This window comes from Pontibacter aquaedesilientis, from assembly GCF_014773225.1.
GTDB lineage: Bacteria > Bacteroidota > Bacteroidia > Cytophagales > Hymenobacteraceae > Pontibacter > Pontibacter aquaedesilientis.
The window spans coordinates 1-57671 of the sequence record NZ_JACXAJ010000013.1; the positions used below are offsets into that span (position 1 = coordinate 1).

The 57671-nt window shown below is 51.7% G+C and carries 50 protein-coding genes and 1 tRNA gene (1 of these 51 running past the window's edge); 32 read left to right on the forward strand and 19 right to left on the reverse strand.

The features are described from left to right. Window positions 1-131 precede the first annotated feature (131 nt). Window positions 132-704, forward strand: coding sequence for an outer membrane beta-barrel protein (locus H9Q13_RS17380; RefSeq protein WP_394367987.1), 573 nt, complete (start codon window positions 132-134; stop codon window positions 702-704). Window positions 705-872: 168 nt separating this feature from the next. After that, entirely contained in the window at window positions 873-1592 is a 720-nt protein-coding gene (locus H9Q13_RS17385) for a DUF4476 domain-containing protein (RefSeq protein ID WP_191185087.1), read from the forward strand. 102 nt (window positions 1593-1694) lie between these two features. Here H9Q13_RS17385 and H9Q13_RS17390 read toward each other — a convergent pair whose 3' ends face one another. Next, window positions 1695-2192, reverse strand: a complete 498-nt coding sequence (locus tag H9Q13_RS17390) for a DUF4293 domain-containing protein (protein WP_191185088.1) — start codon at window positions 2190-2192, stop codon at window positions 1695-1697. A 64-nt stretch (window positions 2193-2256) separates the two neighbouring features. On the opposite strand from H9Q13_RS17390, the gene H9Q13_RS17395 reads away from it, so the two are divergent. The 7 genes from H9Q13_RS17395 to H9Q13_RS17425 all read left to right on the forward strand — a co-directional run bounded on the left by H9Q13_RS17395 (window position 2257) and on the right by H9Q13_RS17425 (window position 9916). Continuing rightward, window positions 2257-3456: an acetyl-CoA C-acyltransferase gene (locus H9Q13_RS17395; RefSeq protein WP_191185089.1), complete on the forward strand. Its 1200-nt coding sequence runs from the start codon at window positions 2257-2259 to the stop codon at window positions 3454-3456. Between the two features lie 7 nt (window positions 3457-3463). Next, window positions 3464-4231: a tRNA pseudouridine(38-40) synthase TruA gene (gene truA / locus H9Q13_RS17400; protein ID WP_191185090.1), complete on the forward strand. Its 768-nt coding sequence runs from the start codon at window positions 3464-3466 to the stop codon at window positions 4229-4231. A 1-nt stretch (window position 4232) separates the two neighbouring features. After that, a complete protein-coding gene (locus tag H9Q13_RS17405) occupies window positions 4233-5540 on the forward strand; it encodes a cystathionine gamma-synthase family protein (protein WP_191185091.1) in 1308 nt (435 codons plus the stop codon). Window positions 5541-6212: 672 nt separating this feature from the next. Beyond that, complete coding sequence (locus H9Q13_RS17410) at window positions 6213-7982, forward strand: ABC transporter ATP-binding protein (protein ID WP_191185092.1); 1770 nt, start codon at window positions 6213-6215, stop codon at window positions 7980-7982. Continuing rightward, on the forward strand, window positions 7979-8500 hold the full coding sequence (locus H9Q13_RS17415) for a GyrI-like domain-containing protein (RefSeq protein WP_191185093.1): 522 nt from the start codon (window positions 7979-7981) through the stop codon (window positions 8498-8500). The genes H9Q13_RS17410 and H9Q13_RS17415 overlap by 4 nt, the downstream gene beginning before the upstream one ends. An 83-nt stretch (window positions 8501-8583) precedes the next feature. After that, window positions 8584-9195: a TetR/AcrR family transcriptional regulator gene (locus tag H9Q13_RS17420; RefSeq protein ID WP_191185094.1), complete on the forward strand. Its 612-nt coding sequence runs from the start codon at window positions 8584-8586 to the stop codon at window positions 9193-9195. Window positions 9196-9253: 58 nt separating this feature from the next. Further along, entirely contained in the window at window positions 9254-9916 is a 663-nt protein-coding gene (locus tag H9Q13_RS17425) for a hypothetical protein (RefSeq protein ID WP_191185095.1), read from the forward strand. Window positions 9917-10060: 144 nt separating this feature from the next. Here H9Q13_RS17425 and H9Q13_RS17430 read toward each other — a convergent pair whose 3' ends face one another. Both H9Q13_RS17430 and H9Q13_RS17435 read right to left on the reverse strand, forming a co-directional pair. Next, window positions 10061-10480 carry a hypothetical protein gene (locus H9Q13_RS17430; protein WP_191185096.1) on the reverse strand — a complete coding sequence of 140 codons (420 nt, stop codon included), beginning with the start codon at window positions 10478-10480 and terminating at the stop codon, window positions 10061-10063. A gap of 126 nt (window positions 10481-10606) precedes the next feature. Further along, on the reverse strand, window positions 10607-12391 hold the full coding sequence (locus tag H9Q13_RS17435) for an ABC transporter ATP-binding protein (protein ID WP_191185097.1): 1785 nt from the start codon (window positions 12389-12391) through the stop codon (window positions 10607-10609). Between the two features lie 149 nt (window positions 12392-12540). Here H9Q13_RS17435 and H9Q13_RS17440 point away from each other — a divergent pair, with 149 nt between their 5' ends. The 8 genes from H9Q13_RS17440 to coaE all read left to right on the forward strand — a co-directional run bounded on the left by H9Q13_RS17440 (window position 12541) and on the right by coaE (window position 18891). Further along, window positions 12541-13641: a Glu/Leu/Phe/Val family dehydrogenase gene (locus H9Q13_RS17440; RefSeq protein WP_191185098.1), complete on the forward strand. Its 1101-nt coding sequence runs from the start codon at window positions 12541-12543 to the stop codon at window positions 13639-13641. Window positions 13642-13844: 203 nt separating this feature from the next. Next, window positions 13845-15017 carry a transcription antitermination factor NusB gene (gene nusB, locus H9Q13_RS17445; protein WP_191185099.1) on the forward strand — a complete coding sequence of 391 codons (1173 nt, stop codon included), beginning with the start codon at window positions 13845-13847 and terminating at the stop codon, window positions 15015-15017. An 80-nt stretch (window positions 15018-15097) separates the two neighbouring features. Beyond that, window positions 15098-15403, forward strand: a complete 306-nt coding sequence (locus H9Q13_RS17450; RefSeq protein WP_191185100.1) for a YtxH domain-containing protein — start codon at window positions 15098-15100, stop codon at window positions 15401-15403. Between the two features lie 2 nt (window positions 15404-15405). Next, entirely contained in the window at window positions 15406-16404 is a 999-nt protein-coding gene (locus tag H9Q13_RS17455) for an isocitrate/isopropylmalate dehydrogenase family protein (protein WP_191185101.1), read from the forward strand. 25 nt (window positions 16405-16429) lie between these two features. Beyond that, on the forward strand, window positions 16430-16969 hold the full coding sequence (locus H9Q13_RS17460) for a DUF1573 domain-containing protein (RefSeq protein ID WP_191185102.1): 540 nt from the start codon (window positions 16430-16432) through the stop codon (window positions 16967-16969). Between the two features lie 34 nt (window positions 16970-17003). Then, entirely contained in the window at window positions 17004-17306 is a 303-nt protein-coding gene (gene yajC / locus H9Q13_RS17465) for a preprotein translocase subunit YajC (protein WP_191185103.1), read from the forward strand. Window positions 17307-17318: 12 nt separating this feature from the next. Next, window positions 17319-18296, forward strand: a complete 978-nt coding sequence (locus H9Q13_RS17470; RefSeq protein WP_191185104.1) for a YbbR-like domain-containing protein — start codon at window positions 17319-17321, stop codon at window positions 18294-18296. 4 nt (window positions 18297-18300) lie between these two features. Then, the gene (gene coaE / locus H9Q13_RS17475; protein ID WP_191185105.1) at window positions 18301-18891 is read left to right on the forward strand and encodes a dephospho-CoA kinase; all 591 of its coding nucleotides are present in this window, start codon (window positions 18301-18303) and stop codon (window positions 18889-18891) included. A gap of 247 nt (window positions 18892-19138) precedes the next feature. Here coaE and H9Q13_RS17480 read toward each other — a convergent pair. Next, window positions 19139-19213, reverse strand: a tRNA-Val gene (locus H9Q13_RS17480). A gap of 185 nt (window positions 19214-19398) precedes the next feature. Here H9Q13_RS17480 and H9Q13_RS17485 point away from each other — a divergent pair. Then, a complete protein-coding gene (locus tag H9Q13_RS17485; protein WP_191185106.1) occupies window positions 19399-21918 on the forward strand; it encodes an AsmA-like C-terminal region-containing protein in 2520 nt (839 codons plus the stop codon). A gap of 396 nt (window positions 21919-22314) precedes the next feature. Here the strand turns inward: H9Q13_RS17485 and H9Q13_RS17490 are convergent, their stop codons facing one another. Together H9Q13_RS17490 and H9Q13_RS17495 are read right to left on the reverse strand one after the other, a co-directional pair. Then, window positions 22315-23475, reverse strand: a complete 1161-nt coding sequence (locus H9Q13_RS17490; RefSeq protein WP_191185107.1) for a mechanosensitive ion channel family protein — start codon at window positions 23473-23475, stop codon at window positions 22315-22317. Window positions 23476-23479: 4 nt separating this feature from the next. Next, window positions 23480-24706 (reverse strand): Glu/Leu/Phe/Val dehydrogenase dimerization domain-containing protein, encoded by a 1227-nt coding sequence (locus H9Q13_RS17495; protein ID WP_191185108.1) that lies wholly within the window; start codon window positions 24704-24706, stop codon window positions 23480-23482. Window positions 24707-25188: 482 nt separating this feature from the next. On the opposite strand from H9Q13_RS17495, the gene H9Q13_RS17500 reads away from it, so the two are divergent. Then, a complete protein-coding gene (locus H9Q13_RS17500) occupies window positions 25189-25497 on the forward strand; it encodes an ArsR/SmtB family transcription factor (protein ID WP_018476478.1) in 309 nt (102 codons plus the stop codon). A 132-nt stretch (window positions 25498-25629) separates the two neighbouring features. Here the strand turns inward: H9Q13_RS17500 and H9Q13_RS17505 are convergent, their stop codons facing one another. After that, window positions 25630-26037, reverse strand: coding sequence for a hypothetical protein (locus tag H9Q13_RS17505; RefSeq protein WP_191185109.1), 408 nt, complete (start codon window positions 26035-26037; stop codon window positions 25630-25632). 232 nt (window positions 26038-26269) lie between these two features. Further along, a complete protein-coding gene (gene hemA / locus H9Q13_RS17510) occupies window positions 26270-27544 on the reverse strand; it encodes a glutamyl-tRNA reductase (protein WP_191185110.1) in 1275 nt (424 codons plus the stop codon). Window positions 27545-27658: 114 nt separating this feature from the next. Between hemA and H9Q13_RS17515 the strand changes: the two genes are divergently transcribed. Next, window positions 27659-28834, forward strand: a complete 1176-nt coding sequence (locus H9Q13_RS17515; protein ID WP_191185111.1) for a sensor histidine kinase — start codon at window positions 27659-27661, stop codon at window positions 28832-28834. 175 nt (window positions 28835-29009) lie between these two features. Then, window positions 29010-29945, forward strand: coding sequence for a GNAT family N-acetyltransferase (locus H9Q13_RS17520; protein WP_191185112.1), 936 nt, complete (start codon window positions 29010-29012; stop codon window positions 29943-29945). Between the two features lie 73 nt (window positions 29946-30018). Here H9Q13_RS17520 and H9Q13_RS17525 read toward each other — a convergent pair whose 3' ends face one another. From H9Q13_RS17525 to dusB, 4 genes are all read right to left on the reverse strand, one after another. Next, complete coding sequence (locus H9Q13_RS17525; RefSeq protein ID WP_224744375.1) at window positions 30019-32007, reverse strand: Na+/H+ antiporter NhaC family protein; 1989 nt, start codon at window positions 32005-32007, stop codon at window positions 30019-30021. Between the two features lie 148 nt (window positions 32008-32155). Continuing rightward, entirely contained in the window at window positions 32156-37360 is a 5205-nt protein-coding gene (locus tag H9Q13_RS17530) for an Ig-like domain-containing protein (protein ID WP_191185113.1), read from the reverse strand. A 537-nt stretch (window positions 37361-37897) separates the two neighbouring features. Next, on the reverse strand, window positions 37898-38800 hold the full coding sequence (locus H9Q13_RS17535; RefSeq protein WP_317173914.1) for a DMT family transporter: 903 nt from the start codon (window positions 38798-38800) through the stop codon (window positions 37898-37900). A 165-nt stretch (window positions 38801-38965) separates the two neighbouring features. After that, the gene (gene dusB / locus H9Q13_RS17540; protein WP_191185114.1) at window positions 38966-39967 is read right to left on the reverse strand and encodes a tRNA dihydrouridine synthase DusB; all 1002 of its coding nucleotides are present in this window, start codon (window positions 39965-39967) and stop codon (window positions 38966-38968) included. Between the two features lie 53 nt (window positions 39968-40020). Between dusB and H9Q13_RS17545 the strand changes: the two genes are divergently transcribed. From H9Q13_RS17545 to H9Q13_RS17570, 6 genes are all read left to right on the forward strand, one after another. Further along, complete coding sequence (locus H9Q13_RS17545; protein WP_191185115.1) at window positions 40021-40983, forward strand: CPBP family intramembrane glutamic endopeptidase; 963 nt, start codon at window positions 40021-40023, stop codon at window positions 40981-40983. A gap of 47 nt (window positions 40984-41030) precedes the next feature. Continuing rightward, window positions 41031-41858 (forward strand): phosphatidate cytidylyltransferase, encoded by an 828-nt coding sequence (locus H9Q13_RS17550; RefSeq protein WP_224744376.1) that lies wholly within the window; start codon window positions 41031-41033, stop codon window positions 41856-41858. Window positions 41859-41954: 96 nt separating this feature from the next. Then, window positions 41955-43229: a Glu/Leu/Phe/Val family dehydrogenase gene (locus H9Q13_RS17555; protein WP_191185146.1), complete on the forward strand. Its 1275-nt coding sequence runs from the start codon at window positions 41955-41957 to the stop codon at window positions 43227-43229. A gap of 122 nt (window positions 43230-43351) precedes the next feature. After that, on the forward strand, window positions 43352-44035 hold the full coding sequence (locus H9Q13_RS17560) for a phosphatidylserine decarboxylase family protein (protein WP_191185116.1): 684 nt from the start codon (window positions 43352-43354) through the stop codon (window positions 44033-44035). A gap of 177 nt (window positions 44036-44212) precedes the next feature. Continuing rightward, window positions 44213-45025, forward strand: a complete 813-nt coding sequence (locus H9Q13_RS17565; RefSeq protein WP_191185117.1) for a metallophosphoesterase family protein — start codon at window positions 44213-44215, stop codon at window positions 45023-45025. A gap of 7 nt (window positions 45026-45032) precedes the next feature. After that, window positions 45033-45611 carry a hypothetical protein gene (locus tag H9Q13_RS17570; RefSeq protein WP_191185118.1) on the forward strand — a complete coding sequence of 193 codons (579 nt, stop codon included), beginning with the start codon at window positions 45033-45035 and terminating at the stop codon, window positions 45609-45611. Window positions 45612-45758: 147 nt separating this feature from the next. Here the strand turns inward: H9Q13_RS17570 and H9Q13_RS17575 are convergent, their stop codons facing one another. Both H9Q13_RS17575 and ribD read right to left on the reverse strand, forming a co-directional pair. Further along, window positions 45759-46241, reverse strand: a complete 483-nt coding sequence (locus H9Q13_RS17575; RefSeq protein WP_191185119.1) for a GAF domain-containing protein — start codon at window positions 46239-46241, stop codon at window positions 45759-45761. A gap of 80 nt (window positions 46242-46321) precedes the next feature. Next, entirely contained in the window at window positions 46322-47377 is a 1056-nt protein-coding gene (ribD, locus tag H9Q13_RS17580; protein WP_191185120.1) for a bifunctional diaminohydroxyphosphoribosylaminopyrimidine deaminase/5-amino-6-(5-phosphoribosylamino)uracil reductase RibD, read from the reverse strand. A gap of 146 nt (window positions 47378-47523) precedes the next feature. Here ribD and prmC point away from each other — a divergent pair, with 146 nt between their 5' ends. The 4 genes from prmC to rfbA all read left to right on the forward strand — a co-directional run bounded on the left by prmC (window position 47524) and on the right by rfbA (window position 51689). Continuing rightward, on the forward strand, window positions 47524-48378 hold the full coding sequence (gene prmC / locus H9Q13_RS17585; protein WP_191185121.1) for a peptide chain release factor N(5)-glutamine methyltransferase: 855 nt from the start codon (window positions 47524-47526) through the stop codon (window positions 48376-48378). Window positions 48379-48573: 195 nt separating this feature from the next. Continuing rightward, a complete protein-coding gene (gene galE / locus H9Q13_RS17590) occupies window positions 48574-49605 on the forward strand; it encodes a UDP-glucose 4-epimerase GalE (RefSeq protein WP_191185122.1) in 1032 nt (343 codons plus the stop codon). 2 nt (window positions 49606-49607) lie between these two features. Further along, the gene (gene rfbB / locus H9Q13_RS17595; RefSeq protein WP_191185123.1) at window positions 49608-50657 is read left to right on the forward strand and encodes a dTDP-glucose 4,6-dehydratase; all 1050 of its coding nucleotides are present in this window, start codon (window positions 49608-49610) and stop codon (window positions 50655-50657) included. A 156-nt stretch (window positions 50658-50813) separates the two neighbouring features. Further along, complete coding sequence (gene rfbA / locus H9Q13_RS17600) at window positions 50814-51689, forward strand: glucose-1-phosphate thymidylyltransferase RfbA (protein WP_191185124.1); 876 nt, start codon at window positions 50814-50816, stop codon at window positions 51687-51689. Window positions 51690-51782: 93 nt separating this feature from the next. Here rfbA and chrA read toward each other — a convergent pair whose 3' ends face one another. After that, entirely contained in the window at window positions 51783-52952 is a 1170-nt protein-coding gene (chrA, locus tag H9Q13_RS17605) for a chromate efflux transporter (protein WP_191185125.1), read from the reverse strand. A gap of 63 nt (window positions 52953-53015) precedes the next feature. Then, a complete protein-coding gene (locus H9Q13_RS17610) occupies window positions 53016-53999 on the reverse strand; it encodes an isopenicillin N synthase family dioxygenase (RefSeq protein WP_191185126.1) in 984 nt (327 codons plus the stop codon). A 99-nt stretch (window positions 54000-54098) separates the two neighbouring features. Between H9Q13_RS17610 and H9Q13_RS17615 the strand changes: the two genes are divergently transcribed. Beyond that, window positions 54099-54935 (forward strand): hypothetical protein, encoded by an 837-nt coding sequence (locus tag H9Q13_RS17615; protein WP_191185127.1) that lies wholly within the window; start codon window positions 54099-54101, stop codon window positions 54933-54935. 199 nt (window positions 54936-55134) lie between these two features. Here the strand turns inward: H9Q13_RS17615 and floA are convergent, their stop codons facing one another. The 3 genes from floA to proS all read right to left on the reverse strand — a co-directional run. Further along, a complete protein-coding gene (gene floA, locus H9Q13_RS17620; protein WP_191185128.1) occupies window positions 55135-56121 on the reverse strand; it encodes a flotillin-like protein FloA in 987 nt (328 codons plus the stop codon). A 9-nt stretch (window positions 56122-56130) separates the two neighbouring features. Next, window positions 56131-56604: an NfeD family protein gene (locus tag H9Q13_RS17625; RefSeq protein ID WP_191185129.1), complete on the reverse strand. Its 474-nt coding sequence runs from the start codon at window positions 56602-56604 to the stop codon at window positions 56131-56133. A 164-nt stretch (window positions 56605-56768) separates the two neighbouring features. Next, window positions 56769-57671: the 3' portion of a proline--tRNA ligase gene (proS, locus tag H9Q13_RS17630; protein ID WP_191185130.1), read on the reverse strand. It continues 576 nt past the right edge of the window; the window shows 903 of its 1479 coding nt (coding positions 577-1479); its start codon lies beyond the right edge, outside the window; the stop codon is at window positions 56769-56771.

Here is a 57671-nt window from a genome sequence, read left to right on the forward strand (position 1 = left end):
TTTACTACCTTCATACTGTGGCAGTAGGGGCAATTTACCTGGATAGTTATCTCGCACATAACTTCCTGTAAACACCCTTGCTGCCATACTTATTCCCGCATCATACATTGTAGACCACAACCGCTAAAAAGTTGTATGTGGGGGTTATAGCCAGTACTGTAGGTTACAACCTAAAGTATGCTCATGAGCCAAAAGGCGGTGATTTAAGGCCTGTTGTTACGCCATACCTTAAGTATAAGCTCAACAAGCGTTTCAGTGCGCAAGTAGGTATTTCTTATGACAATTATAAATTTGATGTGGAGCAGATTTATGTAGAATCGCCTGAAAAGTTGGTTTACCTCAGAGATTTTAACCATACCAGGGGAGTGGCTATGCCTATCACAGTAAACTACACCCTCCTTTACCCTTTCAGGAAACTAGAGCTTTATGGTACAGCTATGCTCACGCCTATTTTCAGTACATCAAGAGCCGAAAAATCTGAGCGGGCAGACGGGATTACAACAGTTACATACAAGGCCAAGACGTCTGGTATAAATACTTACCTTACTGTCGGAATTGGTTTTGGCTACCCTTTGAGCAATCGCTTTGATATCTATGGCAACTACTATCGCTACAACAGAAACTTCAATAATAAGCTAAGACCAAGAGATGAATATCCTTATCCGGGTTCTCTGGCAATAGGTATAAACTACAGGCTAAAGTAACTACATTAAACTCCTTCTAAAACCCACAGGTGCTATACCTGTGGGTTTTTGCTTGTACCTATACCTGTAACCCACGAAATCCCCGCAGACAAACCCCACCTCACTTTAGTTCCACAAACTGGCACAATAATTGGCTTAGCGGAAGTATAAGCTAAAACCTATACTGCCATGAAAAAGCTTCTACTTCCGTTTCTGTTTGTGCTGTTGGCGCTGCCGGCTTTCGCACAACCCACCGTTGTGACCTTTACCACCCACCGGGGCGAACTCTTCCAGATGGCGCTGGATGGTCGTGTGATCAACCGCTCGGCCTCCAACTTCGTGCGCATCACGCACCTGCGGCCCGGCAACCACTATGTCGAGTTCAGGATCAGAGGCCGCCATGGCGTGTACAGAACAGGTATAAATGCATTTGCCCGGGCCGGTTACGAAACGAACTACTCCGTGCGGGTATCCGGCCGGAAAGTAAGTCTGCAGGTGATCAGTGAAGTGCCGCTGGGCAGGCCGCCCGTTGTGGTCGTGCCACCGTCTCCCCGCTACCCCGACAGGTATGAGCCCGTTCCGCCGCGCTACGAAGAGCCAGCCAACGACTACTGCCGCAACCTGCTGGACCGCTACGACGTGGACCGCCTGATCGACGCCATGAAAGGCCGTGACTTCGAGAGTACCCGACTCACCATCGCCCGCGAGGCGGTGCGCAATGGCAGTATTCTGTCGGAGGACCTGCGCCGTGTGCTGCTAGGTTTCGAGTTTGAGAGCTCCCGCCTTGAGTTCGCCAAGTTCGCCTACGACAGCGTGTGCGACAAAGAGCGCTTTTACTACATCTACGACATCTTCAAGTTCGACCACCATGTGCGGGAGTTGGAGGAATATACCAGCCGGAGAAGATAGATAAGTTGAGGAGTTTGAGAGTTTGGGAGTTAGAGAGTTAAGAAATAGAAAACGGCTTCTGTTTATCGCAGAAGCCGTTTTCTTTTATGCTATACCTATACCTTATCGCAATCTATCGACAGACCTTACCAGGTCCTCATCTCTCTTGATGAAGCGATTGGCCAGTGCATTGAGCAGCAGCGCCAATATCGGCATGTAGAAGCCAGCTTCATAGGTGCCATCATTGCCTGAAGCCATCACATTGCCTACGTAGTTAGCATAGTAAAACGACGTGCCGAACAGCGCCACCAGCACCAAAGTGTTGATCAGGCCGAACTTCATCTGGTTAATGCGGCTCTTGTACTGGAAGATCTCATAAAGCGCTATACCTGCCGCTAAAATCGCGAGTATGGCAATAGCAATCGTGCTGGTGCCTGTCTGCGTGCCAGCCTGCGTTGCTTCGCCTTGTGCGTTCAGCGTCTGAAAAGTCAGGTCCCAGGCGGTCAGCACTACCTCTTCGCCAGACACGGCATCGACCTTAGACCAGAGCGGTAAAAACAACAACGACACCATCGCAATCACGATGAGCGCCAGAAATACGGTTTGAATTCTTTGTATCATAAAGGGGTTAATTTAACTTGCAATGTGTTGCAAAATTAGACAAAGACCTGTAAAACAAAAATTGATGAGCACAGCTTATATAATTGATATCGTTAGAACACCCGTTGGCAAGTTTACCGGAGCCCTTAGCAGCGTGCGCCCCGATGACATGGCAGCTCACATACTCAGGGAGTTAATGGCCCGCAATCCGCAGATAGACCCGAGCCTGATCGAGGAAGTGGTGCTGGGCGCGGCTAACCAGGCCGGGGAGGACAACCGCAACGTGGCCCGTATGGCGCTTCTGTTGGCCGGGCTTCCGCACGAGATCGGTGGCGTGACCGTCAACCGCCTTTGCGCTTCCGGCTTACAGTCCATCATCGATGCGGGACGTGCCATTACCTGCGGCGACGGTGCCGTATACCTGGCGGGCGGCGTGGAGAGCATGACCCGTGCGCCTTTCGTAATGGCCAAAGCCGAGACCGCTTTCGCCCGTACCCCGGAAATCTATGACACCACCATTGGCTGGCGCTTCGTGAACGACAAGCTTTCGGCTATGCATTACCCCTATGCCATGGGCGAAACGGCCGAGAATGTGGCCGAGCGCTACGGTGTTTCACGTGAAGCGCAGGACGAGTTTGCCCACAATTCGCAGCTCAAGTATAAAGCCGCAGCAGAAGCGGGCAAGTTTAAAGACGAGATTATACCTGTACCCGTTCCGCAGCGCAAGGGCGATCCCATCATCTTCGACACCGACGAGCACCCGCGCCTTTCTTCGGTAGAGAAACTGGGTACCTTGGGCGCAGCCTTCAAAAAAGGCGGTACCGTAACAGCTGGCAACGCCTCCGGTATAAACGACGGGGCAGCGGCTTCCATTATCGTGAGCGAGGAAATCGTAAAACGCTTCAACCTAAAACCGATGGCCCGCATTGTGTCGGCGGCAGTGGCAGGTGTGGAGCCAGCCTACATGGGTATGGGGCCAGTGCCCGCCACCTTGAAAGCGTTGAAGCGTGCAGGCCTTACCATCAATGATATCAGTTTAGCTGAAGTGAACGAGGCATTCGCGGCACAGGCTATACCTTGCGTGCAGGAGCTCGGCATTAATCCGGAGATCGTGAACGTAAATGGCGGCTCTATCGCCATTGGGCACCCGCTCGGAGCCAGCGGTACCCGCATTTCGGCCACCCTGCTGCACGAGATGCAGCGCCGCGACAACGTGCGCTTTGGTCTGGCCACTATGTGCGTGGGCGTAGGACAGGGCGCAGCGGTAATCTACGAAAAGCTGTAGAGCCTGCATGCGCTACTTTTTAGAAATAGCTTACGACGGCACACGTTTTCATGGCTGGCAGGTGCAGCCCAACGCACTCTCGGTACAAGAGGTGCTCGACGATTGCCTGAGCAAGGTGCTGCGGCAACCAATTAGCTCAACGGGCAGTGGCCGCACCGACACGGGCGTACATGCGAGTCAGCAGTTTGTGCACTTTGATGTAGACCAGGAGCTGGACCCGGAGCACATGGTTTACCGTTTCAACCGCCTGCTGCCAGACGACGTGGTGGCGAAGAACCTATACCTTGTCACCGACGAGGCACACGCCCGCTTCGACGCTTTTGAGCGCACTTACCACTATCACATTGCCTTAGCCAAAAACCCCTTCAAAAGATACTACGCCACCTACCTGCCACGCTCCGTGGATGTGGAGAAGATGAATGAGGCGGCCGCTGTTTTGCTTCGTTACGAGGATTTTACGACCTTTAGCAAAGTCAAGGGCGACACCAAGCACTACCGTTGCAACATCTACGAGGCGGTATGGCGACAGCAAGGCGACGAGCTGCTTTTTACCATCCGGGCAAACCGCTTTCTGAGAGGCATGGTGCGATTGGTGGTTGGCACGTTGCTGGATGTGGGCCGTGGCAAACTCTCCGTCGCTGATTTTGAGCGAATCATTGCCAGCCAGGACCGCAGCAAGGCCAGCGGGGCAGCGCCTTCCGAGGGACTATACCTGGCCAAGGTGGCCTACCCGGAACATATTTTCAAGACATCACCCAAAACAAACCCTTTATAGCATGCAATTACCAGAAGACCAGAACGGTCCCCATCTTAACGGCAAACACCTTCGCCCCGAAAGCTTAATGATGAGCTACGGGTATAACCCCGAGTGGTCAGAAATGGCCGTGAAGGCGCCAATTTATCAAACTTCTACCTTCGTTTTCAAAAATGCGGAAGAAGGAAAGGCTTTTTTTGAACTAGCGTATGGCTTGCGCGAGAAGCACGCCGAAGAGCAGCTTGGTCTCATCTACAGCCGCCTCAACAACCCCGATTTGGAGATTCTGGAAAACCGACTCCGCTTCTGGGACGGGGCCGATGAAGCAGCGGTGTTTGCCAGCGGTATGGCCGCTATCAGTACCACCCTTTTAGCCTTGCTCAAGCCGGGCGACCTGATCCTGCACAGCGAGCCCATCTATGGCGGATCTGATTACTACATCAAGAACATTCTGCCGAAGTTCGGCGTGAAGAGCATGGGCTTCCGTGCCAATACCCCAATAGAGGAGGTAGAGCAAATGCTCGAGGCATCTGGTATGGCCGACAAACTGGCGATGGTATACCTCGAAACCCCAGCTAACCCGACTAACCATTTGGTCGACATCGAGGCTTGCGCGGCCATGGCTAGGAAGCACTCTACTAGTGACAAAAAGGTAGTGGTTGCAGTAGACAATACCTTCCTCGGCCCTGTGTTCTCGCACCCGCTCAAGCATGGTGCTGATCTCGTATTATATTCCGCTACCAAATACATCGGCGGTCACTCCGACCTGATAGCAGGTGCCTGTGCCGGTCCAGCTGATTTGATGAAGCAGATAAAAGGCATGCGGACGTTTATGGGCTCCATGGCGAGTCCGTGGACTGGCTGGATGCTGATGCGCAGCTTGGAGACGCTGAAAATCCGCATGGAGTGTCAGGCTCGTGGGGCCGAAGTAGTGGCTGAATACCTGAAAGAGCACCCGAAAGTGGACCAGATCTACTTCTTGGGCTACCTGCAGGACAATCCGCAGCAGCAGGCCATATATGACAAACAGTGCAAAGCGGCGGGCTCCATGATCTCTTTCGACATAAAAGGAGGCGAGAAAGAGGCCTTTACGTTCCTTAATAACCTGAAGCTGATTAAGCTGGCCGTAAGCTTGGGTGGCACCGAGTCGTTGGCTGAGCACCCTGCCTCCATGACCCACTCCGACATCTGCCTGGCCGACCGTGCCGTGATGGGAATAGGTGAAGGCATGATCCGTATTTCGGTAGGGGTAGAGCACCCGGAGGATATTATCTCCGACATCGCACAGGCACTTGAAAAAGTAGCCGTACCTGTGGAAGCGGAGGTATAGGTATAAAACTTACTCTGATCAAAGCCCTCCTCTGTAAAACAGGGGAGGGCTTTTTTATGGCTTTGGGGTTGCTGTTGTTTTAGCAGGAAATCCCGAAATTCCTGACGCAAAAACCATTAACTTTGCAGGCGGTTAGGTATAAGCTGTTATATAGTAAGTTTGCTGTTTATACTGAAGTTTAGGCTATACCGCAAGTTTAGCGACAGCGCAACTTGTGGTTAGATATGAGGCCAGTTTGCAACTGGCGTAACGGGTGCTGCAGGTATAGCAACCTGTGTTGCTTTGTAGCTTCGCCTGTGCGGCGGGCACTCACTTTTTGTCTTGACACAAAAAGTAAGCAAAAAAGTCAAGACTCCCCAAACTCGCTGACCGCTCAAACAGTGGGTAGTCAGTTTGTGCACCTGGCACTGCTGTCTGTTTCATAGCTTCAGTGCGAGTTACTCTTGCAATGCGTGCCAGTGGTATGTTCAGACAGAGGCTAAAACTACAACGCTTACATGTGTGCATGGTTAGCGGCTGTAAATTCCCCTCCTTGGATAAGGAGGGGTTAGGGGTGGTTGGACCCGGTATATGCAAGAATCCTGTAAATCTTTGAATCCTGAGAATCCTGATTCAGACTAAATAGGAAGTGCAGGCAGAACCCCTGAAACAAACAAAACGAGAACAACAAACTTGGAAGATAAACCACAAAATACAGGCAAGGTATTCGATGCGGACGTCATTCGGCGGCTCTTCACCTTTGTGAAGCCCTACCTGAAGACGTTCTATTTCATCGTGTTCCTGACCTTTGCCTCGGCCATATTGGCTGCCGTTCGCCCGTTCCTTATTCAGTATACCGTTGACAACGAAATCCTGCAGAACGACTGGGAAGGGCTGAACAAGATGTTCGTAATCCTGGCGGTGCTCTTGGTGGTACATGCCATCGTGCAGTACCTGCATACCTATTTTGCGGGTTGGCTCGGGCAGCATGTCGTGCGCGACATCCGGGTGCAGCTTTATCGCCACATTCTTAACCTCCGCCTCAAGTTCTTCGACCGCACGCCCATCGGCACGCTCGTGACCCGCAACGTGTCCGACGTGGAGACGCTGTCTGATGTGTTCAGCGAGGGTTTGGCGGCCATGATCGGTGATGTGCTGCAACTGGCCTTCATCCTTGGCTTCATGTTCTACATCGATTGGGAGTTGGCACTGGTCAGTTTGTCTACTTTCCCGATCATGCTCATCAGTACGTACATTTTCAAGGAGAAAATCAAAGATACCTTTCAGGATGTGCGCACAGCTGTCGCCAGGCTCAACTCTTTTGTGCAGGAGCATATCACGGGCATGAGCATCGTGCAGATCTTCAACAACGAGAAGCGCGAGATGGAGAAGTTCAAGGAGATCAACAAGGAGCACACCCGCGCCAACGTGCGTTCTGTGCTCTACTACTCCGTTTATTTCCCTGTGGCTGAGATTATCGGTGCGGCGGGTCTGGGGCTACTGGTATGGTATGGTGCCCACGGCGTGATAGACGATGACGTGTCGCTGGGTACGCTGATGGCCTTTATCCTTTATATCCAGATGTTCTTCCGCCCGATCCGCATGATTGCCGACCGTTTCAACACCCTGCAGCTGGGCGTGGTGAGCACCGAGCGCCTCATGCGCCTGCTCGACAGCAAGGAGATGATCCCGGACAACGGCGACTATAAACCCGAGAAGATCAAGGGCAATGTGAGTTTCAAGGATGTGTGGTTTGCTTACAAAGACGAGGACTGGGTGCTGCGCAACATCTCACTGGATGTGAAGGCAGGTGAATCAGTGGCGTTTGTGGGGGCCACGGGTGCCGGCAAAACCTCGGTTATCAACCTGCTCAACCGCTTCTATGAGATCAACAGCGGCCAGATTCTGATTGACGGCCACGACATCAAAGAATACGACTTGAGCGTGCTGCGTCATCACATCGGGTTGGTACTGCAGGATGTCTTCCTCTTCTCAGGCTCCATCGCCGACAACATCAGCCTGGGCAACAAAGCTATAACCGAAGAGCAGATGTGGCATGCCGCTGATTTGGTGGGCGCCCGCAAGTTTATCGAGCGACTGCCGGGCGGTTTGCACTATCAGGTAATGGAGCGAGGGGCAACGCTTTCGGTGGGCCAGCGGCAGTTGATTTCTTTTGTGCGGGCCATGGTCTATAACCCCGAGATTATCATCCTGGACGAGGCCACCTCCAGCGTCGACTCCGAAACCGAGGAACTGATACAGTATGCCATCGACCAGCTCATGCACGGGCGTACGTCCATCGTCATCGCCCACCGTCTGTCTACCATCCAGAAGGCAGACAAGATTATCGTGATGGACCGAGGCGAGATAAAAGAAATGGGTAACCACGAGGAGTTACTGCGCCACAACGGTTACTATGCCCAACTCTACCACATGCAGTACAAAAACATGATTGATTTATGAACAGGAAATTCTTGTTGGTGATGGTGATTCTATCCATCATTGTGGGTGCTTTTTACGCCTATCTGGGTGGTTTCAGTTCAGCCAAAGTTTCGGAAGTGGACTCACAGCAACTCTTCGTGGCAGGCCGGGCTTTCAAAGGCGCTGTAACGGACAACCTCATCAACGACTCATTTAGAAGGGCGGCCGAGGTGCTCGACAAGAAGGAGCTGGAAGGTATGCTGGGCAACATCTATTACAACAACCCCGAAGACAGAGGCGACAGCATTCATGCCTTTATCGGGGTGGTTATACCTGACAGCGCCGTCCAACTGCCTGCCGACTATGAGTTGCGGGTCGTGCCGGCTGGCCGCCGTGCCTTGCGGAGCGAAGTAAATGCGCACTACATGCTGGCCCCCAACAAACTCTACGAAGCCATTTTTGATTACGCTAAGGAGAAGAACCTGGGGTTGGAGACTTTCTATGTGGAATGGTTTCCCGAAGACCACCAGGGTATAGTGGAGGTTCCGATAAAGGAGTAGTTGCAGGTATAGATTATCTCTCTATATTTGGCGAAAGGGGAGCGGCCATACCTTTCCCCGTGGAACGATAGCAAAATAGCAAATTGGGCAAAAAGGCAGAGGCAAAAAAGGAGCTGATACTGGAGGCAGCCAAGTCGGTGTTCGGCAAGCTGGGTTACAGTAAAGCCACACTGGACGACATCGCACATGCCATCGGCCTCAAAAAGCCGTCGCTCTACTATTACTACAAGAGCAAGGAAATGCTCTTTATTGAGGCCTTTTCGCAAGAGTGGAAAGACAGCCTGTACCGGATCAAGAAAATAGCGGAGCGGGAAAAAGACCCCCGCGAACGCCTGCTGCTCTACATTCGCTCTTCGCTACGCTACTATCAGGAAATCGTAACGCAGCATACCATCTCTATTAAGGTGCTGATCGAAACCCGCATTCTGTTTCAGGAGTTGTTCAAGGAATCACGCGCCAAAGAAGCCAATTTTTATTCCTCCGTCATCAAGGAAGGTATAGCCAACGGCACTTTCATCAACTGCGAAGCCGATCGGGTGGCTTATTCCATCATGGTGGTTAAAGACCTGATTCAGTTCGAGGAATTCCAGCGTACCCAGTTCCATAACCTCCCTTCCATCGATTTCCAGAAGATAGAGCGTGAGGTGCTGTTCACCGTGAATCTGATTTTGGAAGGTATACGGGTGAGGGTATAGCTCACTTCGAAGAGAAAGGGAGTAAAGTCAAATCGCGCTCACATTTTAATTACTGCAAATGCATTTCCAGAAAACTTCGCTGTTGTTTTTTCTCCTCCTGATGTTAGGCGGCTGCATTGGCTCTACCAAACACACAGCTATGCCTGGCGGTTGCCTCAAAGCGCTGCAAACAGGCGACCGCATACTGGTTGGTGTCATTCCGAAACTCTCGGCAAACCGCTCGTATCAGCTTTATCAGCAACTGGAACAGGAGTTCAGACAAAAAGGGCTCGCGATGGCTTATGTGGTAGAACAGGAGTTTGATTTGGCAAGCAAAGGTATAAAGCCGAATGCAGCGCCAGATTCTGTTACTTTGTCGCAAATGCGAAAGCTGGGATACACCCATTACCTGGGGCTTGCTGTTGGGAATGTGGCGTCAGCGATGATGTATGAGCGCATAAGTGCGCAAGAGCATAGGGAAATTCAGCAAGGCTACGGCGCTGCCGAGACCGACGATTCGAAAGCCACAGTGCATTTTAAGCTGTATTCAACAGAAGAAAGAAAGGCAATCTATAACTTAGCTACCACCACCAAAATGAGCGGTGTAACACTGCCTGGCAAAGAGTATGAAGAGGGGCACAGAAATAGCCATACCGTAAACCTTTCTACCGCTTCGCTTGCCACGGAAAAAGCGCTTAAAAAAGGTGCCAGGGAACTGATGGAAAAATGTAAAGCGAATTAACAAGGTATAGTTTCAAACAAAATGCCCCAACCTAAGCAAGTCGCTTACATTGGGGCATTATCATATCAAGCCTTTCCAGGCTGAAAACTTTTCATAAATCGGGGTGCTAGGGTTGGGCGGTGGGTGCCCAGAGAATGCAGGAGTTTAATCCTGCGGGTGACTGGCTTTGTATTCGTCCAGTTTCGCCTTTAGGGCGTCCACATCGGCGTGGTGGCCTTTGGCTACTTCGGCAGCGTCGAGCTCAATGAGCATGTTCTGCATTTGCTTCAGGTAAGCGGCTTTGTCTTTCTTGAGGCACCCTTTGTGGTTGTCCTTGCAGGCACCATTCTCATCCATTGGCTTAAACATACTGCCCTCGCCATAAATAAGCCACTGCGGGTTCAGGTCATGGAAGTGCTTTAAAATAGCTACCAGCTCATCCAACAAGTAATTTTTACCGGAGATGATATTGGCAAGTACCGCTTCGTCGCTACCCGTCATTTCGAGAAGCTGCGGCATTTCCAGTTCTTTGATATTCGTATAGAAACGGAACCTTTTGCCGATTTGCTGTAAGTCAATAGCCATAGATAGAGTGTTAGAAGGTCATACAAAATTGCTATACGTACTTATAACAGTTTCTGTATCAAAAAATTCCCTCCGAGAATACGATGCCCTATCACACCGCTCTGTTTTGGCTTTATAATCAGCGAACTACTGCGAGTCTTCCGCCTGCAGCTGCCTTTCGTAAAGCACCTTATACAGTCCCTGTTGCTGTATCAGCGCCTCATGCGTGCCGTGCTGCACAATCTCACCGTCCTCTAACACCAGTATCTTATCGGCCAGCTTAACGGAGGACACGCGGTGTGAAATGATGATTGAGGTGCGGTTGGCCATGATGCGGCGCAGGCTGTTGAGGATGGCGTTCTCTGTTTTGGTATCCACGGCCGAAAGGGAATCGTCGAGGATGAGGATGCTGGGCTCCCGCACCAGCGCCCTGGCTATGGATACCCGCTGTTTTTGACCACCCGAGAGTGTAATACCCCGCTCACCCAGTTTCGTGTCGAACTGTTCCGGGAAGCGCATGATGTTCTCGTATACGTCGGCATCTTTGGCGGACTGCACCATTTGCGCTTCCGTGATGCTCGGCAAACCAAAGCCGATATTGTTTCGGATCGAGTCGGAGAAAAGGAACACGTCCTGCGGCACATAGCCAATCTGGCTGCGCAAGCTCTCCAGGTTATAGTCGCGCACATCTACGCCGTCAATCAGAATGCGGCCGCTGGTCGTGTCGTACATGCGGGGCAAAAGCGTCGCAATCGTGCTCTTGCCCGAGCCCGTGTTGCCTATTATCGCCAGTGTCTCACCGTGGTTAATGCGGAACGAGATATTTTTGAGCGCATGGATGTTCGTGTCAGGGTACACGAAGTCTACGTTTTCGAACACGATATCGCCCTCTATAGGCTTGCTGATGTTCTCGCGTGACACGATGTCGTTTTTGGTGTTCAGAAATTCGTTGATACGGGCCTGCGAGGCGGCGGCACGCTGCACGAGGCTGGCCGTCCAGCCCAGCGAGGTAACAGGCCATGTGAGCATGTTCACGTAGATGATGAACTCGGCAATATTGCCTGTCGTGATGCTGCCGTTGATCACCTCCTGTCCACCGATGTATACCGTAATGATCGTGCTGAGACCGACCAGGAACAACACCAGCGGGAAAAAGAGGGAGTTCACAAAATTGAGCTCCAGCGACTTGTCCTTGTAGTTGTTGCTGGCCTTGTTAAAGTTGTTGTGCGAGTCGTCTTCCCTTACAAACGACTTCAGCACTCTTATACCTGAAAAGGCCTCCTGCACAAAGGTGGTTATACCTGAGAGGCTTCGCTGTATCTCGTCGGACTTGCGCTCGATGATGTTGTTGACATAGTAAATGCTGATGGCCAGAATCGGCAGCGGGATTAAGGTATAGAGCGTGAGCTTCACGTTTACCGACAGCATATAAGGGATCACCATCAGGAACAGGATAACCAGATTGAGCCCATACATGATGGCCGGCCCCAGGTACATGCGCACACGGCTCACGTCTTCGGAAATGCGCGACATCAGGTCGCCGGTGTTGTTTTTGCGGTAGAAGCTGAGCGGCAGGCTTTGGTAGTGCTCATAAATTTCATTCTTGAGGTCGTTCTCAATCAGGCGGCTCATCACAATAATGGTCTGCCGCACAAAGAACAGGAAAAGGCCCCGTAGCAAAGCCATCACCAGAATGATGACCCCATAAACCAGAATGCTGCTGGCAAAGGTGTCGTAAACCGTTTCTTGCTGCGCCATATCTGCGAAAAGGTTGTGCAGGTTGATGCCTTCCTTGATCAGGTTAAAGGCGTGGCGCACTACCTGCGCCGGCAGTATCTGGAAAAAGTTGGAAATGATAATGAATACCAGACCCCACAGAAGGCGGTATTTATACTTTAGGAGGTATTTGTTGAGGTATCGAAGTGATTTCACGGCAAGAATATGGAACTCAGAGGCTTTTACGTAGAGTTATAGCCTACAAATTGAATTAATCAAAAAAAGAATTAATTTTGCAGCACGAAACGGGAGGCGTCTCTTCCTGGCTTCTACAAAGATAGAATAACCCTTAATCATATTCATAAATGGTCGAACTAAAAGAAGTTGAACTGAAGAAGGACAAATCGGTCTTCGGTCAGATATCAGAGTATAACCATGAGAAAGTAGTTTTCTGCCACGATAAAGAAACTGGCCTGAAAGCTATCATTGGTATCCACAATACAGTATTGGGCCCAGCGCTGGGCGGTACCCGTATGTGGTCTTATGCTTCTGAGGCTGAGGCGCTTGACGATGTACTGCGTCTTTCGAGAGGTATGACTTACAAAGCTGCTATCTCCGGTCTTAACCTGGGTGGTGGCAAAGCCGTGATCATCGGCGACGCCAAAAAAGACAAGAACGAAGCTTTACTTCGTCGTTTCGGCCGTTTCGTGAAAAACCTGAACGGTGCCTACATCACGGCTGAGGACGTGGGGATGACGACCAAAGACATGGAGTACATCCGCATGGAGACTGAGCACGTGTCTGGCTTGCCAGAGTCGATGGGCGGTGGCGGTGACCCGTCTCCGGTAACGGCTTACGGTACCTACATGGGTATGAAGGCTGCTGCCAAGAAGGCTTTCGGTTCTGACTCACTGGCCGGCAAAAAAATATCTGTACAGGGTGTTGGCCACGTAGGTGGCTACCTTGTGGAACTGCTCGCCAAAGAGAATGCGCAGATCTTCATCACCGACATCTACGAAGACCGTCTGCGTGAAGTGTCCGCCAAGTACAACGCCAAAGTGGTAGGTATGGATGAACTCTATGATCTGGACGTGGACATCTATTCACCTTGCGCCCTGGGCGGTACCATCAACGACAATACACTTGGCCGTTTGAAGTGCCAGGTAATTGCAGGTTGCGCCAACAACCAGCTGCGCGACGAGAGAGTGCACGGACCTGCGCTGGTCGACAAAGGCATCGTGTACGCACCAGACTTCCTGATCAATGCAGGTGGTTTGATTAACGTGTACTCTGAGCTGCACGGCTATAACCGTGAGAGTGCTTATGCCCAGACAGAGCGTATCTACGGCTATACCCTGGATATCTTTGAACTGGCTGAGAAAGAGGGTATTTATACCCAGCTGGCCGCCACCAAAATGGCTGAGCAGCGCATCAATAGCATCGGCAAGGTAAGATCCACTTTCTAAGGGATTCCTTTTGATAAAACAATAAAACAAAAGTGCTGCATTAACCTGTAGCACTTTTGTTTTACACTTACACCATTTTTAGCGCATAGGCTTGCCTTTGCGTATACCTTTACCACAGCAACTTTCGCTGTGTCCGATGCCTGGGCATCACATTAATTGCAGTAATAATACATATTAACCAACACGTTCTTTAAAATACCATTATGCTCAACCGCAGAACACTTCGAATCAAGGCCATGCAGGCCATTTATGCCTACAAACAGGCCGAAGGTTCAGATTATCAGCTGGCTCTCGACCAGATAGCCGATGACTTTGCACCAGACCTGAATTCCATGGAAGTGCAGGACAGAAAGCTGCTCGAAGGCAAGAAGCAGATCGCCCAGTTGCTCTTTAAAGAGTGGCACGAATCAGGCGAATTCGAAACTGAAGAAACCGACAAGGACGTAATCGATGCGGTAAACAGAGCAGTTGTCTATTACCAAAACACCCTTAAGAAGGACTATAAGCACTACAGCAGCCAGATGATAGGCGCCGTGGAGCGAATATACGACCACTACCTGGGCACCCTGCAGATACTGGACTTGCTAAACGAGTTGGTGGAAGAAGAGGAAGTGAAAAAAGAAAAGCGCTTTACAGAAGCCAAAGGTCCGGACGTGAAGCGATTCCTGAACAACCGCGTCGCACAGCGCATTCTCCAGAACAAGTCATACCAAGAACACATCATCCGTCGCAACATCAGCTGGGGTTCCGACATCAGCGAAATCCGTCAGGTATACAAGAGTGTTCTGAAGCAGGATGAGGCCTTTTTGGGCTACCTGGCACTGCCTGAGCCAACCCTGGCAGACGACCTGGAGGTGGTGAAACATATTTTCAAAAACATTATTTTTAAAGAAAAAAACTTACAATCTTTGTTTGAAGAGCAGGATTTGAACTGGGTGGAGAACAAATCCATCGTGAAAAGCCTGGTTAACAAGACTGTCAAGATGTTTGGTGAGGACACAGAGGAGGAGCCGGTGCTACTGGACCTTTCTGCCAACTGGGAGGACGACAAGGCCTTCTTTGAGGAGCTCTACCACCAGACCCTTCAGGACGATGAGAAGTATGAGGCCATGATTGCCGCAAGCGTGAAGAACTGGGATGTGGAGCGTGTGGCCCTGCTTGACAAGATCATCCTGAAAATGGCGCTTTGCGAGATGCACATCTTCAGAAGCATACCCGTCAAAGTGACCATCAACGAATACATTGAGATTTCTAAGCTATACAGTACCCCGAAAAGCAAGCAGTTTGTAAACGGTGTGCTGGACAAGATGGCGCAAGAGCTGACCACTAAGGGTGACATTCGTAAATCGGGCCGTGGTCTGATCGACAACAAATAAGGTATGTTTCGGCTGAAATGGCCATTTTACCGTAATAAGGGGAAAATAAGTACCCCATATATAAGTATAGAGATAATCCTATGAGTAAGAAGACAAGCAACATACTGGCCTTCGTGTCAGGCGCCGCTGTAGGAGCCGTAGCAGGCATCCTGTTCGCCCCGGAAAAAGGAAGAGAAACACGCAGCTGGCTGAGCTACCGATTGGAAAAATACCGCGACACCCTTTCAGACCTGCTGGAAGAACTGGTGGAGGACCGTAACCTGGTGCCCACAACCGCTAAGTCTGAAGGACAGCGTGTGATTCAGGACGCCAAGGACAAGGCCGAGAAGCTTCTTGGCGATGTGGACTCACTTATCAACGAGATCAATAGCAGGAAAGAAATATAAACATGAGAGAAATTACACTGATTCCCGGCGACGGGATAGGACCTGAGATTACAGAAGCCGTTAAAGCCATTTTTGATGCCGCAAACGTGCCTGTAACCTGGGAAGAAGAAAACGCAGGACAGACCACTTTCGATTCGATTGGTGAGCTGATTCCTTCTACACTGATTGCTTCGCTTAAGAAGAACAAAGTGGCCCTGAAAGGCCCTATCACCACGCCGGTAGGCAAAGGTTTTAAGAGCATCAATGTGCAGTTGCGCCAGATGTTCGATCTTTACTCTAACGTGCGCCCTGCCAAAACCACGCCTGGCGTAAACACCCGCTTCGAGAACGTGAACCTGGTGCTGTTCCGTGAGAACACCGAAGGCCTTTACTCCGGACTCGAAATGTTTGACGAGCGTCTGCAGATCTCTGACTCAGTAGCCCGTCTGACCCGCGTTGGTTGCCGCAAGATCATTCGTGCCGCCTTTGAGTATGCCAACAAGCATAACTGCAAAAAAGTGACGGCGGTGCACAAAGCTAACATCTTGAAGAGCGCTGGCGCCTTGTTCCTGAGCGAGGCCAGCGAGATTGCAAAAGAGTACCCACACATCCAATACGACGACAAGATCATCGACAACATGTGCATGCAGCTGGTGATTAAGCCAGAGCAGTTCGATGTGATCGTGACGACTAACTTGTTTGGTGATATCCTGTCTGACCTGTGCGCAGGCCTGGTAGGCGGACTGGGCGTAGTGTCCGGTGCCAACGTGGGCAACGACATGGCTATTTTCGAGGCGGTACACGGTTCTGCCCCTGATATTGCCGGACAAGGCAAGGCGAACCCAACTGCCCTGCTGCGCTCTGCCATCATGATGCTGCACCACATCAACATGAAAGACGAGGCTGATCGCATAGAGAAAGCCTTGGATGCGACACTTGCTAACAGAGAGCAGTGCACCGGCGATCTGGGTGGAAGTGCCAGCACCATGGAATTTACCCAGCATATCATTTCGAAACTATAATCCAGATAAAAGCTGTTAACCTGATATGAAAAAGAATTTCTTATTAGCCCTAGCACTCGGCACTGCCATGACAGTGACCAGCTGCGACCAGAACAACACCACTGAATCGGAGGCAACGACTGCCGAGACAACTGCAGCTGTTGAGCAGCCGCAGCAAATCGATAACCCCAATGTGGTGGCAACCAACCAGACCGCTTCGGCTGAAAATGCTGCTGTGATGTCTTTCCAGGAGTCAGAGTATGACTTTGGTACCATTAAGCAGGGCGAAGTGGTAGAACATACTTTCACCTTCACCAACACAGGCAAAACTCCTCTGGTGATCGAGAGCGCATCCGCGTCTTGCGGCTGTACCGCACCTGATTGGACCAAGGCGCCGGTAGCTCCAGGTGAAAAGGGAGAAGTAAAAGTAAGATTCGACAGCAATGGCAAAGCCGGTCAGCAGTCTCCGACTGTGACGATCCGTGCCAATACAGAGCCGAACATTATCCGTATCGCCATGAAAGGCAATGTGGCTACTTCCAGCATACCTGCCGCAGGTGCTGACGGTCCGGTAAAACTCAACTAAAAACCACTCTTTAACACAGAGTTCAACCTTTTTTATGCAAACGATATTCCTACAAGCCGCACCAGATGGAGGTATGCTGCCTCAGTTGCTGATGTTCGGCGCTATTATCCTTGTTTTCTATTTCTTCATGATTCGTCCGCAGCAGAAAAAGGCGAAGGACCAGAAAAAATTTCGTGAAGAGCTGACAAAAGGCATGCAAGTAGTTACAATAGGCGGATTGCATGGCCGTTTAACAGCTGTAAATGAAGACACTGTTGAGATAGAGGTGGACAAAGGCATGCGCCTGGTATTTGATAAGTCTGCTATCTCGCTGGAGGCCACTGCGAAAGTGCAATAAGGATAAGAAACATTGTCGTTTGAGAAAGCCCGAAATATCATTTTATGGTTTGTAAGGCCATTTAAGCCCCAAACAGAGCATTACTGGCGTATAGTAGTGCTCTGTTTTGTGGCGGCCTCTACTTTCTGGCTGCTCAACGCCCTCAACAAGCCCTACTCCACACAAACTACCTATCCCATCCGGTTTGTGTTCAATGATCAGCGCCTGGTCCCGATCAAACCGCTTCCTGAGGAGGTGACAGTGAATGTGACTGGTAAGGGCTGGAAGCTGTTGCGTAAGTCGCTGAAGGTGGAGGTGCAACCGGCCGAAATCTATATCCGAAACCTGCCGCGCAACAACTACCTGCTGGGTTCGGCCCTGCGTCCTGCCTTGGTCAATGCCATGGACGGCCTGCAGCTGAACTTCGTCGTGACCGACACGCTTTTCTTTAACTTCAACACAAAAGTAACGAAGCGTATACCGCTCCAACTCGACCCGAAGCAAAAAGTAACGGATGAGCGGCATGCTTTGCTGATGCCTGTCAGGATCACCCCCGATTCCATCAGCTTCAGAGGCCCTTCCTCTATGGTGGATAGCCTGCCAAACCCTTTTCCGTTGCGCCTGCCGACTACCAACCTGACAGAGTCCACCCGGATTAATGTACCTATTGAGTACGATAACCAGTCACTGGTAAAAGCGGATATCAGCGAGGCAACCGTTGTGGTGAGGGTACGGCCTTTGCAGCAGCGCGAACTGCTGGTAACTCCTGAACTGGTGAATGTGCCACTCAAAGCCAAGGTAAACCTGAGACCCAACTTAATACTTATCCGCTACCTGGCGCTCGAGGATTCCGGCTTTGTCATCAACCCAAGTGCCTTTAAAGCGATTGTGGATTTCTCGAAGTACAACTCACAGGATTCCACCGTGACACCGGAGTTGGTGCAAAAGCCGTCCGGAGCACGGAACATCACCCTCTGGCCGGAACGGCTTAAGGCTAGCCTGGAAAAATAAACAGATGCTAAAAATAGGTATAACCGGAGGAATTGGCGTCGGCAAGACTATTGTGTGCCGCATGTTCCAGGTGCTGGGTATACCTGTGTACGATGCGGACACCCGGGCCAAATGGGTGATGCAGTATGACCTTGCGCTGAAACAGGAACTCCGGGACGCCTTTGGAGAAGAGACCTATACACCGGCAGGCGATTTAAACCGCACTTATCTCGCCTCTATCGTCTTTAATAACCCAGACCGTCTGAACAGGCTTAATGCGCTGGTTCATCCTCATGTTGGCACTGATTTCGAGAAGTGGGTGGCAGCTCACCCTAATGCTCCATATGTGATCAAAGAGGCGGCCCTCATGTTTGAATCGGAGTCGTGGCGGCAGATGGATGAGATAATCGTGGTCTCGGCTCCGCTGAATGTGCGATTGAAGCGCCTGTTAAAACGTGACACGCACCGTACCGAAGCGGATATCAAAGCCATTATCAGCAAGCAGTTGAGCGAGGAAGAAAAGATTGCCCGTGCCAACCACGTCGTGTTCAATGACGACAAACAGCTTCTTATTCCGCAGGTGCTTGCGCTGCATCAGCAATTCTTATCCCGATAGCCAAATCACATTTTCTTGGAGATACCTTTAAGGACTAGGCCGCCTGTCGACTCAAACAGGTTAAGGCAGGTATAGGTATAGGTATAGGTATAGGTATAGGTGTAGGTATAGCGGATTATACCAGACCGTAAGCTGAAGCGTTAGCTTATAAACTACTGTGCAATTAAGGTCGTGAGAAAGGGCAGATGGGAAGCCAGCCAGAAAAGTATGGACATAAAAAAAGGACAACTTTGCAGTTGTCCTTTTGTGGGGCGTACTGGATTCGAACCAGTGACCCCCTGCTTGTAAGGCAGGTGCTCTGAACCAGCTGAGCTAACACCCCGTTTTATCGTTTCGTTGACCTGTTGTCCCCGTTTGATGATGCAAATATGGGGTGTTTTTTTGTAACTGCAAAACATTTGAAAAAAAAATCTTAAAAATTTTTTTCAGGCCCGGGTGGCTATTGCTCGCCTGTATTTACTGCAGTACCTTTAGCTTTTGTAAGATGCTTAAAATCTGAACTTTCACTTGGGACGAAAACGATTTGTGAAAAAAGTGCTATTTTATATCACCCTGATAGTGGTGTCGGTAATCAGCATTTCTGCGGGCTTGGTATACCTGTACCAGGATAAGATTGTTGGCATTTTTGTGGCTGAGGCGAACAAGCACATCAAAACAAAGGTCGAGGTTGCTAAAATCTCACTTTCCCTTTTCGATAAATTCCCGCAGGTGGCCGTGGCCCTGGACCAGGTGAACGTGATAGAAGGAATAGCTGACAGCGAAGAGTCGCTGGCTAGGGCAGAGAAGCTGTACTTCACCTTCAGCATATTCGATATCATCCGGGGGAGGTATAGCGTAAAGCAGCTCTTCATGGAGAATGGCTCCCTGCATGTTCGGCTACTGGAAAACGGGCAGCCCAACTACCATATCCTGGCCACAGACACGACCGCCTCCTCCGAAGACTTCTCCTTCAATCTTGAAAAGATAAACCTGACCAATGTGGCGGTACGCTACTCTGATCTGCAACTGAACCAGGATATACAGGCCGATGCGCAGCAGTTGGTAGCCGCTATGACCCTATCTTCCGATGCCATTGACCTGCAGGCTACCGGGAAGGCAACAGTCAATGCCATACGGATTGGGGACAGTGAGTACTTCAAAGGCAAATCGGTGGATCTTAAAACGGCCCTGACCATCAACCGGCAAACGCAAACTATCGCCCTGCAGCCATCGGTGGTAAAAATAGAGGGGGCTGCTTACGAAGTGGGAGGGAACATAGCGTATAAAGGCCCCACCGAGCTGGACCTTGAGCTGGAGGGAAAAGACGCGAATATACAGTCGCTGCTGTCTCTTTTGCCACAGCGCATCACCCAAGAGTTTAGCCAGTACCGCAGCGAGGGCGCGATCTTCTTCAGTGGGACTGTCAAGGGAAGGGTGTCCTCCAAAGATAATCCGCAGGTGACGTTTAAGTTTGGCTGCCGCAACGCCTCTTTTTACCATCCGGATGTGAAGCAAAAGGTAGAGGGACTGAACTTGGAAGGAAGTTTTACCAACGGCGCAAACCGCAATGGCAGTACCTCCGTGCTGGAGCTTAAAAACCTGACAGGTGTGCTCAACAAACGGCCTTTTTCCGGCAGCCTGACTTATCGCAACTTCGACAATCCTTACTTGGCTTTCGATGCCAAAGGTATGCTGGATGTAGCCTATGTCGTAGGATTGCTGAAGCTGGAGCAGGTACGCAGTGGCAGTGGTCTGGCCAATGTGCGCATTGCCTTTGCTGGTAACCTCAAGGAGTTCAAGGCAAGGCCCGGTAACAGCACCCTGAGCACCACTGGTGACGTTACGCTGCACAATGTGTCGCTGAGCCTGCAGGAGCTTCCCATGCCGCTCAAGGGGCTGTATGGCAACTTTATCTTCAAGAAGAATGATGTGGCGGTGTCGGACTTCAAAGGCAGCCTGGGAGATTCTGATTTCGTGCTGAATGGCATGTTCCGAAACGTGATGGCCTGGCTACTGCTGGACAAGCAACGCCTGTTGGTAGAAGCGGATTTCAGCAGCCAATACATGGACCTGGACCAACTGCTCAGCGAGGAGCTGAACACGCCGGTTGCCTCCAGGCAGGCAAGCAGTAAGGAGGCTTACAAATTCAATGTGTCCCCCGACATAGCCTTCGACCTGAGCGCATCCATCCGTAAGGCCAAGTTCAGAAGGTTCAGGGGTAAAAACATCCAGGGGGAAGTAAAGCTGCGCAACCAAGTGGTTTCTTCCCCGAATATATCCTTCAGTGCAATCGGAGGTAACTTTGCTGTGCGTGGCAACCTCGATGCCCGCAACCGCGACCATATCAAGGTAAGCACCGCCACCAAACTCAGCAACATGAGCGTGGACAGCCTTTTCTATGTATTCGAGAATTTTGGTCAGGAATTTATCAGGGACCGTCACCTGCGCGGTCAGTTAACCGCCAATATCGTGTCAGAGGTATACTTCGACAGTCACCTCAACGCCAAAACAGACCTCCTGCAGGCCGAGATAGCAGCCACAGTACGCGACGGGCAGTTAATCAACTTTGCGCCCATGCAGAAAATGTCGGCTTTTGTAAAACGCTCGGAGCTTGCTAACATGAGGTTTGCGGAGCTCAGCAATAACTTCTGGATTCAGCAGCGGACCATATTTATACCTGAGATGGACATTCGCTCTAATCTGTCTTCTCTGCCAACCTTGTCGATAGCGGGTACCCATACCTTCGATCAGGACATGGACTACAAAATCAAGCTGCCATTGCTAAATAGCGGCCGCCCGGACAAAGACGCTGTGTATGGGGTGGTCGCCAAAGACCCGGATGCGGGCAATAGCATGCTTTTCCTGACGCTCAAGGGCAAAGAGAGTGACTTCAAGATAGCCTACGACAATGAGCGGGTGCGCGAAAAGATCAAAACGGACTTGAAGCAGGAAGGGCAGGAGTTGCGTAACCTGTTGCGTGGCAAGAAACCCGTGAAGCAAGAGAAGAAAGTCGTGCTTCAGGAAGGGGAGTACTTCGATTTAAATTGATCCCACACCAAACAATTTTACGGTAAACCCCTTTCTGGCTTAAAGCCTTAAATCATAGCCTAATTGCGCCAACTAAGGCGACTAAACAGTGGCATCGTTAATTTTATATTTTACTTACATGCGTTGTTAAGATTTGTTTACCTGTGTTATGGGGGTGTTTATTAAAAAAATACTGTTTGGTGTATAACCGCAGGCAGGAATGGCCGTTAAATAAATCAAAATTACAAAAACAGGTTTTTTGTTGATGATTTGGTAAAGAAAGGAAAGTTTTGCGTGTCTCCTTGATAAGATTATATCTGTTGCTTAAGGTATCATAAATAGCATCAAGGGAATCGCAAATTGAAAATATAAGGGTGAAAAAAAAGCCGGAGCTTCTCCGGCTTTTTTGTTTGTCTTTTACTGGATATCAGTGGACGGAAAGTGAACCGTTTTGGGCGGCTGAGGAGCGGTTACTTTGCTCTCCTGAAATAGATGGAGCGTTTGGGTTGGGAAGGCAAATTCAGCGCCATGCCTCTCCACCACTTCCACGATCTTGTATGCCACTTCCTCTTTGATGTTTATGAACTCATTCCAGTCCAGCGCCTCCACAAAATACAGTACCATCACGTCTTTGGAGCTGGCTCCTAAATTCTGGAAACGTATGCGACCATCCTGGTTGGTGTGCGGATGGTTGTCTATATAATCCTGCAGCTCGGTGGTGATAGCCTTTATTTGCTGCGAGGTGGTGTCATAAGTCAGGTTGACGTCAAAATGCACCCTACGGAAAGTACGAAGGGTCAGGTTGTTGAGCGGCTTGTCAATCATGCTTTTGTTAGGTACGGTCACAAAGGTCTTCTCCAGTGTGCGTATGCGAGTGCTTCGGAATCCGATTTTCTCAATCACGCCTGTTATGCCATCCACTTCCACCAAATCGCCAACCACAAAAGGATGGTCCAGGAAGATAGTAAAAGAGGCCAGCAGATTCTCCAGGCTCTCTTTGGCTGCAAAAGCGATCGCCAGACCACCCACACCCAGACCGGCTATCATGCCCGCCACATTGACATTGAACACAGAGGCCAGCACCACCAGAAAAGCGAAGATATAGATCATCACCTTCATGAAGTCCTTAAAGAAAGGCACCAGCTGATCGTCCATTTTGGAGGTAGTGCGTGAGGCCCTGTTCTGGAATATCAGCCCGATAAAGTCTACAAAGCGGGTGATGACCCACGTAATGGCCACGATGATAAAGATCTGGTAGGTGCGCAGCATGAACGCCTTCATGAAAGGTGTTCCCTCGCTGCCAGGATCTACTGGGTACTGCAGAACATTCACCGCCAAAAACAGGAATACCAGGAAAACAACTACTTCCAGCGGCTGGATGAGAAGCCGTTTTAAGTTGGCCTGGCCCTCTTCGTCCGAAAACCGCTTCACCAACCTGAAAATAATGCTGGTGATTAGCTTGGACAGCAGCGTTTTGAAAATATACCCAAACAACAAGATGCCGGCAAACCAAAGGTATGCCGACATGCTGTTGCCCAGGAACTCGTAAGATAAATACTCTCTAAAATCCGTCAACATGGTGTTACAATAACTGGCTCAGAGCGATCTCAAAAGAGTTTTTCGCGATCTCGGTCTTCGCCTGATTTTTGACATGGGTTTTCTCCAGTGCATTGAAGATCGTGTTGGAGATGTCATGGAAAATGGCGCCGTCGGTAATCTCCACTTCGTTTTCCATGAGGTAGGCAAACACGCGGGCCATGCCACAATTGGCAATGAAATCAGGTATGACGGAAATGTTCCGGTCCGCAAATTCTCCGGTAGGGCCAAAGAAAATCTCCGGATCCTGGAAAGGCACGTTCGCACCGGAGGAGATAACCTCTAACCCGCTGGCAATCATCTGCTCCAACTGCCCGCGTGTCACCAGTCTGGATGCTGCGGCAGGTATAAATATTTCCGCTTGCAGTGACCAGATGCGGTTATTCACTTCCTCAAAAGGGAGGAGATCTTCAGCATACAAAGCATTGCCCTGGCGGTTGAGGAATAGGTCACGGATCTCCTCGAATGTAAAGCCCTCTGGTTTGATCAATCCACCGGCCCGGTCGATGATGCCCACAATAGCGACGCCCTTGGAGGCGAGGTAGAAAGCAGCGGCAGCCCCTACGTTGCCCCAGCCCTGGATGATGGCATGCTTGCCCTCGGAAGTTCCGCCCCAGATACTGTAATAATGCCGCACGGCCTCTGCCACACCGTATCCTGTGATCATATCAGCCACAGTATACTTGCGGGCCGTGGCCGGGGTATAGGTTGGGTCTTCTATGACCTTGATCACGCCTTGGCGCAGTTGGCCTATTTTGTTGATCTTCTGAGGTTCGGTCGCGTTAAAGTGTCCGTTCACAATTCCTTCCTGCGGATGCCACAGGCCATAATCTTCCGTGATTGGAATCACTTCGTGTATCTCATCCACGTTGAGGTCGCCGCCAGTGCCGTAGTAGTTCTTGAGCAGTGGAATAACGGCTTTGTACCAGCGTTCCAGCACGCCTCGCTTGCGGGGGTCGGCCGGATCGAAGTTGATGCCTGATTTAGCGCCGCCGATAGCTGGCCCCGACACGGTGAACTTTACTTCCATAGTCTTGGCCAGCGATTCCACTTCGCGTTTGTCCAGGCCTTTGCGCATACGTGTGCCTCCTCCGGCTGCACCACCGCGCAGCGAGTTGATCACCACCCAGCCCTCGGCCTCAGTTTCGGCGTCTTTCCATTCAAAAACTATTTCAGGGCGTTTATTTTCAAATTTAGCCAGCAGTTCTTTCATGTATTTATCAGTTGTTAAGGGTTTTGCCACAAAGGTACGAATAACCCGTGAGATGCGGGAAAGGTATAGGAGGAGGCTCTGAGGCAGGTATAGAGAAGGCTCGCGGGGAAACAGTTTGGGCAGGCATCGAACTGTAAGAGGCGAATACATCATGTCTGGCACTCTGGCTGCAGGAAGTCAAGTAGTAGAAATAGCTGGTTCATTCCTTCCCGAAAGGATTCAATCCAGGTATAGCCATATAGTAATGTATTAGCATTAAGTATTTTATATATCCAATTTTATTTTTTATACGTAAATCAACAAAATGCCGCTCCAGGCCATGTGTCTGACTAGGTAGTATTTACGTTATATGTGAGTATAGACGATAATTAATGAAAATCATTCGAAGGTAAATCAGCCAAATGTCGCTATTGTCGTATATATCTTAATATGAATTGAATTGTTTAAATGTATGTAGAAACTGTTAGGTATAATTATTAATTATGAAAAGTTTGTTGTCTAGAATTGAATCTAAAAAAATAGATAAGGCGGCAGCCATGCTGAAAGTACTGGCTCACCCGAAAAGACTGGCGATAGTGGACTTGCTCGGCAAGGAGGAGAAAATGACGGTGACAGAGATATATAAATACTTGGATCTGCCACAAGCAATTGCTTCTCAACACCTTATTACGCTTAAAGACAAAGGGGTACTATCTTCTTTTAAGGTAGGGACAAAGATATATTATTCGCTTTCTATCCCTAAACTGATAGATGTAATTGATTGTCTTGAAGAATGCTGCATTGATATTTAGGCATTAGCGTGCTGGGTGCCTTGCGGTGCCCGGAATGGCAAGTGCCTGAAAGCCAAAGGTCCCCGTCACCTTCTAAACGAAGCTGGCGGGGACCTTTGGCTTTTTTACGCAATGAGTATACCTTCTACAGCATTACAACAGGATTCTGCTATCCGGTTTACTTTGTTTTTTGGCTTTCGACTCCACCTTTTTCTTGCTGGGGTTTGTGTCAGTTTTGTCCTTCTTCATAGCCCGCTCTATTTCCCGTTTCAGGATTTCGTGGCCTTCTATGGTGGTTGCTGCCGAAAGCGCTACTGCGTCAGTGCGACGTTTCACACGCGAGGACGTAGCCACCACATGTGGCTTAGAGGCAGCCATCCACTTGGCGTCTGCGTCAGCATGGGCAGGTTTGTTTGCTACCATGGTGAAGTCCGCCCTTTGGATAGGATTGACGCCGTCATTTGCCACATCTCGCTCCGTCAGCATAAAAGAATGGCTGGTGCAAGCGCTAAGGAGCAAAACAACAGTGATGATGGCCAGAAGGTTGAAGTTAGATTTCATGATGCAATAACTAAAGCAATAGAGAGAATGAGGGCTTTTCTGTTGACGAATAGGCTAGCTACACCCGTCTGGATCATTTACAACTACACAGCGCTACCAGGATATAGTCAAAAGAATTGCCCGAATCTTATTATGTGCAAAGATATGTATATATAATTACATACTACAAATGTGTGAATAAAAAAGCTGACTTTTTTGAGTCAGCTTTATAATAAATTGATATTTTCGGAGTTTATAAGGATTCGGTAGATTGCTTCTCCAGATCAAACAAATCGTTGAGCAGATCAATCAGGGTTTCTGCTTCACCCCGTTTGCAGGCCGCCTTGAGTTGTAAAACCGGCAATTTAATGACTTTCTGCATCATCGACTTGGTAATGCTATCCATCATTTTGGCTTCTTTCGGGCCTAATTTTTTCATGTAGCGGGCCATTTCCTCCTGGCGGATGGCCTCCAGCGCATTCTTCAGTTTATTAATTGTAGGCGAAACCATCATCTCTTTTGACCAGTCGTTGAACTGCTCAATGGACTCATATATGATCGCCTTTACTTTGGGAACAGAGTTGATGCGCTGCTGAAGCGCCGCAGAAGCTTTGTTCTGAATCGTATCGATGTTGTATACCAACACACCAGGTACAGCCTCGGCTTCGGCCTCTACGCTGCGTGGCACAGACAAGTCGATAAAAAACTTGAATGTGAGTACGTTTAGGCGCAGAATCATCTCTTTGGTGAAGAAAGGTGTTTCGCGGGCAACAGAAGAGATAATGACATCCGCTTCTTTCAAACCCTGTACGATTTCTTCGAATGGGAGCACTTCCAGTCCACACTCATCGGCCAGGTGCTGTGCTTTGGCCAGGGTACGGTTCGTAATTTTTACATGCTGGTAGCCTTTGTCCTTGAGGTGACGGCACACATCGGCACCTATCTCGCCTAAACCTACCACCAATATCTTTGGCTCGGCCACCACATCGGCAGTCAATTCTTCAATCAGTTCGATAGCTGCGTAAGAAGTGGAGGCGGCCCCATCGCGGAAGGCGGTCTCTTGCACCACACGCTTGTTCGTGAAGAAGATGGTATGCATCAGGCGGTGCAGGAAAGGCCCGGCTGTTTCGTTGTCGGCTGCCCATTGGTAAGACTGTTTCACCTGATTCGTGATCTGCATATCGCCTACTACCTGCGACTCCAGACCCATACTTACCTCAAATAAATGCTGCACAGCATCGTTGTGTTGGTTCAGAATGGTGAAGTAGTCGAGGTACTGGGTGATGTTGTCTATACCCTTTGTGATACCGAGGAGCTTAACGATTTCGGTACTGTAATCTATGTCGGCATTGTAGTACACCTCGGTGCGGTTGCAAGTGGAGAGTACCAAAATGTCAGAAGCCTGGATGAAGCCTTTCAGCGTCTGAAGAAACTGCCTGCACGAATTCTCATCTAAGGCAATCAGTTCCCTGATATCCAGCGGCGCTTTCTTGTATGACAGGCTGATTGCTTTAAAGTTCTGAAGCATAACTAACGTTCGGAATACTAAAGTGCAAAATTACTGTATTGATGATTAAAATGAAACTTCCTTGACCTTATTAATTAATTTATACTAATTTCAGATAATTTTCGCGCACCCTTCATGATACCGATCTATTCGCAAAAGAACCGAATAAAGTTCATTGTCGTTATTGTGGCACTCATTATTGGGGCTGCCACTATCACCTATACCAACATCTTGGTTAGCAAACTGTCTGAGCGTGAGCAGGAGTTAGTGCAACTGTATGCAAAGGGCCTCCGCTACATGATCAATGCGCCCAGCGACGACAATATCGTCTTTATCGAAGAAGAAATCCTGTCCTCGAACACGACAGTGCCTGTTATCCTGACAGATGAGCACGAAAATATTCTCGACTTTAAGAACATCAGCTTTCCCGAAAACATTTCAGACAGGCGGAAAAATCAACTTTTGCAGCGTGAGATAGCCCGCATGAAGGCCCAACATGCGCCCATTGTGGTGCCTTGGGCAGAGGGGTCTGAAAACTATGTGTTCTACAAAGACTCTGCCCTGCTCTCGCAGCTGCGCTACTACCCCTATGTGCAGCTGTTGGTAATCGCCTGCTTCGCGCTGATGGCTTACTTTGCGTTTAGCTACTCCCGCAAGGCGGAGCAGAACAGGGTGTGGGTAGGCCTCGCCAAGGAGACCGCTCACCAGTTGGGTACGCCGCTGTCGTCGCTCATGGCTTGGTATGAGTACATGAAATCCAGCCCCAAGTTTGAGAACGAGCCCATTACGGCAGAGCTTTGGAAAGATATCAGGAGGCTGGAGATCATCACAGAGCGCTTCTCCAATATTGGGTCTGTGCCGTTGCTGCGCGACGAGAATATCCTGCAGGTAACCGAAAATGCCATTAACTACCTGCAGAACCGTATCTCGAGCAAAGTAGATTTCACGGTTGCCTCCAGTTTCGCGCCCGAAATTACCGCCAAGGTCAATGTGCCGCTCTTTGACTGGGTGATCGAGAACATCTGCAAGAACGCCGTGGACGCCATGGAGGGTCGGGGCAGCATCAGGCTGCAACTGTCGCTGCTCGGAAAAAGCCAGATCGCGCTCGACATTAGCGACACCGGCAAAGGTATACCCAAGAGCAAGGTAGACTCGGTGTTCCTGCCGGGCTATACCACCAAGAAGCGCGGCTGGGGGCTCGGGCTGGCACTGGCCAAACGGATTATCGACAATTACCACAGGGGCAGGCTCTATGTGAAGTCCTCAGAAATTGGGAAAGGCACTACCTTTCGGATTGTGCTCAACAGGTGATTTCAGTTGGGAAGTTAGAAAGTTTGTAAGTTGACAGGTATAACAGTAGGGACAGGTCGCGGCCTGTCCGCCTTTTTGTAGATATAGCATTCAGTTCAGGTATAGCCTGTATCACAATGAATAGCCCTTCATTAAAATAAAGTGTTCATCAAAAACAAGTCTTTATCAGTTAGCAATGGTAGAAGTCGTCAGGTATAGCGGCAGGTATAAGTCGGAATGGGATGCCTTTGTGCGGGCTTCCAAAAACGGCACTTTTATACTATTGCGCGACTACATGGCGTATCATGCCGACCGGTTTGAAGATTATTCCCTTCTCTTCTATAGGAATGAAGAACTGGTGGCGGTCTTACCAGCCAATGTTGCGGAAGGGGCGTTGCATGCGCATGCCGGGCTGAGCTATAGCGGTGTATTATGCGGCTCTGGCATGAAGGCAGTCCTTATGCTACAGGTGTTTGACGCCCTAATTGCTTATTGTAGGACACAGGGTTTTCATGCGCTTTACTACAAGGCTATACCTCATATCTACCACCAACTGCCAGCCGAGGAAGACCTGTATGCCCTGTTCCGAAGTGGCGCCGTGCTACACCAGCGCACTTTGAATTCGGTAATAACCCCGGAAAATAAGCTGCCCTATACCCAACTGCGCAAAAGGAAGATCAAGCGGGCGGCCAGGTATGGCCTGCAGGTGCGCCAGAGCCAGGACTACCAGGTATACATGCAACTGGTGGCGCAGGTGTTAAAAGAGAAGTACAAGCTAGAGCCTACCCACACCGCCGACGAACTCGCGCGACTTGCCACTGTCTTCCCCGAAAACATTAATCTATTCGCTGTCTTTGAGGGCGAAACGATGGTTGCGGGTATGGTCATGTACGAATCAGCCACAGTAGCGCACAGCCAATACATAGCCTCCACTGCCCGGGGCCGCGAGATTGCCGCACTTGACTTCCTGACAGATTTCCTCCTGACACAGGTATACCCGCATAAAAAGTACTTCAGCTTCGGAGTTTCTACCGAGCAGCAAGGCCTATACCTGAACGAGGGGCTTGTTAACAACAAGGAAAGCTACGGTGCCCGCACGGTAGTGCACGATTTTTACCGACTAGAGTTTTAAGCAGGATATCGCCATAAAGAAGAAAGGCTGCTCAAATTGGCAGCCTTTCTTGTATGTATCTGATCAAGTCAACTTATCGGGTTGCTTCCGCTAAAACGGGCTTTTCCACAATTTCTTTACCGAAGAGCTTAATAATTCCCCAAAGCAGGGCGGCCCCAATCAGGTATACCAGGAGCCAGTGCACGCCCCAGCTGGAAAGGTTCGTGCAAACCAGGTTCGCCACCAACGCCACGGTAAGCGCATAGGGCAGCTGTGTCTTCACATGGTCGATGTGGTTGCAGCCCGAGGCCAGCGAGCTCAGGATAGTGGTGTCTGAGATCGGGGAGCAATGGTCGCCGAACACAGCGCCGGCCAGTACCACTGAGATCACATTGTACATAATCGGCATGGTTTCTTCCACGCTCAGGCCATGTTGCTGGCTCACAAACCAGGCGGCGGGCAGCATCAGAGGGTAAAGAATGGCCATGGTGCCCCAACTGGAACCAGTCGAAAAGGCGATGATAGCTGCCAGGAAGAACGTGATCTCGGGCAGGAAGCGTGGCGACACATTGCCAGAGAAAAGCGAGGTCAGGTACTCGGCGGTGTAAAGCTCTTTCGTAACCTGTGCCAGCGACCAGGCCAATACCAGGATGAGCATGGCAGGCAGCATGGTTTTGAAGCCCGTCACCAGCGACTCCATCGTTTCATACAGACTCATGATGCGCTGGCTCACTGTCAGGGCAATGGCTACGGCCACACCCGAGAGGGAAGCCCAAATCAGGGCGGTATAGGAATTGGAGTCACCGATGGTCATGGAGAGTTTCCGGAAAAAGCCTATGCTGGCATCAGCCCAGGTGTCGGGGTTATATCCGGTGTAGAGCAGGCCAATCACGGTTCCGAAAATAACTACCAGTACAGGTATAAGCGCATTGAAGGCACGCGTGCGATTCGGGTCTACGGCATCGAACTCTGCCATTTCCTGTTGCTGGCGGGCATCGCTGCGGCTGTCGGGACGGTGGTTGCTCACGGCGCCGGTGGTGCGAGCGCGATCCTCTGCCTTGTGCATCAGGCCAAAGTCCCGGTTCATCAAAATAAGCATCAGCATGAACACCAGCGTGAGAATAGGGTAGTAGGCATACTCCAGCGAGTGGAAGAAAAGCGAGTAAGCGCCCTCCTCTATACCTAGCGTGGTGGCGGCGTCTTTGATGTAGCCCAGCTCGGCACCTACCCAGGTTGTCACGAAGGCGATGGCCGCTACCGGGGCGGCGGTGCTGTCCACGATGTAAGCCAGCTTCTCGCGCGAAACGCGGTGCTTATCGGTGACAGGCCGCATGGTGTTGCCCACGATCAGGGTGTTGGCATAGTCGTCGAAGAATATGGCAATGCCCAGTGCCCAGGTCACCAGCTGGGTGCTGCGGGCTGAGCGGGCATAGCGGGAAAGCTGGTTGACGACGCCGGCCATACCGCCGTTCTTGGAGATAATCGCCACCATGCCCCCGATCATCATCGAGAACAGGATTACTGCGATATGGTCCGAATCTGTTAGTGCACTTACCAGGTATGTGTCAGCAACGGCCAGCAGACCAGTGAAAATAGATTTTACAGTCAGCCCATAGATCACAAATCCGCCTACCCAGATGCCGGCAAAGAGAGCCAGCAACACCTCCCGGAAAATCAACGCAAGGATGATAGCGATGAGCGGCGGCAGGATGGAAAGCCACATCGGGAAATGGCGCACCCCATGCTCAGCCTCTGAGTCGAGTCGGTAGAGGCGGGCGATGGTATGGCTGCCTATATTGGCACTCACCTGTATCAGATTGGCTTTGGCGGGCAGTGAGAAACGTGCCTCGCCCTCGGTGAAGCTAATGTCCTGCAGGTTTCCGTTGACCCGCACAGGAAGCGGACCGCTATACTTGACCAGGTTACCCGACTCATTGGTGGTGCGCAATGCGAAAGCGGTGTCGTTGACAGCCTGCAGTTTCAGTTCTTCTATGGCTAAATCAGTGCTATCTTCCTGCGCCACTGCCTGAAACGCTAGCAGAAGCAGGAGCATGAGACTCAAAAGGGTCTGGAATAACCTCATGTGGTGTAGGGTCGGTTTTTTGTAAACCCTTAAATAAGCAAATATTTAAGATAATCGGAAATGATAGCAGCAGGAAGCGGTGGGAAAACTTAAAATAAAACAGCCCCTGCGCCAAGGGCACAGGGGCTGTTTCTGGAAGTCCTGCTGATTAGTGCTGGATTACTACTTTGCGGGTGATGGTTCGGTTCTGGAGTGACACCTGAAGGATGTAAACCCCTTTCGGTGCGTTCGCCATGTTCACCTGTTGCTCATAGTGGCCAGAGAAACTATTCTGTGTGTCCTCCAGCATGACCTGTCCTACGGCATTGACCAATCGCACGCTCACTTTGCCTGTCTCTTCGGCAGTGAAGCTGATCGTGAACCTGCCCGCACTAGGGTTAGGATAGGCTTTCAGGCTAAGGCCGTCCTGCATCTCCTGCTCGCCTGCTAAAGCGTAGTGGACAGAGTGGGCGTTAGGCATAGGTATAGCCTTGGCTGGTGCTGAGGTAGCCGAGCAGCCGTTGCCGTCTGTCACGGTCACGGTGTAGGTGTGGTTGCCCGGGCGCACAGAGATGGATGCCTTCGTTTCGCCGTTGCTCCACAGGTACTTGTTTCCTTGCCCTGCCGGAGAAGCCGTTAAAGTAACGAATCCGAATTTATTTGCCTCAGAAACGGAGATGGCCGCTACTGGAAGCGCATTCACCGTGACAGTCACCGCAGCAGTGTATACCTCGCTGCAGCCTCCGTTCCGTACCAGGGCACGGTAGCTGGTGGTCTGCGTCAAGTTCAGGAACTGCAGGGTGGTGGCAGACCCCTCAACCGTAGTCCAGGATGCTCCTGCTGTAGAAGCCTCCCATCTTACCAGGCTGCCGGTTTGGCCACTGAGGGTGATGGTGCCACCGTTGCTGCCATAGCAAACCGACTCGGCGCTCGTGCTCAGGGTGCCAGCTACGGTAGCCGGTGTCAATGTCACAGGCACGCTCACGCGAGGTGCGGTGCTGCAGCTGGCTGCGCTTACCTGCCAGTCATAAAGGAAGTAGTAGAAGCTGCTCGGCGCTGTCTGGTTGTTGCCTGTAATGCTGGCTATGCCTGGCAGGGTATAAGGGTAGACTGCTGAGTTGGTGGTGTTGTTACGGTAGGCTGTAGCCCCACCCCCAAATGCAGACACTTGTATGCCGTAATTCTTGCCGGCCGCAGGCACGAGCAGGTTTAAGTCATACTCTCTCACACCTGGTACCACATTGATGGTAGTAGAGGCGATCACCGTATTGCTCAAGTCTTTGTCAAGGAGCACTACAGTCATTGTGCCCGCTGTGGCCACGTTGATCGTCGACTTCTGCAGTACGAACGGCACCTGTGCGTCGAAGTACATTCTGCCGCCTGTGAAGCTGGTATGTCCACCATTCACGCTATGGTTTTTAGAGCCCAGATTGCCGACCGTCTCGTTGCTGGCCGCCACATAGTAAGTGGTGTTTTGCGTTAGAACCGGAGTCGCAAAAGTTTCTCCGATGTGCAGCAGCGTGCCTTCCGTGGCGGCGTCAAACCAGTATAGCTTGCCTGCATTGGTCTGCGCTGCCAAGTTGGCGCTGCCGCTGGTGCCGCATATTTCGCCGGCCGGAGCGGTAACCGTTGCCACGTCATTGTTGACAGCAACCGGAGTGGCTGTGGTCGTTCCGCATGGCGTCGTTACGCTAACCGTATAGTTGCCACTGGTGCTGGCCATGTAAGTAGCGCCCGCCGCGTTCGCGATAGGTGCCCCGTTTCTGGTCCACTGGTAGGTATAACCTTCTGACTGACCGCCCGTCTCGGCGCGAAGCTCCAGCGTGAAGTCCTGACCCGGGCAGATGCCGAATCCGAAGTTTTTGCTGATAGACACTGCCGTTGGCGGGAGTGGGTTCACAGTAACGGCTACCGCCTGTGAGGTCTGAGGGCATCCGTTCGCAGCAGTCACGGTTACCGTGTAGTTGCCGGAGGCAGTCGCCTCGTAAGTTGCTGCCGTCGCGTTCTCGATCATTTTCCCATCCTTGCGCCAGGTATAGCTTAGGCCGGACCCAGTGTTGGCGTTGAGCACGACAGAGCCGCCTACGCAAAACTCAGCAGGGCCAGCCGGTGTGATGGCAGCCACGGTGGCTGGGGCAGCAGTAGTCGTAACGGCTACCCGCGGACTGGCGCAACCGGTTGCTTTTACCTTCATGTTGTACAGGAAGTAGTAGAAAGCAGTAGGAGTGCTCGCGTTGTTACCCGTAAAAGATACCACATTCGGAATAGTAAACGGATAGGCAGCAGCGTTTGTCGTGTTGTTGCGGTAAGCTGTTGCGCCCCCACCGAAGGCAGACACCATCAGGGTGTAGTTCTTGCCGGCAGTAGGTATAGGGAGGTTCAGAATGTACTCGTTCACGCCAGGCACCACCGTGATGACGGTGCTTGCGATCACGTTTCCGCTCAGGTCCTTGTCCAGCAGGTCGACCGTCATGGTACCACCGGTGCCAACGTTAATGGTGGCTTTGTCGAGGATGAAGGGGATTTCCGCATCGAAGTACATTCGACCGTTGGTGAAGCTAGACATCGCGCCGCCTGAAGTAGGACTGGCAGCAGGCACAGTGCCTGAGAAGTCGTTTAGGGCAGCATAGTATGTTTTGTTGACTGTCGCATTCTCTAGAGTTGCCTCCTTGCCGATGGTTACCAGGTTGCCGCCCGTCATGGCGTCGTACCAGAACACCGTGCCATTGCCGGAAGCGCGCAACACGGTTGGGCCACTGCCGCAAACCGTAGCCGAGGCGACAGGGGCGTCAGTCGGGCTGCTGGTAGAGAGCACCTGCACCAGTCGGTTGTTGCCTGCGTTCTGATCGTTGGTCAGGGCCGTGGCAGCTGTAAAGGTATAAGAGGTGTTCGCCGCCGCGTTGAATGTGCCCGGCAGGAAGAAGCGAGCCTCGCTGTTTGAGCTGATCGTTGCAGTGTAGGTGCCGGTGAGCGTGGCTACCTGCCCATTGCTGTTGCTGATGCCCACTGTCACCGGGATGTTGCTCTGGGCTGCCGTGCCGAAGTTGCGAATTACCACTTCCACATTTTGAGCAGGGTTGGCGCAGAAACCTTGCAATGGGAACATCACTGCCGTAATGCCCACGTCTTTGCTGGCTGCCAGGAACCTTACTCTGTAATCATGCGTCTCGCCTTTGCCATAGGTGCCGCAGGCACTTACATCATTCGGGTTGGTTGTCTCTACCAGCACGACACGCATACGGCTGATATTGCCTTCCTGCACAGAGGTTGGTACTGTTACCGTAGAGGTGTAAGTTTGGGTGTTGTTTACGACGCCAGTGGTGGCCACCAGTTCGCCTTCGTCCTCAAAATCACCGTCGTTGTTCCAGTCGATGTATACCTTGCCCACTTTGTTGTTGTCCGCGCCGCAGGTGCCCAGCGTCAGGCTCAACGGCACCGTCTGGCCTATTTCCAGGTTCGCTGTCAGGTTGGTGTAGTCAGCGGAGGCGCTGCAGCCAGCAGCCGGGGTATTGCTCAGGGCACCCAACGTGAACTGCGTGATCTTGGAGTCAGCATTGGAAAGGGCGCTGGAGGCACAGTAAGCCGAGCCGCCTATGCCGCTAACCAACAAGGAGTAGGCCTGTGGGCCATTCACCAATGTGCCTTTGTGGCGTATGGTAATGGTGTAGTTCTCTCCCGGCACGGCATTGGCAATGTATACCTGCTCCACGTTGTCACGGAAGTTGTCGCCGAAGCTGGCGGCCAGCGCAGGGTTGGCCGGATCCATTACCCAAGGCATGTAAGTGGTCAGCCCTTTGGACACACGCACATCCAGGTCATTCACCAGGCGCGGGGAGCGGTTGTTCAGCGCAGATGGGCCAACAGAAATAACCTGGCCTTCCACGTCTGTCCAGGAGATGGTAACCATAAGCGGACCGGCACCGGATGCTGTCACATTGAAGGTATATGTCTCGCCTTGAGCCAGTGTGCGCTCATTGATCAGGTTGTTGCCCGAGTTGGAAATCATGCGGGCGGCCTTCTCTATGTTCAGTAAGCCCCAGCCATACACGTAGTCCGGGCCAGGCGTCGTGCCTGCCTCATCAGCCGTGTGGATAGCCAGTCCTTTGAGAGTCGCGGCGCGCATAAATTCGCCGGATTTGTTGTGGTAGTGCTCCTGCAGCAGGTTCAAAGAACCCGACACGTTAGGGGCCGACATGGAGGTACCGTTCATGGAAGAATACGCATCGTCAGCCGTGCCTACGGAAGACAGCAGCCCAACTCCGTTGCCCACGATATCCGGCTTGATACGGCCGTCATCTGTCGGGCCCCACGAGCTGAACGAGGAGATTTTTACATCCGCAGCCGTTTTGTAACCGTTGGCAATCGGTTCAACAGCGCCTACCGTCAGGATGTTTTTGGCGTTGCCGTAGGTAGCAATGATGTCGTAACCGTTGTTGCTGCTGATGCCTGCCTGGCGCTGTGCTTCCAGTACCCAGGCGCCTGTGCTGTTGAGTTTCCAGTAAGGTTGGCCAACTGCCGGGCCTGTCTGGTTGCGGTTGTTACCCGCCGACTTCACCATCAGGTAATAAGGTGCGTTGTAAGCGATCTGGTCCCAGAGCTGTGCAGCTGAGTTGTAGTAACCAAAGTTGTAGTCTTCGGTAGTGCTCACATTCGGGTTAGCCCGGAACTCCCAGAAAGGATTTGTCGCCGTGCCGGCACGGCCTGTGTTATAGTACCAACCAGCAATAGTGCCATACGAGTGGTTGGAGATCAGGAGTTCGTGTGCGGCAGCCGCCATTTCAGGGGTGTCGTTGCTGAAGTCCCAAGCCTGCAGGTTCCTGGCGCCGAATGACATGCCTTTTGCCAGCGGGTTAACACCGGAGGCTATCATAGTGCCTGATACGTGCACAGCATGGTCGCTGATGGCGGTTGCCCCGTCGCGTTGCGTTACCCTGCCCAATAGTTCCTGGTGCGACAGCCTGACGGCGCCGCCATCCCAAACACCGAGTTTGCCTCTGAGCGCATCGCTGCTGCCGCTCAGGTTAAGCCCTGTGCCGCCGCCTGGCCATACCTGGTCTGTCTTCACAGAGGCCGCCGCCCGCGTATTGTTTTCAGTGATATAGTGGATCGGGAATCCGCGCTCATCTACACCTTCCAGCGAGATTACCGTTCCGTTTTCCTCCACATGCCGTACCACCCAGTTTTTTTGCCGGGCCAACTGTAGCGCATGCTCCTTGTTCGATTTGGCCTTTGGCGCGATCTCGTTGTGGATACTTTGCAGGGCCGCTTTGTTAGTGGCCTGTTCCTGTCCTTTGGCGTTAGGCTTTTGCGCCAGCACAGGCGCAGCGGTCATACATAGGATGACTGCTGCCATTGACAACATTCTGTTTCTCATAATATTCAGGATGATACTATAAGGGAATGGTGGCCAGTAAGCCCTTGCTCAAGGGAATATAGGAAGGGGTGCCGGGTGCTGCTTGAGGGCGCAGCAAGGCTGGCAATGCTTTTAGCCATAGGGCGGCATGCCGTGTTAGGTAGTAGTAGAGGTGTTGCATAAGGCGGATAAAGTGTGTTTGTTAGGATTAATTAATTATTTTATTAAAAATTAAACCTCTAAAGCTAATACAGAATTTGGAAAATCATACTATAGTAATAGTCTAATACAAAAATATTTTTTCGTGGAAAGTTCTGATAACTAATGAAGTAGGGTGGAAGCTGCGGCTAAAAACCCCTATGCTGCAACTCAGGCCATCTTTTTGATAATAAAAGGAAGAGGATTGATAGTAAAAGGGAGAAGAGATTGGTCTATATATATGATAATATTGCACTATCTATATATTTATGGCATGCCTTCTAAATAGGGCGGGCACTAAAAAAAGCCCTTGCTGTCAGCAAGGGCTTTGGATATGAAATCACTGCATTTTGTCTGGCCCTATCTGGCTCTATTCACAATAAACACCCCGGCCAGAATAATGACCATGCCCACATAGTGCCACAATTGGATAACCTCACCGTCCAGCACCCCCCACATGAGCGCCACGACAGGTATAAGGTATGTCGAAGAGCTGGCGAATAGCGTAGTGCTCATGTGAATAAGCTTGTTGAACAGTACCAGCCCAACGGCCGTGCTGAAAATGGCCAGTATGGCAATGTACATAAACGCTTCCCAGGCACCGGGCGTGCTTTGCAGCTTTGGCACCACATCTGTCGTGAACATATAGGCGATTGCCAGCGGCCCAACTGTGAGCAGCGCCATGCTTGACATCACCAGCGGCTTCATGCCCTGCAACCGGTGCTTGATGATGTTCACGCTGCCACCGTAGCAGATTGTGGCGATGACGATGTAGATACCATAAAAGGTGTTGTCCAGGCTGGTGTCACTACCCGAGAAGATAAGGATGGCCGTGCCTACTATACCGATGATAATGCCTAGCATGCGCATCCAGGTAATGGCCTGTTGGAAGAAGATGGCTCCAACCAGCAAAGTAAAGAGGGCCGTCAGTGAGTTGAGTACCCCCGCCAGACCGCTGGCCAGCTGCGTCTCAGCGTAGGCGAAGAGGAAAGCCGGGAACAAATTGCCCAGCAAGCCACTGCCCAGCAGGTATTTCCAACGGTGCGGCTCTACCTGTCGGATATGTTTAATAGCAAAAGGAGACAAAGTCAGGAAAGCGATGGCAATCCGGATAGCTCCCAGTTCGTTGGAGCTGAACACGACCAGGCCCTTTTTGATCAGGATAAAAGACGTGCCCCAGATCAGGGCCAGTATGATAAGCAGGAACCAGGCCAGTGGCGGGGTACCTGTTTTCTCCGGTGCGGGTGCGAGAGAGGTTTTGATAAGTTAGAAAGTTTAGAAGTTAGAAAGTTAGAAAGTTGTCTCGGATGATGGACGACCTCCCAACTAAGATGCAAATATAAAAGGAGTTGAAGTCTCAACATGCATGCTGAACCCTCAACTCCCTTAAAACTTTCTAACTTCTAAACTTTCTAACTTCTAAACTTTCTAACTATCTAACTCCTCAACTTCATACGCCATGGTCTGGGCGATCTCGTCCAGCGTGTCGTAGATCTCCTGAATGTCTTCGGACTGCACCAGTTTCATGCGCAGCGGCTTAAAGTGCGGCAGGCCCCGGAAATAGTTGGTGTAGTGGCGGCGCATCTCGAAGATGCCCAGTTTGTCGCCTTTCCACTCCAGCGAGTGCGTGAAGTGCTGGCGGCAAACCTCTACACGTTCTTCCAGAGTTGGCGGTGCCAGCATTTCGCCGGTTGCCATGTAGTGTTTGATCTCGTTGAAGATCCATGGGTGGCCAATGGAGGCGCGGCCAATCATGATGCCGTCTACGCCATACCTGTTTTTATATTCCAGTGCTTTCTGCGGAGAATCGATATCACCGTTCCCGAAGATCGGGATTTGCATGCGCGGGTTGTTCTTCACCTCGGCAATCAGGGTCCAGTCGGCTTCGCCTTTGTACATCTGCACACGGGTGCGGCCATGTATGCTCAACGCCTTTATACCAATGTCCTGCAGTCTTTCGGCGGTTTCTACAATAAATTTGGTGTCTTCGTCCCAGCCCAGTCGCGTCTTCACCGTCACGGGCAGATGCGTGGCTTTCACGATTTCCTCAGTCATCTTCACCATCTTAGGAATGTCGCGCAGCAATGCGGCGCCGGCACCCTTGCAGGCCACGTTCTTTACAGGGCAGCCGTAGTTGATGTCGATCAGGTCGGGGCCGGCCTGCGACGACACGATGGCGGCTTCGCGCATCGAGTCGATGTCCGAGCCGAAAATCTGAATACCGATGGGGCGCTCGTAGTCAAAAATGTCGAGTTTCTGCACACTTTTGGCGGCGTCACGTATCAGACCCTCAGAAGAGATGAACTCGGTGTACATCAGGTCTGCGCCGTTGGCCTTGCACACTTTTCGGAAGGGCGGATCGCTCACATCCTCCATCGGTGCCAGCAGCAGCGGGAAATCGCCCAGTTCTATGTTCGCTATCTTTACCAAAGCAAAATTTAAAATTTCACGTAAATTTACGTCAATTAAACCTAATCTTCTCTATGAAAGGTTTCATCTCCGAAGGCAGGCACCCGTTTTTTGTCCTGTTGCTCCTCCTGGGGTTCATGCTATTGGGCTATTTTGTGGCTTCTATCCTGTTTATAGCGGTGAGCCCGCTGTTAGGTATAGAGGTATTGGACATCACCAACCTGCTGGCCAATCCCACTGAAAACCCGAAGGGCGCAGACGCGCTCCTGGTCTTTCAGGGCTTTGTGCAGTTCACCTCTTTTGTGGTGGCCCCGCTGCTCATGCTGCGCTTCATGAACGTGAACATCGACTCCTACCTGAACTGGAAGAAAATCCCTTTACCCGCGCTACTCCTGTTGGCTGGCTTGTTGATTATCTTCATCATGCCGGCCAACTCGCTCATCATTAACTGGAATGCCAAGCTGAACCTGCCCGATTTTATGGCGGGTTTCGAAGCATGGGCGCGAGCCAAGGAAGACGAGCTGGCAGAGCTGACCAAACTCATTGCCAATTTCGGCACGTTGCCGCGTTTGTTGGCAGGCCTGTTGGTTATTGCGGTTATACCTGCCATCGGCGAAGAACTGGTGTTCAGAGGGGTGATGCAACGGCAGGTACACCGCTGGTCTGGCAATGCGCATGTGGCGGTTTGGGTGGCAGCCATCATTTTCTCCACGATCCACGTGCAATTTTTTGGTTTTGTGCCCCGCATGCTGTTGGGGGCCTTGTTTGGTTACCTATACCTGTGGTCAGGCAATATCTGGGTGCCGATTGTCGCCCACTTCTTCAACAACGGCTTCACGGTGTTTTTGCTATACCTGCAGCAGACGGGCGCGATTGATTTCAATGTCGAGTCCACGGAGCCGATGCCGTTCTATACCATTTTATTGTCGGCTGTATTGAGTGCTGCCGTAATCTATTACCTTTACAAGCAGTTTATGCAGACGCCCACCCGCCCCGAAAGTATAGCCGAGGCCGCTGAGGAGCGTCAGAACCAATAATTGATTGACAAACCCACCGGCTATACCTTGCCGGTTATCTACACCCGATGAGCACAAAGATTTCTGCCCTTAGTAATTTGCAACAACGCCTGATTGTAGGAGTATTGGGGGCAGCCCTTTTAATTGGGGGGATCATCTTCAGTGAGTGGACCTTCTCCCTGCTGTTTCTGGGGCTCACGCTACTGGGCACGCTGGAGTTTTATAAACTAGCGGGTACGGCAGGTATACAGCCAAACAAAACCTTGGGCGCTGTGCTGGCGGCGGGCGTTTTTATCTCTGTTTTATTGATAGACAAGGAGTACATGCCGGCCGAGGTGCTATACCTGGCACCGCCAGCCTTCTTCCTGGTGTTCGTACTGGAGCTGTACCGCAAAGAGCCGCAGCCTTTCACCAACATCGCGTTTACTATATTAGGTGTAATCTACATCGCCGTGCCATTCTCATTATTGCAGCTGCTGGGTCACCTGCAAGGAGAATATAGCTGGCAGCCTATCCTGGGTCTCTTGCTGCTTATCTGGTCAGCCGACACAGGAGCTTACATAGCGGGCAAAAACTTTGGCAAGCACAAACTCCTGGAGCGCGTGTCGCCGGGCAAAACCTGGGAAGGCTGGGTTGGCGGCACTATCCTGACCATACTGGTGGGCTGGGGGCTTGCTGTCCTGTTTCATGACCTGGAGCTGTACCAATGGCTCGGCATCGCCGCTATCGTGTCGGTGTTCGGCGTGCTGGGCGACCTGACCGAGTCGCTGCTGAAACGTAGCCTGGGCGTAAAAGACTCTGGTACGCTGCTGCCTGGCCACGGCGGCATTCTGGACCGCTTCGACAGCCTGATCATGGTCATTCCCTTCATCGTGGCGTTCCTCAAAATTTTCTAAATTATTGTTGATTAAGGTGTAGGTGTGTGTAAATAATATTTACATAACTTTACCGCCATAATTGTTAATCACTGATTAATTCACAAACTTAAAATGATGTTATACAAAGAGCCTGCACCGATCAAGGATAGAGAGAATCCTTTCGAATCGATGATGTCGCGTTTCAACATCGCGGCAGAGGTACTTGGGCTGGATGAGGAGGTTTACAATGTCCTTAAGACTCCAACGCGTCAGGTAATCGTGAACGTGCCTGTAACGATGGATGACGGCAAAGTGCGTGTGTTTGAAGGTTACCGCGTGATTCACTCTACTATCCTGGGCCCGTCGAAAGGCGGTATCCGCTTTGCGCCGGACGTGTTCCTGGACGAGGTGAAGGCCCTGGCTGCCTGGATGACCTGGAAGTGTGCTGTGGTGGATATACCTTACGGTGGTGCCAAAGGCGGTATCATCTGCGACCCCTATGCGATGTCGGCTGGTGAGATGGAGCGTCTGACAAGAGCCTATACCCAGGCTTTGATTGACATTTTCGGCCCTGACCAAGATATACCTGCTCCTGACATGGGCACAGGCCCACGTGAGATGGCCTGGCTGATGGACGAATACTCTAAAACCAAAGGATCGACCGTGCACGCCGTGGTAACAGGCAAGCCGCTTGTACTGGGTGGCTCACTGGGCCGCGTAGAAGCGACCGGTCGCGGTGTAATGGTGTCGGCCATGGCTGCTATGGAGAAACTGGGTATGAACCCGGCCAAATCTACTGCAGTGGTGCAGGGCTTCGGTAACGTAGGTGCCTGGGCCGCCAAGCTGATGGCTGAGCGTGGTGTGAAAATACTGGGTGTGAGCGATGTGAGCGGTGCTTACTGGAACGACAACGGTATCGACATTGAGGAAGCGATCGAATACAAGAACAATAACAACGGCCGCCTGGAAGGCTACAAAAATGCCGAAAAGATCAGCAACGACGACTTGCTCATCGCCAAGGTTGACGTGCTGGTGCCGGCTGCCGTGGAGGATGTGATCACGATCAAAAACGTAGACCAGATTCAGGCCCGCCTGATTGTGGAAGGCGCTAACGGTCCTACCTCATACAAAGCCGACAACGTTATCAACGAAAAAGGCATTATGGTGGTGCCGGATATCCTGGCGAACTCTGGTGGCGTGACCGTATCTTACTTTGAGTGGGTGCAGAACCGCATGGGCTTTAAGTGGACGCTTGATCGGGTGAATGGCCGTGCCGAGCGTATCATGCACGAGTCGTTTGAGCGCGTGTACGCCGCTTCGCAGAAGTATAACGTGCCGATGCGTATTGCCGCCTACATTGTGGCTATCGACAAGGTAGCCATGACTTATAAGTATCGCGGCGGTTTCTAAGCAAAGATTTTTATTAAAATAAACGAAAGTTTATATAATTTTGAAACAGATAATAGCCCATCTACGAAACTGGATGGGCTATTATAAATTATATAAAGACCTGTAGCATTTAGTTTTCACGGATGAAAATTCACAAGGAAGGAAGAAGAATTTTATTTTTCACATTGCTTATTTTGTTGGTGCTTAACCTGTTACTCTACAATTTCAATGCAGATAACAATACCTTCAACAGAATTTTCTCCGGTGTTTCTGCCGTTCTTTTTCTGCTCATTCTGCAATTTTTCCGCAGCCCTTACCGCAACCTGTTGCTGCACGAAGATTTGATCGTGGCCCCTGCCGACGGCAAGGTGGTGGTGATAGAGGAAGTGGAGGAGACGGAGTACTTCAAAGACAAACGCAAGCAGATCTCCATTTTTATGTCGCCGATCAACGTGCACATTACCCGTAACCCGGTGTCAGGGATTGTGAGCTACTTCAAATACCATCCAGGTAACTATTTTGTGGCCTGGCACCCAAAGTCAAGTACGCAAAACGAGCGTACGACTGTGGTTGTAGAGTCAACTGCCGGCCCTGAGGTGCTGTTTCGCCAGATTGCCGGTGCGATGGCGCGCCGCATTGTGTGGTACGTGAACGAGGGCGACGAAGTAAGTCAAGGTGAGGAGTTCGGTTTCATCAAGTTCGGCTCCCGCGTAGATATCTTCCTGCCATTGGATACGGAGGTGAAAGTGGACTTGGGACAGAAGACCAAGGGCGGCCAGACGGTAATTGCACAACTCAAGACAGCACCACCGACATTGTTCGGATAATATTTGAAGGTATAGCCATGCCTTTCGTAACTTATATAAGAGGCCGAATCAGGAAGTTAACCTGGTTCGGCCTCTTTGTTTTGCCGGCCATGCCCCTGGCCAAAAGCCGCCGCACTAACATTCTTTTCCGGAAAGCGTTAGCAGAAAGGAAGAATAACCGCGCCGCCTTTTGCAGCTATGAAGAATATTTACCCCCTTTTACTAGGATTAACGCTGTTTTTACTCTCCTCTTGTGAGGAGCTGTTCGAATACCATCCCAACCAGATCATACTCCAAGATGATGAGCGCGACCTCACGGCCCGCAACCTCGCAAAACTGGAAAGCCAACAACCCGGCGATACGCTGCATCTGCTTTTGATGGGAGATACCCAGCGCTTTTATGACGCCGCCAGCGCCTTTGTGGACAAAGCCAATACTTTCCCGCATATCGATTTTGTGATTCACCAGGGCGATATTTCTGACTTTGGCCTGTCGCAGGAGTTCAAGTGGGTGCACAATATCATGAAAGGTCTGAAATGGCCATACCTGACGGTAGTGGGCAACCACGACATGCTGGCCAATGGACGCAAGGTATACCGGCAAATGTACGGCGACTTTAACTATTCCTTCGTGTACGGTCATACGAAGTTTGTAATGATCGACACAAACGGGCGGGAGTACGGCTTTAACGGCAAAGTGCCTGACCTGGACTGGTTAAGCAAGGAACTCACCCGCCAGCCGGGCGACACATGGCATCAGGCCATTGTCGTGTCGCATATGCCACCCTACGACGGTGATTTTGACACTAGCCTGGAGTTGCCCTTTCATGAAACATTGAAGGAAAGCGACCGGGTACAGCTGAGTCTCCATGGCCATATCCATAACTGGCGCACAGAAGAGACTTATGACAATACTATACTATACCATGCCACCACCACTGTGAAGAAGCGCGGATTCACCTATCTGAAGGTATGGCGCGGCGGGTTCGAAATTGAAAGGATAGCCTATTAGGATGAATATGAAAGTACTCTTGCTGGTGTTAGGTTTCGTGCTTCTGCTTAGCCCTGATAAGGTATACAGCCAGGAGCAAGCCGCGTCGCCCTATCATGCCAAGGTGCAGTATGCAGGCAGTTTGGGCTTAGTATCTTTGGGGGCAGGCAGATCCTTCTTCCACGAAAAGCTGGAAACGGATGTTTTCCTGGGATACCTGCCTGAGAAATTCGGAGGAGACAGGATCTTCACGGCCGCCCTGAAAGCTACGTATGTTCCGTTTAAGCCCATTCCGATCAGGTCAGTAAACTGGCAGCCGCTCCGGACGGGCCTGCAATTAGGTTATACCTTCGGAGATGAGTATTTCGTGTCTGAGCCACGCGACAAGTACCCTAAAAGCTACTATGGCTTCCCCACTGCGCTGCACCTATACCTGTACCTGGGCGGGCAGGTGGACTTTACGCGGAAAGAAAAACTGAGCAGGTTTGGGGTTTACTACGAAGTGGGCTCCAGCGCCGAGTATCTCATCTCTTATATCCAGAACCCGAAGTACCTGGGGCCGGGCAAGATCTTCAATCTGGCTCTTGGGCTAAGAATGCGGTTGTAAAAGAGTCTGAACAACATACATCCTCCACTGTTGTCAGCATAAGAGCCTTTTGTTATTTCGAATACAGAGAGAAATCTGGCCTATTTCATGATCCCGCAATATTCCAGATTTCTCACTGCGTTCGAAATGACAGTGAGCAGCTGGAAGCTAATACCAGCTCTCCACCAATTTCATGAGCTGCTCCAGGTACTTCTGGTCTGTTTCGTCAAAGTCGTTGAGCTTGTCGCTGTCCACATCGAGCACCAGTTTCACTTCGCCGTCTTTCATCACCGGTATCACGATTTCAGACTTGGAGTCGCTGCTGCAGGCAATATGGCCCGGAAAGGCTTCGACATCTGGCACCAAAATGGTTTCTTGGCGGGTGTAGCAGGCACCGCACACGCCTTTGTGGTAAGGTATACGGGTGCAGGCAACAGGCCCTTGAAACGGACCAAGCACCAGCTGCCCCTCTTTGTTAAAGTACACGCCTACCCAGAAGAAGCCCATCCCCTGGCGCAGGGCGGCCATCATGTTCGAGAGGTTGGCGATCAGGTCGGTTTCGCCGGTTACCAGCGCTTCGATCTGTGGTACGAGGGCTTTGTATCTTTCTTCTTTGCTAAGGTTTTGGTCAATTATAAGCGATTCAGCCATTGCGTTCTGTATTAAGGTAATTTATGAAAGTGTGCGTTCAGGCATAGCCTTCCCCATGGGCTATCGGCACACGGCCAAAGTTAAGGATTATGTCTTGGTGATGGGTCGTTTTTGTAATGAAAGAGCTGGTCTGCCCCCACATGCTGTACCTCCAGCAACTGGCCATGCGCCATCGGCGGAGCCTGCGTGCCTTCCCCAATGACCCGGGACATGCTTCTGAAGCAGCGTGCCTCATCCCACAGGTTTTCCTTCAACAAGCTCTTGATCAGGTAAGTGCCGCCTTCCACAAGCAGCGACAAAACTTTGCGGGCATGGAGGTCTGCCATGATCTGATCCAGCAGCGACTCATCTTCGCTTACCTGTACATACTGCAGGTGGTCGTGCAGTTGTTCTTTCTGTTTATAGGTATACACTACCGTGGGCTGACTTTTGTCGAAGAGGTGCAGGTGGTCAGGAAGTCGCAGTTTGCGGTCGATCACAACGCGAAGCGGACTGTGTCCGGGCCAGAAGCGGGTGTCGAGGCGGGGGTTGTCGTAAGCCGCCGTGTGGCTGCCCACCATAATTGCCTGCTCTTCGGAGCGCCACTTGTGCACCAGCCTGCGCGACAAGGGGCCGCTGATCTGTATCTGCTCGTAGTTGGGCCCGCTGATAAAACCATCTGCCGACTCGGCCCATTTGAGCACAATATAAGGCCGCTTTTGGGTATAAAAGGTGAAAAAGCGCTTGTTCAGTTCCAATCCTTCGTTCTCCAGCACACCTACCTTTACCTGCGCGCCCGCCTCAAACAGTTTCTTAATGCCGCGCCCAGCCACCAAAGGGTTTGGGTCTGTATTGCAGATAACCACATCGCGTACGCCGCTGCTGATAAGCAGGTCGGCACAGGGAGGCGTTTTCCCGAAGTGCGAACAGGGCTCCAACGTAACGTACACCCGGCTTTTGGGCAACAGGCTTTTGTCCTGCACGCTAGCGATAGCGTTGACCTCGGCATGCGGTCCCCCAAAAGCCCTGTGCCAGCCCTCGCCGATGATGCGCCCTTCGTGCACCACTACGCAACCCACCATCGGGTTGGGCGAGGTATAGCCGCTGCCCATTTTGGCCAGTTCCAGGGCACGTCGCATGTACAGTTCGTCGTTCAAGTTTAGGGGTTTAGCGTTAGAGATTTTAGGAGTCAACAGGTGTAAAATCGTCCAGACAAAGAGTGGGTTGATTCCATATCCGTGACTTATACGCAATAAAACTTTACTTTTGCAAAGGTACCCAAAAACATAAAACAATTATACCTGTGGCCACGATCCAACAAACAGCCCAATACATCCGTGAGAACATCCAGACGGTTTACCCAGAGCCGGAAGCGGGCGCTATTGCACAACTGGTGCTGGAGCATGTGCTGCACAAATCGCAGGTGCAGCTGAGTCTGGGGCAACAGGAGGAAATAACCCCGGCCCAAGAGGCGCAGGTACAGCAGGCTGTCGGGCGACTCAGGCGGCAGGAGCCGGTGCAGTACGTGCTGGGTATGGCGCATTTTTATGGCTTGGACCTGCAAGTAGATGAGCGGGTGCTCATACCGCGTCCGGAAACGGAAGAACTGGTAGACTTGGTCGTGCGGGAGCACAAAGGTCAGCAAAACCTCAGTGTAATGGATATCTGCGCCGGAAGCGGGTGCATTCCTTTGGCACTGGCCGCCAACCTGCAAGTCGACAAGGTATACGGGCTGGAGTTATCGGAAGGAGCGCTGCAGGTGGCCCGGGCCAACGCCGAGCGGTATAGCCTGCCAGTGGAATGGTTGCAGCAGGATGTGTTTGATCCGATAGAAGGTATAGCCCCTCATTCGCTTGACATTGTTACCAGCAACCCGCCTTACGTGATGGAGCAGGAGAAAGCACTCATGCGTCCCAATGTGTTGGCGTATGAGCCACATTTGGCGCTCTTCGTACCCGACAGCGAGCCGCTCAAATATTATAAGCGGATTGCTGAACTGGGCGCTGGCTTGTTAAAAAAAGGTGGTCAGCTGTACTTCGAAATTAATGAGCAGTATGGGGAGGAAGTGCGCCAACTGCTGCTTCAGTATGGCTTTGCAGAGGCAGAGGTGGTGCAGGACTTGTTCAACAAAAACCGGATCGTGAAAGCGGTGTTATAAGGTATAGCTTAGGGTGGCTGAGAATAGTTAATCCCACTATTATACCTGATTAATATATTTATCTTATATTTTTGCTGAGGTGAGCGTCAGAAACTCACCCTGAATAAGTTTAAATTTAAGGTTAAAGGTATAGGTGCTGCAAAGCTAACCGACCATCAACAGGCGAAGCTGTCAAGAGGCTTGAAAACAAATCAAATGAAGAAGATATTAGTAACTGGGGGGGCTGGCTACATAGGCTCCCATACTGTAGTAGAGCTGGTAGAGGCAGGGTATGAGCCCATCATCATCGATAATTTCTCTAACACCGAAGAGCGTTCGCTGCAGGGTATAGCCGATATACTGGGCAGGGAAGTAACCTGTCACCGGATAGACTGTACAGATGCAGGCGCCTTGCGCAGTGTGTTTGAGCAGGAGTCAGGTATAGCTGGTGTCATTCACTTTGCTGCTTACAAAGCCGTAGGCGAGTCGGTGGCTGAGCCTCTCAAATATTACCACAATAATGTCGGGTCACTGGTGGCGCTGCTGCAGGTGATGGATGAGTTTAAGGTGAGCAAACTGGTTTTCTCCTCCTCCTGCACCGTGTACGGCATACCCGAGCAATTGCCCGTAACAGAGCAAACGCCAGTTCAGAAAGCAAATTCCCCGTACGGCAACACCAAGAAAATCTGCGAAGAAATACTGACCGATCTGGCTATCAGCGGTAGCGAAATGCATACAATTGCCCTCCGTTATTTTAACCCGATTGGGGCGCACCCTTCTGCTAAAATTGGCGAGTTGCCTTTGGGTATTCCGAATAACCTGGTGCCGTTCATTACGCAAACAGCCGTTGGCATTCGCGAGCAGCTCACCATATTCGGCAATGATTATGACACCCTGGATGGTACCTGCGTACGCGATTATGTACATGTGGTCGATTTGGCCAAAGCACATGTAGTTGCTATCGACAGGCTTCTGTCAGATAAAACCGAGCATATTGAGTTCTTCAATGTAGGAACTGGCACCGGCAACACCGTATTGGAAGCGGTGCAGGCTTTTGAGCGCGCTACCGGAGAGAAACTGAACTATAAAATTGGTCCGCGCCGTCCGGGTGATGTGCCGAAAATATACGCAGACGTTACCAAAGCCACGGAAGAACTCGGTTTCAAAACAACCAGTACCCTGGAGGAAGCCATGCAAAGTGCCTGGGACTGGCAATTGAATTTACAGAAAACATCAGAGCAGGTATAGCGATGAACCTATTGATCACCGGCGGGGCCGGCTTCATCGGCTCGCACGTGGTGCGGCTATTCGTGGAGACTTACCCGCAATACAACATCTTCAACCTCGACGCGCTCACCTACGCGGGCAACTTGCAGAACCTGCGGGACGTGGAGGACCGGGAGAACTATACCTTTTTGAAGGGCGACATCACCGACGCTGGTTATCTGGAGCAGATCTTCCAAGAGCATAAGTTTGAGGCGGTGATCCACCTGGCGGCCGAGTCGCACGTGGACCGCTCGATCTCCGGGCCCATGGCCTTCGTTCAGACCAACGTGATCGGCACGGTCAACCTGCTGGAGGCCTGCCGCCGCGCCTGGGCTGGTCAGTATGAGGGCAGGCTATTCTACCACGTCTCCACCGACGAGGTGTACGGCTCGCTGGGTGCCGAGGGCCTGTTCACCGAGCAGACGGCCTACGACCCGCGCTCGCCCTACTCGGCCTCCAAGGCCGCCTCGGACCACTTCGTGCGGGCCTGGCACCACACCTACGGGCTGCCCGTCAAGCTCAGCAACTGCTCCAACAACTACGGCCCCAACCACTTCCCCGAGAAGCTCATCCCGCTGTCCATCCACAACATCAAGACCGGCAAGCCCGTGCCCGTGTACGGCAAGGGCGAGAACGTGCGCGACTGGCTCTATGTGCTGGACCACGCCCGGGCCATCGACGCCATCTTCCACAGCGGCAAGGTGGGCGAGACCTACAACGTGGGCGGGGTGAACGAGTGGCGCAATATCGACCTCATCGAGCTGCTCTGCGATGTGATGGACGAGAAGCTGGGAAGGGAGGCGGGCAGCAGCCGCAAGCTCATCGCCTTCGTCCAGGACCGCCCCGGCCACGACGCCCGCTACGCCATCGACTCCTCCAAATTGATGAACGAGCTGGGCTGGAAACCCTCGGTCACCTTCGAGGAGGGGCTCAGAAGGACCGTGGACTGGTACCTGGAGAACGGAGCCTGGCTGGAGTTGGTGACAAGCGGCCACTACCGCGACTATTACCGCAAGCAGTACGAGCAACGATGATGTCGTTATCCGTTGATAGTTACCCGTTGTTTGTGTGACTTGCCTATAGTGTAGGGAGCAAACCGGCAACAGCCTGGTAACGATCAGCGGTCAACGATTTGCCGATGACGATCGAGGAATAACGAGCAACAAGTAACGCATAACGATCAACGAAATATGAAAGGCATCATCCTGGCCGGGGGCTCCGGCACCCGGCTGCACCCCCTGACACTGGCTGTGAGCAAGCAGCTCATGCCCGTCTACGACAAGCCTATGATCTACTACCCGCTCTCCACGCTGCTGCTGGCCGGCATCCGGGAGGTGCTGATCATCTCCACGCCCCACGACCTGCCACTGTTCGAGCGGCTGCTGGGGGACGGCTCCCGTATCGGCTGCCGCTTTGAGTATAAGGTGCAGGAAGAGCCCAACGGGCTGGCGCAGGCCTTCGTGATCGGGGAGGAATTCATCGGGGGCGACAAGGTGGCGCTCGTGCTGGGCGACAACATCTTCTACGGCTCGGGTATGGGGGCGGTGCTGCGAGAGAACGCCGACCCCGAGGGCGGGGTGGTGTACGCCTACCACGTCACAGACCCGGAGCGCTACGGGGTGGTGGAGTTCGACGAGAGCGGAAAGGCCGTCTCCATCGAGGAGAAGCCCCAGAAGCCCAAGTCCAACTACGCCGTGCCGGGTTTGTACTTCTACGACAACGAGGTCGTAAGCATTGCCAAAAACCTGGAGCCGAGCGCAAGGGGGGAGTACGAGATCACGGACGTGAACCGCGAGTACCTCAGAAGAGGCAAGCTGAAGGTGGGCGTGCTCAACCGGGGCACGGCCTGGCTCGACACGGGCACGGTCCAGTCGCTGATGCAGGCGGCCACGTTCGTGCAGGTGATCGAGGAGCGGCAGGGCCTTAAGATCGGCTGCATCGAGGAGGTGGCCTGGCGCATGGGATTCATCACAGACGAGCAGCTGCGCCAAATAGCAGAGCCCCTCAGAAAGAGTGGATATGGCGAGTACCTGCTCCGCATCATGAAAGAAAAAACTTATCGGTAAGTATAGTCTTAACTGAATCAGCAAGGAAGCTGCCTGTGCAAAAGCATGGGCAGCTTTTTAATTAGGTATAGCCTGGTTCAGGTATAGCGCTGCTTAAAATATAAAGCCCAAGGCAAATCCTACTAGAATCAGGATCGGGGCAGGTATGCGGGTGAATAGCAGTAGGGCAAAGGTCGCCACCACGATCCCAAAGTTGAGCGGAGTATTATCAATAGGGCGGTAGAGCATAATGGCAGCGGCTACTACCATGCCGGAGCTGACGGCGCTTATACCTTCCAGAGAGGCCCGCACGACCCTGTACTTCTTGAGTTCATCCCAAAAGCGAATCACGAAGAATATCAGGAAAGTGCCCGGCAGGAAAATACCGACTGTGGCCACTAAAGAGCCTAGCAGTTGTCCCCATACACCGTGCTCACGCATAGCCAGGTTGCCTATGAAGGAACAGAAGGAGAAAACCGGGCCGGGCAGCGCCTGCACAATCGCAAAACCGGATAGAAATTCTTCTGCGGTGAGGTAACGCTTAAAATCCACGAACTCCGTGAACATGAGCGGGATGAGCACCTGTCCGCCCCCGAAAACCAGACTGCCGTTTCGGTAAAAGTTCTCAAACAGCCTGATCGGGAGCGATGAGGTGGCCCCACCCAGTACGGCTGCGGTAATCAGCACGGCCAGGTATAGGATAAAGTTCGCCCACTGAATATCGAGTTTTTTATCTTTCTCCTGCGGGTGTTGCTTAAAGCGCAGTGCTGTGATGGCACCACCTGCTAACAGCAAAAGCGGGTATACCCACGGGGAGTGAAAAAAGTAGGCCAGGATACCCGAAACAACCATAATGCCCACCGCCAGTTTGGTTTGCACCACTTTAGAGCTGATGGCATATGCCGCATAGGCCACAAAACCGACGGCCATGGGTTGAATGAATCTTAAAAACCGCAAGGAGATATCATGCTCTTGCAGGTATGAAATGCTGATTGCGGCGGCAGCCATAATGCTGGCAGCCGGCAATAGCCAGATCAGTAAGGTGAGGTAAGCGAGGTTAGGGCCGCCGATACGGTAGCCAATGGCCGTGATAGTTTGGGTGGAGGTTGGGCCCGGCAGAATCTGGCAAAGGGCATTAAGCTCGATCAATTCCTGTTCGGTGAGATAGCGCCGCTTATCGACCAGCAGCCGGAACATCATAGAGATATGGGCCTGCGGCCCCCCAAATGCAGTCAGGGCAAGCAATAGTACGTCTTTCAGGAAGATGTAGTAGCGCAGACTCATGCCTTAGATCAAAAAAAGAGAGACAGCGCGGGCACCGTCTCTCTTTTTGTTAGCAAATCAGGTTTATGCTTTTTTCAGTCCCAGCTCAACAAGGCGCTCGTTCAGGTACTCACCTGCTGTGGCATCCGGGTAGGCTTTCGGGTTACGCTCATCTATGCAGCTCTCCAGGCAGGTCAGGTCCATTTCAGAACGTGGGTGCATGAAGAAAGGGATAGAGAAGCGGGAAGTGTTCATCAATTCGCGTGGTGGGTTCACCACACGGTGGATCGTCGACTTCAGTTTGTTATTGGTCAGGCGGGCCAGCATATCGCCTACATTCACTATTACCTGCTCAGGCAGGGCCGTAATCGGGATCCACTGTCCGTCGCGGCGCAACACTTGCAGGCCGTCGGCGCTAGCGCCCATCAGCAATGTAATCAGGTTGATATCGCCGTGCTCAGCGGCACGTACGGCGTCAGCCGGTACTTTGTCCGGGTCTTCTATTGGGAAATAGTGGATAGGGCGCAGGATGCTGTTGCCGTATTTCACTTTCTCGTCGAAGTAGTTTTCTTCCAAGCCAAGGTGTAAGGCTATGGCACGCAGTACCTGCTTACCGGCTGCTTCCAGTTTACGGTAAGCCTCCAGTGTCACCTCCTCCAACTCTGGCACTTCTGATGGCCAGATATTGGCCGGGTACTCTGCTTTGATCGGGTCGCTGTCCGGAATACCGTTCAGGTCTTGGCCAACATGATAAAACTCTTTCAGGTCGCCAGTATTGAAGCCTTTGGCTTTTTCTCTGCCTTTCCCCACATAGCCGCGCTGTCCTGCCAGCTCGGGGTTCTCGTACTTTTGCTTCACATCGTCAGGCAATGCAAAGAACTTTTTAACGGCTGCGTAGAGTCTCTCCGTCAGGTCATCGCTCAGGCCGTGGTTTTTCAGGGCAATAAAGCCAATGTTCTGGTAAGCGTCTCCTAACTGCTGCACAAATTGTGCTCTGCGTCCTTCGTCTCCCGATGTAAAATCAGCTAAGTCCAATGAAGGCACTTCATCAAACAAAATCTCGCTCATATAGTCTTTTTTGTATACTTTTACGTAAATGTCACGTAGTGCGCAATATACAAATAAATTCAGTATATTGGCTAGCATGCTAATCCAAACCCTTTTTAGATGAAAAAAACATATTTGCTCCTTGCCACCGCCTTCATGTTAGGCTTTGCTGCCTGTGATACGGCCCGCCAGACGCAGGATGATGAAACGCGTATACCTGCCACTCCCACCTCTTCTGGCCCAACTCCGGTCGGTGCAGTCATGAGCAAGGGCGGCCTGCGTGTGTTTGCCTTTGACGATTCACAGCGATACCCTGAATCCCAACTCCGCCTGAGTACGCCTCCTGCCAACGCTGTGGTACAGCCTGGTCCGGTTGAGTTTGTATACGAGCTGTCAAACTTCCAACTGACCCGCATGACGCCACACTCTAACGCGGAGCAGATGGCCAACTCAAAAGAAGGACAGCACATTCACAATATCGTGGACAATGAGCCTTACACAGCGCATTACAAAACCACTTTCACCAAAGAGATGGAAGAGGGAGACCACGTGGTGCTTTCTTTCCTTTCGCGCTCATACCATGAAAGCCTGAAACACAGAGGCGCCTACGACCTGCGCATGATCACAGTAGGCAGACCGCAGCAGCGCATGGAGTTTGACATGAAAGCGCCGCATATGTTCTACAGCCGTCCGAAAGGCGAGTATGTAGGCAGCGATACCCGCCGTATCATGCTGGATTTCTACCTGGTGAACACAGACCTGTCTACAACCGGTAACAAGGTACGCGCTACCATCAACGGAAACGAGTTTATCCTGGATAAGTGGATGCCACACATCATCGAGGGCTTGCCTATGGGCGAAACAACCATTAAGCTGGAACTGATTAACGACTCCGGTGCCGTGGTGCCAGGTCCTTACAACTCAGTAACACGCACAATCACATTGAAAGAAAGCTAGGATTAGCAGCAATCATATAGGAGGCCCGTGGCATTTGTCACGGGCCTTTTTTATGCGTGTGAGCTGATGTCTAATACCTTCCTGCTCAGGTATAGGCTGTCGATAGTACGGGCTCGGCAGGTATAGACAGGACAAAAACACAGCGGCCATACCTGGTTCAGGTATGGCCGCTGTGTCTTGTAGCAGAATTTAGTGCCTGTTACTCCTTCGGCTTGTTCGGGCCACCTTGTCCGGGATTAGCGATCGAGTTGCGCATGTCCGTGTCAGACTGGATGTTCTGCATTTTGTAGTAGTCCATGATACCCAGGTTACCGCTGCGGAAGGCCGCCGCGATAGCTTGCGGAATCTCCACCTCAGCCGCAATAACAGAGGCCCGGGCTTCCTGCGCTTTGGCTTTCATTTCCTGCTCCACGGCTACGGCCATGGCGCGACGCTCCTCCGCCTTCGCCTCGGCCACTTTTAAGTCGGCTCCTGCCTGGTCTATTTGCAGCTTAGCGCCGATGTTCTCACCCACGTCAATATCGGCAATGTCAATCGACAGGATCTCATAGGCCGTGCCGGCGTCAAGTCCCTTCTGCAGTACCAGCTTCGAGATGATGTCCGGGTTTTCCAATACGCTTTTATGCGACACCGAAGAGCCGATGGATGTTACGATGCCTTCGCCTACACGTGCCAGGATGGTTTCCTCGCCCGCACCACCTACCAGTTGCATGATGTTGGCGCGCACCGTTACGCGGGCTTTGGCAATCAGTTGAATGCCGTCCTGCGCCACAGCGGCTACGTTTGGCGTGTTAATCACTTTTGGATTCACAGACGTTGTGACGGCCTCAAAAACGTCGCGGCCTGCCAGGTCGATGGCCGTGGCCTGCTTAAAGGAAAGCGGTATGTTGGCTTTGTCAGCCGAGATGAGCGCCTTGATCACGTTAGGCACATTGCCACCAGCCAGGTAGTGTGTTTCCAGCTCGGTGGTGGTTACGTCTATACCTGCTTTGGTGGCATTGATCATGGAGTTGACGATGAGGCTCGGCGGTACCTTTCGGATACGCATGAACACGAGCTCCAGCAAGCCTACCTTCACGCCGGAGAACAGAGCCGTGATCCAGAGACTGATAGGTACAAAATACAAGAAGATGAGTAGCAGGATAATGCCGCCTGCTATCAGAAATAAGACTGAAAAGTTTTCCATTGGCTTGTTTTAAGTGATTGCTTCTACGGTGATTTTATTGGCTACTATTTTGATGATGCGAACAGGTGTGTTGGGGGATAGGAAGGCACCGGTGGTCTGCACCTCGTGGTGCCGCTCCTTGAAGACTGCGGTACCTTGCGGACGTAGCGCCGAAACAGTTCGCCCCTCTTCACCCACTTCCAGCAGATGGGGGTTTTCTTCGTTGACCCGGCTCTTGATAGCGCCTTTAAGCGCAAACCGCGACCAAGCCTCCGACCTGAAACTATAGAACAGGGCCAGTCCGCCGATAAGCACCGAGGCCGCCAGGATGATGTGGCCTGTCGTGGTTCCCAGCGCAGCATACCCGATCCAGATGCCAACCGCCACCAGGATGAACCCAAGTATGCCCACAATAGTAACGCCCGGTACAAAAATCAACTCCACGACAATCAGAACAAGTCCGATGCCGATAAGCAGTATAACCGTAACCCAGTCTAATACCATAAATTGTCAGTGCTGTTATGAGTAAATATAGCGATTTTACGATTCACTTTGATCGTATTATGTCATTTTATACCTATTTATACTGTTTATAAAGTAAAAGAGCCACTCCCTGGCAGGAATGGCTCTTCGATTAGTAAAAGTTAACAGGTATGGAACAACCTGGTTTAGTAAGCCTTGGCAAAGTACACCCGCTGTTTCGACGGTTTACCGGAGATCATGTCCACGCCATCTTCTTCAGGTGTGTCTAAGGCAATGCAACGGATAGTTGCCTTTGTCTCTTCCTTGATGCGCTCTTCCGTTTCCGGGGTGCCGTCCCAGTGAGCCAGTATAAAACCGCCTTTGGTTTCAAGCACCTGCTTAAACTCCTCGTAGCTGTCTACCTTGGTTGTGTTTTCCTCCCGGAAGGTATAGGCGCGGTTGTAGATGTTCTCCTGAATCTCGTCGAGCAAGGCCGGAATATAAGTGGCCAGGCTGTCGAATTGCTGCGTGCTTTTCTCCTTGGTGTCGCGGCGGGCCACTTCGGCTGTGCCATTCTCCAGGTCGCGGGCTCCGATCGCCAGACGCACCGGCACACCCTTCAGCTCCCACTCGGCAAACTTAAAGCCAGGACGCTCGGTGTCGCGGTTGTCGAACTTCACGCTGATTCCTTTGGCTTCGAGTTCTTTCTTCAACTGGAGCACTTTCTCGCTGATCTGAGCCAGCTGCTCTTCGCCTTTGTAGATTGGCACAATTACCACCTGGATTGGAGCCAGCTTTGGAGGGAGCACCAGGCCTTCGTCGTCGGAGTGGGCCATTACGAGCGCACCCATCAGGCGTGTGCTCACACCCCAGGAAGTACCCCAAACATACTCCAGTCCGCCTTCTTTGGTAGCAAACTTCACATCAAATGCCTTGGCGAAGTTCTGTCCCAGGAAGTGGGAGGTGCCCGCCTGCAGCGCCTTGCCATCCTGCATGAGCCCTTCGATGCAGTAGGTGTCTAGTGCACCGGCGAAACGTTCGTTTGGTGTCTTCACACCCCGGATAACCGGCAGCGCAATGTATTGCTCAGCAAAGGTGGCGTATACCTC

What these genes read in the sequence shown, in the direction of transcription:
- H9Q13_RS17385 (WP_191185087.1), top strand. Translation starts at nt 873, where the DNA reads ATGAAAAAGCTTCTACTTCCGTTTCTGTTTGTGCTGTTGGCGCTGCCG.
- H9Q13_RS17390 (WP_191185088.1), bottom strand. Translation starts at nt 2,192, where the DNA reads ATGATACAAAGAATTCAAACCGTATTTCTGGCGCTCATCGTGATTGCG.
- H9Q13_RS17395 (WP_191185089.1), top strand. Translation starts at nt 2,257, where the DNA reads ATGAGCACAGCTTATATAATTGATATCGTTAGAACACCCGTTGGCAAG.
- truA (WP_191185090.1), top strand. Translation starts at nt 3,464, where the DNA reads ATGCGCTACTTTTTAGAAATAGCTTACGACGGCACACGTTTTCATGGC.
- H9Q13_RS17405 (WP_191185091.1), top strand. Translation starts at nt 4,233, where the DNA reads ATGCAATTACCAGAAGACCAGAACGGTCCCCATCTTAACGGCAAACAC.
- H9Q13_RS17415 (WP_191185093.1), top strand. Translation starts at nt 7,979, where the DNA reads ATGAACAGGAAATTCTTGTTGGTGATGGTGATTCTATCCATCATTGTG.
- H9Q13_RS17425 (WP_191185095.1), top strand. Translation starts at nt 9,254, where the DNA reads ATGCATTTCCAGAAAACTTCGCTGTTGTTTTTTCTCCTCCTGATGTTA.
- H9Q13_RS17430 (WP_191185096.1), bottom strand. Translation starts at nt 10,480, where the DNA reads ATGGCTATTGACTTACAGCAAATCGGCAAAAGGTTCCGTTTCTATACG.
- H9Q13_RS17440 (WP_191185098.1), top strand. Translation starts at nt 12,541, where the DNA reads ATGGTCGAACTAAAAGAAGTTGAACTGAAGAAGGACAAATCGGTCTTC.
- nusB (WP_191185099.1), top strand. Translation starts at nt 13,845, where the DNA reads ATGCTCAACCGCAGAACACTTCGAATCAAGGCCATGCAGGCCATTTAT.
- H9Q13_RS17450 (WP_191185100.1), top strand. Translation starts at nt 15,098, where the DNA reads ATGAGTAAGAAGACAAGCAACATACTGGCCTTCGTGTCAGGCGCCGCT.
- H9Q13_RS17455 (WP_191185101.1), top strand. Translation starts at nt 15,406, where the DNA reads ATGAGAGAAATTACACTGATTCCCGGCGACGGGATAGGACCTGAGATT.
- H9Q13_RS17460 (WP_191185102.1), top strand. Translation starts at nt 16,430, where the DNA reads ATGAAAAAGAATTTCTTATTAGCCCTAGCACTCGGCACTGCCATGACA.
- yajC (WP_191185103.1), top strand. Translation starts at nt 17,004, where the DNA reads ATGCAAACGATATTCCTACAAGCCGCACCAGATGGAGGTATGCTGCCT.
- coaE (WP_191185105.1), top strand. Translation starts at nt 18,301, where the DNA reads ATGCTAAAAATAGGTATAACCGGAGGAATTGGCGTCGGCAAGACTATT.
- H9Q13_RS17490 (WP_191185107.1), bottom strand. Translation starts at nt 23,475, where the DNA reads ATGTTGACGGATTTTAGAGAGTATTTATCTTACGAGTTCCTGGGCAAC.
- H9Q13_RS17495 (WP_191185108.1), bottom strand. Translation starts at nt 24,706, where the DNA reads ATGAAAGAACTGCTGGCTAAATTTGAAAATAAACGCCCTGAAATAGTT.
- H9Q13_RS17500 (WP_018476478.1), top strand. Translation starts at nt 25,189, where the DNA reads ATGAAAAGTTTGTTGTCTAGAATTGAATCTAAAAAAATAGATAAGGCG.
- H9Q13_RS17505 (WP_191185109.1), bottom strand. Translation starts at nt 26,037, where the DNA reads ATGAAATCTAACTTCAACCTTCTGGCCATCATCACTGTTGTTTTGCTC.
- hemA (WP_191185110.1), bottom strand. Translation starts at nt 27,544, where the DNA reads ATGCTTCAGAACTTTAAAGCAATCAGCCTGTCATACAAGAAAGCGCCG.
- H9Q13_RS17515 (WP_191185111.1), top strand. Translation starts at nt 27,659, where the DNA reads ATGATACCGATCTATTCGCAAAAGAACCGAATAAAGTTCATTGTCGTT.
- H9Q13_RS17520 (WP_191185112.1), top strand. Translation starts at nt 29,010, where the DNA reads ATGGTAGAAGTCGTCAGGTATAGCGGCAGGTATAAGTCGGAATGGGAT.
- H9Q13_RS17525 (WP_224744375.1), bottom strand. Translation starts at nt 32,007, where the DNA reads ATGAGGTTATTCCAGACCCTTTTGAGTCTCATGCTCCTGCTTCTGCTA.
- H9Q13_RS17530 (WP_191185113.1), bottom strand. Translation starts at nt 37,360, where the DNA reads ATGAGAAACAGAATGTTGTCAATGGCAGCAGTCATCCTATGTATGACC.
- H9Q13_RS17545 (WP_191185115.1), top strand. Translation starts at nt 40,021, where the DNA reads ATGAAAGGTTTCATCTCCGAAGGCAGGCACCCGTTTTTTGTCCTGTTG.
- H9Q13_RS17550 (WP_224744376.1), top strand. Translation starts at nt 41,031, where the DNA reads ATGAGCACAAAGATTTCTGCCCTTAGTAATTTGCAACAACGCCTGATT.
- H9Q13_RS17555 (WP_191185146.1), top strand. Translation starts at nt 41,955, where the DNA reads ATGTTATACAAAGAGCCTGCACCGATCAAGGATAGAGAGAATCCTTTC.
- H9Q13_RS17560 (WP_191185116.1), top strand. Translation starts at nt 43,352, where the DNA reads ATGAAAATTCACAAGGAAGGAAGAAGAATTTTATTTTTCACATTGCTT.
- H9Q13_RS17565 (WP_191185117.1), top strand. Translation starts at nt 44,213, where the DNA reads ATGAAGAATATTTACCCCCTTTTACTAGGATTAACGCTGTTTTTACTC.
- H9Q13_RS17570 (WP_191185118.1), top strand. Translation starts at nt 45,033, where the DNA reads ATGAAAGTACTCTTGCTGGTGTTAGGTTTCGTGCTTCTGCTTAGCCCT.
- H9Q13_RS17575 (WP_191185119.1), bottom strand. Translation starts at nt 46,241, where the DNA reads ATGGCTGAATCGCTTATAATTGACCAAAACCTTAGCAAAGAAGAAAGA.
- galE (WP_191185122.1), top strand. Translation starts at nt 48,574, where the DNA reads ATGAAGAAGATATTAGTAACTGGGGGGGCTGGCTACATAGGCTCCCAT.
- rfbB (WP_191185123.1), top strand. Translation starts at nt 49,608, where the DNA reads ATGAACCTATTGATCACCGGCGGGGCCGGCTTCATCGGCTCGCACGTG.
- rfbA (WP_191185124.1), top strand. Translation starts at nt 50,814, where the DNA reads ATGAAAGGCATCATCCTGGCCGGGGGCTCCGGCACCCGGCTGCACCCC.
- chrA (WP_191185125.1), bottom strand. Translation starts at nt 52,952, where the DNA reads ATGAGTCTGCGCTACTACATCTTCCTGAAAGACGTACTATTGCTTGCC.
- H9Q13_RS17610 (WP_191185126.1), bottom strand. Translation starts at nt 53,999, where the DNA reads ATGAGCGAGATTTTGTTTGATGAAGTGCCTTCATTGGACTTAGCTGAT.
- H9Q13_RS17615 (WP_191185127.1), top strand. Translation starts at nt 54,099, where the DNA reads ATGAAAAAAACATATTTGCTCCTTGCCACCGCCTTCATGTTAGGCTTT.
- floA (WP_191185128.1), bottom strand. Translation starts at nt 56,121, where the DNA reads ATGGAAAACTTTTCAGTCTTATTTCTGATAGCAGGCGGCATTATCCTG.
- H9Q13_RS17625 (WP_191185129.1), bottom strand. Translation starts at nt 56,604, where the DNA reads ATGGTATTAGACTGGGTTACGGTTATACTGCTTATCGGCATCGGACTT.